46 protein-coding genes, 7 pseudogenes and 1 other annotated feature are annotated in these 57,322 nt (G+C 42.3%); of the genes and pseudogenes, 27 read left to right on the plus strand and 26 right to left on the minus strand.

All coding sequences use genetic code 11. The features are described from left to right. Window positions 1-711 (minus strand): APH(3'') family aminoglycoside O-phosphotransferase (locus tag L3V46_RS22480; protein ID WP_239046816.1); only part of this gene is annotated, 711 nt, incomplete at its 3' end. 150 nt (window positions 712-861) lie between these two features. On the opposite strand from L3V46_RS22480, the gene L3V46_RS22485 reads away from it, so the two are divergent. Further along, window positions 862-1,952, plus strand: a protein-coding gene (locus L3V46_RS22485) for an IS4-like element ISAba1 family transposase (RefSeq protein WP_151725855.1) whose coding sequence is annotated in 2 segments (ribosomal slippage) — window positions 862-1,402 and window positions 1,402-1,952 — 1,092 coding nt in all. Because the reading frame shifts where the segments join, the coding sequence is not laid out codon by codon here. 23 nt (window positions 1,953-1,975) lie between these two features. On the opposite strand, the gene L3V46_RS22490 is transcribed toward L3V46_RS22485, so the two are convergent. The 6 genes from L3V46_RS22490 to L3V46_RS22515 form a co-directional block, all read right to left on the minus strand. Continuing rightward, a complete protein-coding gene (locus L3V46_RS22490; RefSeq protein WP_099475569.1) occupies window positions 1,976-2,908 on the minus strand; it encodes an IS5-like element IS17 family transposase in 933 nt (310 codons plus the stop codon). A gap of 7 nt (window positions 2,909-2,915) precedes the next feature. Beyond that, the gene (locus L3V46_RS22495) at window positions 2,916-3,170 is read right to left on the minus strand and encodes a phosphoglucosamine mutase (RefSeq protein WP_051626581.1); all 255 of its coding nucleotides are present in this window, start codon (window positions 3,168-3,170) and stop codon (window positions 2,916-2,918) included. Window positions 3,171-3,256: 86 nt separating this feature from the next. After that, window positions 3,257-4,072 (minus strand): sulfonamide-resistant dihydropteroate synthase Sul2, encoded by an 816-nt coding sequence (gene sul2, locus L3V46_RS22500; RefSeq protein ID WP_001043260.1) that lies wholly within the window; start codon window positions 4,070-4,072, stop codon window positions 3,257-3,259. A 134-nt stretch (window positions 4,073-4,206) separates the two neighbouring features. Then, window positions 4,207-5,426, minus strand: a protein-coding gene (locus L3V46_RS22505) for an IS3 family transposase (protein ID WP_100249712.1) whose coding sequence is annotated in 2 segments (ribosomal slippage) — window positions 4,207-5,150 and window positions 5,150-5,426 — 1,221 coding nt in all. Because the reading frame shifts where the segments join, the coding sequence is not laid out codon by codon here. After that, window positions 5,035-5,151, minus strand: a sequence feature (AL1L pseudoknot). (Overlaps the previous gene by 117 nt.) A gap of 130 nt (window positions 5,427-5,556) precedes the next feature. Continuing rightward, the gene (locus L3V46_RS22510) at window positions 5,557-5,898 is read right to left on the minus strand and encodes a hypothetical protein (RefSeq protein WP_020753599.1); all 342 of its coding nucleotides are present in this window, start codon (window positions 5,896-5,898) and stop codon (window positions 5,557-5,559) included. Window positions 5,899-6,055: 157 nt separating this feature from the next. Then, entirely contained in the window at window positions 6,056-6,418 is a 363-nt protein-coding gene (locus L3V46_RS22515; RefSeq protein ID WP_020753598.1) for a hypothetical protein, read from the minus strand. A gap of 1,032 nt (window positions 6,419-7,450) precedes the next feature. Here L3V46_RS22515 and L3V46_RS22520 point away from each other — a divergent pair. Next, on the plus strand, window positions 7,451-8,797 hold the full coding sequence (locus tag L3V46_RS22520) for a hypothetical protein (protein WP_020753597.1): 1,347 nt from the start codon (window positions 7,451-7,453) through the stop codon (window positions 8,795-8,797). A 55-nt stretch (window positions 8,798-8,852) separates the two neighbouring features. Here L3V46_RS22520 and L3V46_RS22525 read toward each other — a convergent pair. Next, window positions 8,853-9,784, minus strand: a pseudogene (locus L3V46_RS22525) (IS5 family transposase). 55 nt (window positions 9,785-9,839) lie between these two features. Between L3V46_RS22525 and L3V46_RS22530 the strand changes: the two are divergent. The 9 genes and pseudogenes from L3V46_RS22530 to L3V46_RS22570 form a co-directional block, all read left to right on the plus strand. Then, a pseudogene (locus tag L3V46_RS22530) lies at window positions 9,840-10,046 on the plus strand (hypothetical protein); the annotation flags it as partial. A gap of 82 nt (window positions 10,047-10,128) precedes the next feature. After that, window positions 10,129-10,746 (plus strand): AAA family ATPase, encoded by a 618-nt coding sequence (locus tag L3V46_RS22535; RefSeq protein WP_000158575.1) that lies wholly within the window; start codon window positions 10,129-10,131, stop codon window positions 10,744-10,746. Beyond that, the gene (locus tag L3V46_RS22540; RefSeq protein ID WP_001085468.1) at window positions 10,746-11,744 is read left to right on the plus strand and encodes a ParB/RepB/Spo0J family partition protein; all 999 of its coding nucleotides are present in this window, start codon (window positions 10,746-10,748) and stop codon (window positions 11,742-11,744) included. Before L3V46_RS22535 ends, L3V46_RS22540 begins: the two co-directional genes overlap by 1 nt. A 321-nt stretch (window positions 11,745-12,065) precedes the next feature. Then, the gene (locus L3V46_RS22545) at window positions 12,066-12,518 is read left to right on the plus strand and encodes a hypothetical protein (protein ID WP_031974804.1); all 453 of its coding nucleotides are present in this window, start codon (window positions 12,066-12,068) and stop codon (window positions 12,516-12,518) included. Window positions 12,519-12,522: 4 nt separating this feature from the next. After that, window positions 12,523-14,871, plus strand: coding sequence for a hypothetical protein (locus tag L3V46_RS22550; RefSeq protein WP_020753591.1), 2,349 nt, complete (start codon window positions 12,523-12,525; stop codon window positions 14,869-14,871). 11 nt (window positions 14,872-14,882) lie between these two features. Then, the gene (locus L3V46_RS22555) at window positions 14,883-18,419 is read left to right on the plus strand and encodes a hypothetical protein (RefSeq protein WP_020753590.1); all 3,537 of its coding nucleotides are present in this window, start codon (window positions 14,883-14,885) and stop codon (window positions 18,417-18,419) included. Between the two features lie 1,157 nt (window positions 18,420-19,576). Next, window positions 19,577-21,232 (plus strand): HNH endonuclease signature motif containing protein, encoded by a 1,656-nt coding sequence (locus L3V46_RS22560; RefSeq protein WP_031974807.1) that lies wholly within the window; start codon window positions 19,577-19,579, stop codon window positions 21,230-21,232. A gap of 630 nt (window positions 21,233-21,862) precedes the next feature. Then, entirely contained in the window at window positions 21,863-22,048 is a 186-nt protein-coding gene (locus tag L3V46_RS22565; protein WP_000755725.1) for a hypothetical protein, read from the plus strand. A gap of 2 nt (window positions 22,049-22,050) precedes the next feature. Next, entirely contained in the window at window positions 22,051-22,698 is a 648-nt protein-coding gene (locus L3V46_RS22570; protein ID WP_000464611.1) for a Fic family protein, read from the plus strand. Window positions 22,699-22,804: 106 nt separating this feature from the next. Here the strand turns inward: L3V46_RS22570 and L3V46_RS22575 are convergent, their stop codons facing one another. After that, the gene (locus tag L3V46_RS22575) at window positions 22,805-23,134 is read right to left on the minus strand and encodes a DUF4236 domain-containing protein (RefSeq protein WP_087554208.1); all 330 of its coding nucleotides are present in this window, start codon (window positions 23,132-23,134) and stop codon (window positions 22,805-22,807) included. Window positions 23,135-23,359: 225 nt separating this feature from the next. Here L3V46_RS22575 and L3V46_RS22580 point away from each other — a divergent pair, with 225 nt between their 5' ends. Genes L3V46_RS22580 through brxL form a run of 7 tightly spaced genes read left to right on the plus strand, consistent with a single transcriptional unit; the run spans window position 23,360 to window position 37,443 of the window. Next, window positions 23,360-24,226 carry a WYL domain-containing protein gene (locus L3V46_RS22580; protein ID WP_136143648.1) on the plus strand — a complete coding sequence of 289 codons (867 nt, stop codon included), beginning with the start codon at window positions 23,360-23,362 and terminating at the stop codon, window positions 24,224-24,226. Between the two features lie 10 nt (window positions 24,227-24,236). Further along, entirely contained in the window at window positions 24,237-24,848 is a 612-nt protein-coding gene (locus L3V46_RS22585) for a DUF1819 family protein (RefSeq protein WP_136143647.1), read from the plus strand. Between the two features lie 16 nt (window positions 24,849-24,864). Beyond that, complete coding sequence (locus tag L3V46_RS22590; protein ID WP_136143646.1) at window positions 24,865-25,440, plus strand: DUF1788 domain-containing protein; 576 nt, start codon at window positions 24,865-24,867, stop codon at window positions 25,438-25,440. A gap of 41 nt (window positions 25,441-25,481) precedes the next feature. Continuing rightward, a complete protein-coding gene (gene brxC, locus L3V46_RS22595; RefSeq protein ID WP_239046817.1) occupies window positions 25,482-29,162 on the plus strand; it encodes a BREX system P-loop protein BrxC in 3,681 nt (1,226 codons plus the stop codon). Window positions 29,163-29,208: 46 nt separating this feature from the next. Then, window positions 29,209-32,706, plus strand: a complete 3,498-nt coding sequence (gene pglX, locus L3V46_RS22600; RefSeq protein WP_239046818.1) for a BREX-1 system adenine-specific DNA-methyltransferase PglX — start codon at window positions 29,209-29,211, stop codon at window positions 32,704-32,706. A gap of 43 nt (window positions 32,707-32,749) precedes the next feature. Then, entirely contained in the window at window positions 32,750-35,374 is a 2,625-nt protein-coding gene (pglZ, locus tag L3V46_RS22605; protein ID WP_239046819.1) for a BREX-1 system phosphatase PglZ type A, read from the plus strand. 29 nt (window positions 35,375-35,403) lie between these two features. Next, window positions 35,404-37,443, plus strand: coding sequence for a protease Lon-related BREX system protein BrxL (gene brxL / locus L3V46_RS22610; RefSeq protein ID WP_087537462.1), 2,040 nt, complete (start codon window positions 35,404-35,406; stop codon window positions 37,441-37,443). 119 nt (window positions 37,444-37,562) lie between these two features. Here brxL and L3V46_RS22615 read toward each other — a convergent pair whose 3' ends face one another. From L3V46_RS22615 to L3V46_RS22640, 6 genes and pseudogenes are all read right to left on the minus strand, one after another. After that, window positions 37,563-37,955: a hypothetical protein gene (locus tag L3V46_RS22615; protein WP_020753580.1), complete on the minus strand. Its 393-nt coding sequence runs from the start codon at window positions 37,953-37,955 to the stop codon at window positions 37,563-37,565. A 1-nt stretch (window position 37,956) separates the two neighbouring features. Continuing rightward, window positions 37,957-38,685 (minus strand): DUF6602 domain-containing protein, encoded by a 729-nt coding sequence (locus tag L3V46_RS22620; protein WP_020753579.1) that lies wholly within the window; start codon window positions 38,683-38,685, stop codon window positions 37,957-37,959. After that, complete coding sequence (locus L3V46_RS22625) at window positions 38,682-39,623, minus strand: AAA family ATPase (protein ID WP_020753578.1); 942 nt, start codon at window positions 39,621-39,623, stop codon at window positions 38,682-38,684. The genes L3V46_RS22620 and L3V46_RS22625 overlap by 4 nt, the downstream gene beginning before the upstream one ends. Continuing rightward, window positions 39,620-40,135 (minus strand): hypothetical protein, encoded by a 516-nt coding sequence (locus L3V46_RS22630; RefSeq protein WP_020753577.1) that lies wholly within the window; start codon window positions 40,133-40,135, stop codon window positions 39,620-39,622. The genes L3V46_RS22625 and L3V46_RS22630 overlap by 4 nt, the downstream gene beginning before the upstream one ends. A 7-nt stretch (window positions 40,136-40,142) precedes the next feature. Continuing rightward, on the minus strand, window positions 40,143-41,108 hold the full coding sequence (locus L3V46_RS22635; RefSeq protein ID WP_020753576.1) for a CBASS oligonucleotide cyclase: 966 nt from the start codon (window positions 41,106-41,108) through the stop codon (window positions 40,143-40,145). A 325-nt stretch (window positions 41,109-41,433) separates the two neighbouring features. Continuing rightward, a pseudogene (locus tag L3V46_RS22640) lies at window positions 41,434-42,195 on the minus strand (IS3-like element ISAba19 family transposase); the annotation flags it as partial. Between the two features lie 201 nt (window positions 42,196-42,396). On the opposite strand from L3V46_RS22640, the gene cml reads away from it, so the two are divergent. From cml to L3V46_RS22655, 3 genes are all read left to right on the plus strand, one after another. Then, window positions 42,397-43,662: a CmlA/FloR family chloramphenicol efflux MFS transporter gene (cml, locus tag L3V46_RS22645; protein WP_020753574.1), complete on the plus strand. Its 1,266-nt coding sequence runs from the start codon at window positions 42,397-42,399 to the stop codon at window positions 43,660-43,662. Then, on the plus strand, window positions 43,655-44,860 hold the full coding sequence (locus L3V46_RS22650; protein ID WP_020753573.1) for an ISL3 family transposase: 1,206 nt from the start codon (window positions 43,655-43,657) through the stop codon (window positions 44,858-44,860). The genes cml and L3V46_RS22650 overlap by 8 nt, the downstream gene beginning before the upstream one ends. Before the next feature lie 515 nt (window positions 44,861-45,375). Next, window positions 45,376-45,942 carry a recombinase family protein gene (locus L3V46_RS22655; protein WP_004812033.1) on the plus strand — a complete coding sequence of 189 codons (567 nt, stop codon included), beginning with the start codon at window positions 45,376-45,378 and terminating at the stop codon, window positions 45,940-45,942. Window positions 45,943-46,312: 370 nt separating this feature from the next. Here the strand turns inward: L3V46_RS22655 and L3V46_RS22660 are convergent, their stop codons facing one another. Both L3V46_RS22660 and L3V46_RS22665 read right to left on the minus strand, forming a co-directional pair. After that, entirely contained in the window at window positions 46,313-47,017 is a 705-nt protein-coding gene (locus tag L3V46_RS22660; protein WP_001067858.1) for an IS6-like element IS26 family transposase, read from the minus strand. A 112-nt stretch (window positions 47,018-47,129) separates the two neighbouring features. After that, complete coding sequence (locus L3V46_RS22665) at window positions 47,130-47,945, minus strand: aminoglycoside O-phosphotransferase APH(3')-Ia (RefSeq protein WP_000018326.1); 816 nt, start codon at window positions 47,943-47,945, stop codon at window positions 47,130-47,132. 129 nt (window positions 47,946-48,074) lie between these two features. Between L3V46_RS22665 and L3V46_RS22670 the strand changes: the two are divergent. Then, window positions 48,075-48,149, plus strand: a pseudogene (locus tag L3V46_RS22670) (IS6 family transposase); the annotation flags it as partial. A 49-nt stretch (window positions 48,150-48,198) separates the two neighbouring features. Here the strand turns inward: L3V46_RS22670 and L3V46_RS22675 are convergent. The 4 genes and pseudogenes from L3V46_RS22675 to L3V46_RS22690 all read right to left on the minus strand — a co-directional run. After that, complete coding sequence (locus L3V46_RS22675; protein WP_001067858.1) at window positions 48,199-48,903, minus strand: IS6-like element IS26 family transposase; 705 nt, start codon at window positions 48,901-48,903, stop codon at window positions 48,199-48,201. A gap of 209 nt (window positions 48,904-49,112) precedes the next feature. Continuing rightward, window positions 49,113-49,655, minus strand: a complete 543-nt coding sequence (locus L3V46_RS22680; RefSeq protein WP_000587837.1) for an AAA family ATPase — start codon at window positions 49,653-49,655, stop codon at window positions 49,113-49,115. Between the two features lie 12 nt (window positions 49,656-49,667). Beyond that, a complete protein-coding gene (aac(3)-IId, locus tag L3V46_RS22685) occupies window positions 49,668-50,528 on the minus strand; it encodes an aminoglycoside N-acetyltransferase AAC(3)-IId (protein ID WP_000557454.1) in 861 nt (286 codons plus the stop codon). A gap of 132 nt (window positions 50,529-50,660) precedes the next feature. After that, window positions 50,661-51,152: pseudogene (locus tag L3V46_RS22690) on the minus strand (IS3-like element ISAba14 family transposase); the annotation flags it as partial. 56 nt (window positions 51,153-51,208) lie between these two features. On the opposite strand from L3V46_RS22690, the gene L3V46_RS22695 reads away from it, so the two are divergent. Both L3V46_RS22695 and L3V46_RS22700 read left to right on the plus strand, forming a co-directional pair. Further along, window positions 51,209-51,913, plus strand: a complete 705-nt coding sequence (locus L3V46_RS22695) for an IS6-like element IS1006 family transposase (RefSeq protein WP_001067784.1) — start codon at window positions 51,209-51,211, stop codon at window positions 51,911-51,913. A gap of 51 nt (window positions 51,914-51,964) precedes the next feature. After that, window positions 51,965-52,372: pseudogene (locus L3V46_RS22700) on the plus strand (recombinase family protein); the annotation flags it as partial. A gap of 242 nt (window positions 52,373-52,614) precedes the next feature. Here the strand turns inward: L3V46_RS22700 and tet(39) are convergent. Further along, a complete protein-coding gene (tet(39), locus tag L3V46_RS22705) occupies window positions 52,615-53,802 on the minus strand; it encodes a tetracycline efflux MFS transporter Tet(39) (RefSeq protein ID WP_065996278.1) in 1,188 nt (395 codons plus the stop codon). Window positions 53,803-53,867: 65 nt separating this feature from the next. Here tet(39) and L3V46_RS22710 point away from each other — a divergent pair, with 65 nt between their 5' ends. The 3 genes from L3V46_RS22710 to L3V46_RS22720 all read left to right on the plus strand — a co-directional run bounded on the left by L3V46_RS22710 (window position 53,868) and on the right by L3V46_RS22720 (window position 55,423). After that, window positions 53,868-54,509, plus strand: coding sequence for a TetR/AcrR family transcriptional regulator C-terminal domain-containing protein (locus tag L3V46_RS22710; RefSeq protein ID WP_004787586.1), 642 nt, complete (start codon window positions 53,868-53,870; stop codon window positions 54,507-54,509). 323 nt (window positions 54,510-54,832) lie between these two features. After that, on the plus strand, window positions 54,833-55,129 hold the full coding sequence (locus L3V46_RS22715; RefSeq protein WP_004787583.1) for a type II toxin-antitoxin system RelE/ParE family toxin: 297 nt from the start codon (window positions 54,833-54,835) through the stop codon (window positions 55,127-55,129). A gap of 3 nt (window positions 55,130-55,132) precedes the next feature. Continuing rightward, complete coding sequence (locus L3V46_RS22720; RefSeq protein WP_004787581.1) at window positions 55,133-55,423, plus strand: addiction module antidote protein; 291 nt, start codon at window positions 55,133-55,135, stop codon at window positions 55,421-55,423. A gap of 98 nt (window positions 55,424-55,521) precedes the next feature. Here L3V46_RS22720 and L3V46_RS22725 read toward each other — a convergent pair whose 3' ends face one another. From L3V46_RS22725 to L3V46_RS22740, 4 genes and pseudogenes are all read right to left on the minus strand, one after another. Continuing rightward, window positions 55,522-55,824, minus strand: a complete 303-nt coding sequence (locus L3V46_RS22725) for a helix-turn-helix domain-containing protein (protein ID WP_001140620.1) — start codon at window positions 55,822-55,824, stop codon at window positions 55,522-55,524. After that, window positions 55,817-56,173, minus strand: a complete 357-nt coding sequence (locus tag L3V46_RS22730) for a type II toxin-antitoxin system RelE/ParE family toxin (protein WP_004967307.1) — start codon at window positions 56,171-56,173, stop codon at window positions 55,817-55,819. Before L3V46_RS22730 ends, L3V46_RS22725 begins: the two co-directional genes overlap by 8 nt. Window positions 56,174-56,393: 220 nt before the next feature. Then, window positions 56,394-57,230 (minus strand): aminoglycoside O-phosphotransferase APH(6)-Id, encoded by an 837-nt coding sequence (locus tag L3V46_RS22735; RefSeq protein WP_000480968.1) that lies wholly within the window; start codon window positions 57,228-57,230, stop codon window positions 56,394-56,396. Further along, window positions 57,230-57,322: pseudogene (locus L3V46_RS22740) on the minus strand (APH(3'') family aminoglycoside O-phosphotransferase); the annotation flags it as partial. The gene L3V46_RS22735 and the pseudogene L3V46_RS22740, both read right to left, overlap by 1 nt.

A 57,322-nucleotide genomic window follows, 5' to 3' on the forward strand; every position in this document is an offset into this window, starting at 1 on the left:
GGCGCGCTCTGCTTCATCTGGCGCTGCCCAGTTCTCTTCGGCGTTAGCAATCATGAGTGCCAAATCGGCATAGCGATCTGCTGTTCCGAGCCGCCCAAGGTCGATCAGACCCGTGCATTGAAGAGTTTTAGGGTCCACCATGAAGTTCGGCATGCAGGGATCACCATGGCAAACAACCATATCGGTGCGCTCTTGGTCGAGCCGCACCGGTAGCTCTCGTTCGACACGAGCCAAAAGATCGAGCTGCGGCGTACTCTTGTCCTCGTCCGGTAAGAAGTCGGGATTGACGGCATTGCGGGACACCACATCAACGGCGCGTCCGAACATTCGCGACAGCCTGCGCTCAAACGGACATTGATCAACCGATAGGCTGTGAACAGCGCCAAGTTGCTGCCCCATTGACGGCCACGCTTTGAGCAAATCCGCTCCAGACAGATCAGCCGCCGGTACTCCCGGAATTGCCGTTATCACCAAGCATGCACCCTCCTGTTCCTCCTGCCAGTTGATGACCTCGGGGCAAGCCACACCTCGACCTTTGAGCCAAATGAGGCGGTCACGCTCTCCAGCGAGCTCACCGCGGCGGGAAGCAGGTGCGATTTTCGCGAAGGCATGCCCGTCACCACGTCGAAAAACAAAATCACCAGATTCTCCGCCTCTGACAGGCAACCAGTCAGAATGCGATTCACCAAAAAAAATATTAGTTCGATTCAATGGAGGTTCCTTCAGTTTTCTGAGGCTTTGTTGCACAAAGATTTGAAATGCAAAGCGCCCCTAATTGATCCAAATTTAACTCTGTACACGACAAAAATAGATAACTCATTGAAATAATGTCACAATAATTGTTTTCTAACGACGAATACTATGACACATCTCAATGAGTTATATCTTATCTTAAACAAATCTCTAAAATGGAACAAGTCACATTTAAAGTGCTTTGCGCTCATCATGCTTGTGATTATTTTAAAGCAAACATGTAATCTTTCTTCTGCATCTAAAGCCTTGCCCATCAAGTGCTTACCACAATCATTTTATCGACGTATGCAGCGCTTCTTTGCAGGTCAGTATTTTGATTATCGTCAAATTTCTCAGTTGATTTTCAATATGTTTTCATTCGACCAAGTGCAACTGACTTTAGATAGAACCAATTGGAAATGGGGAAAACGAAATATTAATATCCTGATGCTCGCAATCGTTTATCGTGGAATAGCGATACCTATCCTTTGGACATTGCTTAATAAACGTGGAAATTCAGATACGAAAGAGCGTATTGCTTTGATTCAACGCTTTATAGCCATTTTTGGTAAAGACCGTATTGTGAATGTGTTCGCAGACAGAGAGTTTATCGGTGAGCAGTGGTTTACATGGTTAATTGAACAAGACATCAACTTCTGCATTCGTGTTAAAAAAACTTCATTGTCACCAATCATTTAGGAAAGAATCATAAAATTAGTGATTTATTTCGCCATCTTAAAGTTGGTCAAATTGAATGTCGTAAACGACGGATTTTGGTTGGTCGGGTGAAACTATATATAAGTGCACTACAGTTAGAAAATGGAGAGCTTTTACTCGTCGTTTCTCCTCAGTTTAATGCCAATGCTATTCAGGATTATGCATTACGCTGGGAAATTGAAACCTTATTCAGTTGTCTCAAAGGACGCGGGTTTAATCTTGAAAATACGCGCTTGACAGACCCTAGACGAGTGAAAAAATTGATTGCGGTGTTAGCTATAAGCTTCTGTTGGTGTTACTTAACGGGTGAATGGCAACATAATCAAAAAAAAGCGATAAAAATAAAGAAGCATGGACGACTCTCAATGAGTTTATTTCGCTATGGTTTAGACTATGTTCAAATGGCGATTCAGCATTTAATTGGTTTTGGGAAAAAAGAAGAGTTTAAGGAAATTTTGGCAATTTTAAGAAAGCAGAATCCTGATAGGATAAGGGTTCTGTGAAATTTGTCGTGTACAGAGCAAATTTAAGGCGTAACTTGGGTAAGTGGGCGACCTAATTCCGTAAATCTGTTAAGGACTGCTACACGTGCATGGATCTCATTCACCTGACTAGGAAAGCTTCTTGCCATTAATTTATCGCCTAATAATTTGATGCAATGCATCTTGGTTTCCACCAAACTGCGGCGATGATAGCCTGACCATTTTTTCCATAATGTCCTGCCTAAATGTTTAACTGTTCGAAGTAATTCATTTCGCTCTAGCGAGCTACTCTTTGTATCTTTCCATGGTTTCGCATTTTTTCTAGGTGGAATCACCGCATGCGCTTGCCGATCTGCAATGACCTGACGGCATTGCTTGGTGTCATAAGCTCCATCGGTATAAACAGAGTCAATCTGCTCATCTTGTGGAATCTGATTAAGTAAATCACCAAGCACCTGTGAATCACTGACATTATTGGTTGTGAGCTGAATAGCGCGTATTTGTAGGGTTTTGGCATCTATACCAATATGTAGTTTACGCCATTGGCGACGATATTCAGCTCCATGTTTCTTGCGTTTCCATTCGCCCTCACCTAGAAACTTCATGCCTGTAGAGTCTACGAGTAGATGCAGCCCATCGCTACTTTTTTGGTAGCTGATTGCAATATCAATATGCTTTTGTCTTCTACAAAGCGTACTGTAATCTGGTGCGGTCCAATTTAATCCGCAAAGTTTAATCAGACTTTGCACAAAGCCAGTGACCATACGTAAAGACAAACGGAATAGAGATTTAATCATTAAGCAGCATTGGATAGCTGCGTCGGAGTAGGTTTGATTTCGCCCTTGTTTGCCTTTTGATGGAGCATACCATTGCGTAGCAGGATCAAACCAAATGGCAATATTTCCGCGACTCATGAGTGCTCGGTTATATGCGGGCCAATTGGTTGTGCGGTAGATTTTGTGTGTAGGCTTCTTCATTTGAAAATTATATCGCTGAAAAAGCCTTTACAGATAGGTTTGTGCAACAAAGCCCCATCGAGGTGAAACCGGCTGTGAGCGCGGGTTCAAGCATATAGCCCGACAGGCGCGTATCCTTGCCGATCACGACACGATGGCGGTGGTCACCGCGACGAAAGACACGGCCAGCCGCCATGCCGACGCGCAAGGCGGTTTCCGCCGTCATCGCGCCTTCGTTGGCTTTGCCACGAATACCGTCTGTGCCGAAATATTTGCGCACCATAAGGTCGATTATCCTGTCGTCGGGTCGCCCTCAAAGGGGACATGCCTGCTGAACCGCGAATATAGAGAAATATCCCGAATGTGCAGTTAACGAATTCTTGCGGTTTCTTTCAGCGCCGCCAATACCGCCAGCCCGTCGCGCAAGGGGCGCGGCTCGTGTGTGCGGATGAAGTCAGCTCCACCTGCGGCGGCGGCAAGCTCTGCAGCGAGTGTCGCGGCCCCGACATCCCCCGGACCACGGCCTGTGAGCGCGCGCAGAAAGGATTTGCGCGAAACAGACAGAAGCACCGGCAAATCGAAGCGCAGCCGCAATTCATCGAACCGCGCCAGCACCGAGAGCGAGGTTTCGGGAGCAGCCCCCAGAAAAAACCCCATGCCGGGATCAAGGACAAGGCGGTTGCGTTTGATACCGGCACCCGTCAGCGCCGCGATGCGCGCGTCAAAGAACGCCGCAATGTGATCCATGATGTCGCCAGCGGGTGCCTCGCGCCGATCTGCCTGCCCGTCTTGCACCGAATGCATAACGACGAGTTTGGCAGATGATTTCGCCAATTGCGGATAGAACGCAGCGTCTGGAAAACCGCGAATATCATTGAGATAGGCCACACCACGCGACAAGGCATAGGCTTGCGTCGCGGGTTGATAACTGTCGAGCGAGACGGGAATGCCATCTGCCTTGAGCGCGTCCAGCACCGGCGCGATACGCGCGATTTCTGTGTCGGACGAAACAGGCGCGGCGTCGGGATTGCTGGATGCCGGACCGAGGTCGATCACATCTGCCCCCTCGGCCATCAGCTTACGCGCCTGCGCAATGGCTGCGTCTGGCGCCAGATACCGGCCTCCATCGGAGAAACTGTCCGAGGTTATGTTGACGATGCCGAAAATGATGAGCGATTTATTCATGGGGGCTTCTATAATAATAATAATCGAGCATGAGTCTCATACGGATGCTCGGGTCGAAAGGGAATCCCCAGGCGAGTAACCTGTTTGCGGTGATCTGAACCGTACCGGGTTTGTCGGAGACTTTTTTATTTAAGTTAGGCCACCTGACCTAACGGATTAATTTTATCATAGTACATTGCTTCAAAATCAAAAGGTGGCACATAACCTAGTGCACTATGTACACGCTCTTTATTGAACCAATCTACCCAATTTAATGTCGCAAGTTGTACATCCGCTAAACCTTGCCAATCTGCTTTTAAATATTCAATCACCTCTGTTTTGTATAAGCCATTCACTGTTTCAGCCAAAGCATTATCGTATGAATCACCGGTCGTACCGACTGATGCTCGTAAATTTGCTGCTTCTAAACGATTGGTATAACGAATGGAAAGATATTGCACACCTCTGTCACTATGATGAATCACGTTCTTTGGCATGCCTCGATCATGCAATGCTTGCTCCAGTGCATCGAGCACCATGTCTGTATTCATCCGTGTTGATACTTTCCATCCAACAATTGCTCGCGAGAACACATCAATAATAAAGGCGGTATAGACCCAGCCTGAATTTGTTTGAATATACGTAAAGTCAGCGACCCACAGCTGGTCAGGGTGATCAGCACTAAAATTGCGTTTCACCAAGTCATCTGCTCGTTTTTGATCATCTCGGCTATGGGTAGTTTGTTTATTCTTACCTCGCCAAACACCTTGTATACCTAGCTTTTGCATCAATCGAGCAACTGTACAGCGTGCAATAATATAGCCTTCACGTTTCAGTTTTTGCCAAACTTTACGTACACCATATCGACCTGAACTTTCCTTCCAAATTCGTTTAATTTGTTCAGCATGATGCAAGTCATGTAGATCTCGCTTTGCTCGATGTTCTGGGTTTTCGCAGAGATCTAGAGTCCGGTAATAGGTTGAGGGTGCGATCGGTAAAATTCTACAAATCGCCTCGACTCCGTACAGCTCTTTATTATTATGGATAAAATCCACCATTATTTGTGTGGGCGGTCGAGTTCCGCCTGGGCGAAAAAAGCGGCTGCTTTACGTAGAATCTCATTGGCGCGTTGCAGTTCTTTATTTTCGCGTTCGAGTTGTTTGATACGTTCTTGGTCTGAAAGCTGCTGTACTTTAACTGGATTTAGTTTATCTAAATATTTTTGATACCAAACACGTAGTGTTTCAGGAGTACAACCTATCTTGGGAGCAATAGCGGTGATCGCAGCCCAATTCGATGGATAATCTTTTTCAGATTCAATCAATAATTGAACCGCTCTTTCTCTGATTTCAGGGGCATATTTTAATTTTGTCATCGGGATAGTCTCTCAGAATATTGACTCTCCGACAAACCCGGTACGGTTCACTTCCTTATTCCAGCATTTGATTAGGTAGAAGATTGGTTGACCGCCATTCAGTATAGCTTGATCTAGGAAGGCTTGACGCTTACAGCCCTTGATCTTCATTTGTTGTCTTCTTAGTACGTGGCTTTCTTGTTTTTGGTAATACAGGTACACGTGCATCTGCTGTTGCTTTCTTATTGGCTTGTACCAGATTAATGTTGTTGACTTCTAGGCTTGCTTCTAAAGCATTGTCGATACCGCTTTTAAAAGTTTTAATTTCAAAGTCTTCAGGAGCTTTGAAGTACTGTTCAAATACAGTTACAGGAACAGTAGGTCCATTTAGAATAAGCTGTAGCTTTGTTTGATCTGATAGCTCAGGACTGAAGTCTTGATATGTTGCTAATACGAATTTCTTTTTATTGGTGATGATGAATACTGAATACATGGTTGTATCTCTTTTTATTTGAAGTTGTTTTTATTCTTATTGTTTTTCTGTTTGCTTATAATTTTTAGTTATAGAAAACAGATACATATATAACATATTTTTATTATACTGTCAATCCTTATAACTTTTAGGAATAAGAATACCTATTCTGCATAGGCTATTCGTATTTGTAGTCTTTAAAATCAGTTCCCTCTACAAGTGTCATACACGTAAGGAAAGCTACATCACTTGCTAACTGTTCATCTCTTACGTTCCAGAACTCATCTACAACTGCATTAATTAGTTGCTTATAATAGTTTTTATAAAAGGAATGCTTGTTTAACTGTGTTTCTAAAGTATTGAAATAACCTACCTTAAATTCTTCTTTTCCTATGTCTTCATATTTTTGTATTTCGACAGAACTTTTGGCTATATCCTCCGCTACAGCACAAAGACTAAATTTGTAATTATGATCCACTTCAATAGCTTGAGCCATAGTACCAGTACAAGCCAACAGTAAAGTTAAAACTATCTTTTTCATATTAAACAGTTATATGTAAAGTTGTAGCTTCATTCTATTTGATTAGTATTGAAAAATAAACAGCATACAAAACAGATTAGTAGGCAGTCAGTTCAATGTTTGATATGGATACGTGCCTGTTAAGGTACGGATACAGATTAAAGATTGATTATCTGACTGTTAAAGGTTGTTATTCATTGACTGTTAAGGAAATGAATAAGAAGCTTGTTATAGGTTGAACAACTATTTTTCTATAAGAAGATATGAGAACGACTGAAAGGAGTTCGATATATCGCTCTATTCTTTTTCTTTATTTGAAAAATTAATTAAATATTTATTAATTAGTTATCTGTATTTTTTTATAATTTCTTCTTTAAGATTCAAGTTAAAAAAAGCCCTAAAAGATTGACTTTTTTGATAGTCCCAAGACAAGGTTTTGTCTAGCCTTATTTTATAAGACTTTTTAAGCTTCCTTCAAAATCAGTTGAAAACATTGAGTTATAAAAGAATGGACCTCAGCTCGAAACTTTACGAAGTATAGCGAGTAACAACGAAGCTATGCTGAAGTAAATGTTTGAGCAACCAACCGACTGTATGCAATAGCTACAGTAATGGAAGGAACAGAGGGCGGTCAGTAAATAGGCTTTAGGTGCTATGTCTGTGTGCGCTTATGTGTACCTAGAATCCGTACATTTTTGTTTTAAGGTTTTTGCTTTTTTCATTTTTAAAAACAAGTAGTTATAAAATGTCTAAGACAAGGTTTTGTCTACAGCCTTTAAATTTTCCTTTATAAATTCACTGTAATTTGAGTATCGAATTGCAGCGAAAGCCGTATAAAACCTAAGATCAATTAAGACCGAAATCTGTCTTACTTATCCACAGTTTTAAATTTAAAAACAAAACAAGTGTTTAGCTAGACAAATAAAGCAATTCAAGACAAAAATAGATCCACAAGACAAGTTATTGACATTATCTGTCTTGATGTAATATAATCTGTCTCAAGAGGGGAGAACAGTCTTCCATTACAACAATATGCAATGAGGATAATAAAACGTGCAAATAGGAAAAATAAGCACAGTGTTTAAAGTTTATGATGCAATGATGGGTAGCGGTAAGACTACTCAAATTATAGAAAACATTAGAACAGCAGAAAAAGACCAGAACTTTCTTTACATCACTCCATTACTTGATGAATGCCATCGTATTTCAGGTACAACATACGATCCTGAAGATGTATTAAAACGTCCTTTAATTACCACAGAAGACGATACAAGCGTTCATTACGCATATTTAGATGATGCTCCTTTGAAGGAAAGACGTTTCAAGCATCCAAGCTATAAGGGTGGAAATAAAGCTGAAAGCTTGCAATACCTGTTAAAGAACAAAGAAAACGTAGTCAGTACACATCAGCTTTTTATGAACCTAACACCAAATATGTTGGATGATGCGAAAGACTATGTACTGATTATTGACGAAACAATTCAAGTCTATGATGTATATACAGAGCATTCATCTACAGAGTTAGAAGCTCTTTTCCGTTTAGGTTGGATTCATGTTGATGATGATGCTGTCACTCTTCGTTTCAACCGTGAAAAGTATGGTGATAACGGTGGTGACCCGACGGGTACGAAATATGAAAACCTAGCAACAATGTGTGATCTCGGTCAGCTCTTGTATGTGGACCAGAAGCTGATTGTTTGGGAATTGAGTATCGACACACTGAGATCTTTTAAAGAAGTCTGGATTGCTACTTATATGTTTGAAGGCTCTCAAATGTCAGCGTATTTGAAATCGTATGGCGTTGAGTATGAACTGATCCGTTTTGGTAACAAGCCTTCTCAAATTAAGCATTTAGTCACTATTTCAGATAACAAGTTTATTAATGAGATTGGTACTAAAACTACAGCATTGAGTTCAAGCCAATTCAAATCAAATAAGAAAGCTTTATGTGAGCAGTTGTCAAAAAATCTTGATAACTATTTCCGTAACCATGTTAAAGCGAAAAAGTCAGATAGACTTTGGACTTCATTTAAAGAAGCACATTCAGCAATTGCTGGATCACGCTATAAAGAAGAATGGTTAGCCTTCAATACAAAGGCAACTAACGAATACAAAGACAAAACCAACTTAGCTTACTTGATGAACCTATATCCAAATCCAATGGTTGTTAAAGCTTCAGCTATGAAGGGATTCCCTGTTAAGGAAGATGTATTCGCTCTATCTGAGATGGTCCAATGGATATGGCGTTCTGCTATTCGTGAAGGTAACCCAATCAATATTTATGTACCAAGCTCAAGAATGCGTAGTTTATTACAGCGTTGGTTAAATGATGAATTTGAAAATTCTGCTGCTGAAGATATTGAAGTTACAGAAGAAGCCGAACAGTTAGAATTAGTTTAAATTGGCTTTGTTGCACAAAGATTTGAAATGCAAAGCGCCCCTAATTGAGCCAAATTTAAGGCGTAACTTGGGTAAGTGGTCGACCTAATTCCGTAAATCTGTTAAGGACTGCTACACGTGCATGGATCTCATTCACTTGGCTATCAAAACTCCTTGCACTGAGTTTATCTCCTAATAATTTGATGCAATGCATCTTAGTTTCAACCAACTTCGCCGATGATAGCCTGACCATTTTTTCCATAGTGTCCTGCCTAAACGTTTAACTGTTCGAAGTAATTCATTTCGCTCTAGCGAGCTACTCTTTGTATCTTTCCATGGTTTCGCATTTTTTCTAGGTGGAATCACCGCATGTGCTTGCCGATCTGCAATGACCTCACGGCATTGCTTGGTGTCATAAGCTCCATCGGTATAAACAGAGTCAATCTGCTCATCTTGTGGAATCTGATTAAGTAAATCACCAAGCACCTGTGAATCACTGACATTATTGGTTGTAAGCTGAACTGCTCGTATTTGTAGGGTTTTGGCATCTATACCAATATGTAGTTTACGCCATTGGCGACGATATTCAGCTCCATGTTTCTTGCGTTTTCATTCGCCCTCACCTAGAAACTTCATGCCTGTAGAGTCTACGAGTAGATGCAGCCCATCGCTACTTTTTTGGTAGCTGATTGCAATATCAATATGCTTTTGTCTTCTACAAAGCGTACTGTAATCTGGTGCGGTCCAATTTAATCCGCAAAGTTTAATCAGACTTTGCACAAAGCCAGTGACCATACGTAAAGATAGACGGAATAAGGATTTAATCATTAAGCAGCATTGGATAGCTGCGTCGGAGTAGGTTTGATTTCGCCCTTGTTTGCCTTTTGATGGAGCATACCATTGCGTAGCAGGATCAAACCAAATGACAATATTTCCGCGACTCATGAGTGCTCGGTTATATGCGGGCCAATTGGTTGTGCGGTAGATTTTGTGTGTAGGCTTCTTCATTTGAAAATTATATCGCTGAAAAACCCTTTACAGATAGGTTTGTGCAACAAAGCCTTACGACGATCACACTCAGCTATGCATTCACCTTGCTGATTTTATTGCTACATACAACTTCGACCGCAGACTCAAAACACTCAGGGGCCTGACTCCCTACGAATTCATCTGCAAACAGTGGATAGATGAACCTGAACTTTTTAAGATTGATCCGATCCATCAAATGCCGGGACTACACAAAAGAAAAAAAAGGCTTTTAGTTTTTTAAATTTCCACTGTGGAAAATTAAAAATATTTTTTTAATTTTTAAAATTATGCTAATATAAATTTAATTTTTATATATTTAATCCATGACAATATACGTAATTGCCAATCAGAAAGGTGGCGTTGGAAAGACCACACTCTCAACCAATTTAGCTGTTGCTCTGAGCAAAAAAGGTCAGACTATTCTTGTAGATGGAGATGATCAACAATCCTCTATAAAATGGAGTAAACGTAGAACACAAGACTCGATTACAACCATTTCGCTCAAAGATAATTTAAAAGAAGAACTACAACAGTTAAAAAATAATAATAAATATATTGTATTGGATGTTGCAGGACGTGATTCAGCTGAGTTTCGTTCAGCATTATTAATAGCAGATGTTCTTATTATTCCAACGCAACCTAGTCAAACAGATATCGAAGTGCTGCCATTTGTGCTTAGATTGGTAAATGCTGCTAAGCAAGTAAATAAGAAATTAGAAACTTTTGTAGTCTTAAATAAAGCACCAACCAATACCAAATCTACAGAAATTGATGCTGCTTTAGAGTTGCTACAACAAGTCAAGTCTGTGAAAACACTAAATACCATTGTGCGTGATCGCAAACAATTTCGCGATGCAATGATCGAAGGAAAATCAGTATTAGAAATGGGTAGTAGTAAAGCAAAAGATGAATTAAATGAATTTTTGGTGGAGATCCTGTAATGGCGAAAAAACCACTCATTGTCGATTTTGATGATGCCTTTGAAATGGAACAAGCATTTATTAATGCAGCAGGAACAGGCAAAGTTGCATTGGTATCATCGACTGAAAATAATATTGTTGATCTACCTATAGAGCTTATTGACTTCTCAGAGCATCAACCTCGCATTATTACAGACAAAGTTTTACAAGATGTTGAAAAGCTTGCCAAAAGTATTGAAACGAATGGGCAAATTTATCCGATTGTTGTGATCAAAAAAGAAGAAACATATGAGCTTGTTGGTGGAGAAAAAAGGTTTCGAGCTGTTCGTGATGTATTAAAACATAAGACTATTCGTGCAATTATTCGAGATGATAAATCTACAGAAAAGACAGCTTTAATTTCATTGATTGACAATTTACATCGGTCAAATCTTAGTGATTTTGAATTAGTCAATGCTATACAAAAACACTGCGATGAGTTTGGTTATACTATACAAAATATAGAATTTATTACTCAAAAATATCAATTAGATCAATCTAAATACTTTAGATTAATGAGCTTTTATAAACTGCCAAACTATATAAAAGAAGATCTAAAAATCCACCCCAAAGCGATTTCAGGTGCAACCGCACAACAATTGTTAACTGAATTAAATAAACTGGTTTTAAAGTTTAACCATCAACTAGTTGAAGATACCACGTTAACCATATGGAAAAAGTACCTAAATGAATTTACAGAAACAAATCGTCCATCAAAAAAATTCATTTATCAAATAGAAAAAGCACTAACGGTACAAGAGACAGCTAAAAAACAAGATCAAAGCATCGAAAATGCCTCTCTAGTAAACAAAATGATCTTAAAAAATAAAAATGGTCTTAAATTTGGTTCGATTAAGATCGAGAAAAGTCTCAATGGGAAAACAGTCCTAAATATTCGCACCAGTTTAAATGCTGAATTTAATCAAGAAAAGATTGAAAAGTTAGAAGAATTTCTTGCCGGTTTAGATGACCACCCATAAAAATTATAAATTTCCACTGTGGAAATTTATAATTGAGTATCCAATATTTTTTTAAATATTGGGTACTGCTATTTATCATACATATTGAATTAAAAAGTGTTAAAGGGAAAAATGCTTACCAGAACGGTAACTGATCTTCTGATGGATCTAAAATTTCATCCATATCAGAATCAACAATATTTTTATCTTCATGATCTGCCTTTTTAGGCTTAACAGATTCTGTTGAGCCTAAGTTGTAAATTTAAAAATTAGCCATTTCAACAGTATTGAGTTTATACAGCCAGTATCAGCTGAGATGGTTACGATAGAAAAAAATTGGAAATGCAAAAAAAATCACTTGAAGTCCTGACCAAGTTAAGTGCAGTTTTGATATTAGATTTACCAGATTTTATTCGACATTTTATCTTGAATCTTAAAAACAAGCTGGATGCTTATATCAAAAGAATTCTTAACAAGGGTGAAAAATCCCATAAAGGTGTTGATGAATTTGAAATTCTAAAATGGTTAATCCATAAAATTTCTTTAGATTTGGAACAGGTTCCAAAGCACAAACATAAAGAGGTACATGCTGTTCTATTTACATGTTTTTTTACTCAATTGTCCGATACCTTAGGTTTGCCATTATCACGGTATATGAAGGTGGGAAAAAATCCGCAGCGTTGTGTTCAATTGAGTGCAAACACTTATAAAAAATACTTTGGCCTGAATAAAGACTTGAAGCTCAAGTTCGAACGAAACCTGAATATCAATTTTTACCCTGAAAAATTATGGTAGCTTTATGAGCCAAACTGATGAATTGTCAGCTGACAAGCAAATTAAACTATTGGAAGAATGGGTCAATCAACCCCTGAGTGTAAAAAAACAAATTTTGACTCAGCTCTTGGCGCAAGATCAGCAGGCACAGGAACTGTATGCTGCTGCTCACAAAATACATGTGGTGATTAAAAATAATCGGATAGTGACACAACAGAAATTATTAGCAGGGTTAACGCAATGGGCTAAAAGTGCATCTATAGGAGAACTAAGCGACCAACAAAAAGCAGTATTCATCTATTCCTATCTTTGTACTGCAGCCTTGTGTGAAATACTGAAGGAAATCATCTTGTTAGAGCCTCAGATTACAAGGGATGAAAAGGATGAAAAGGATGAAAAGGATGAAAAGGATGAAAAGGATGAAAAGGATGAAAAACAGGTTATTCTAAATAATTGTAAAAACAACAATAAAATCAACACAGTATCTTATAATTTAAAACTTCTTTTGCAAAAGCAGTTATCGAATACTGAGAAAAATAAACTGTTGTATAAAAAAGTTACACGCAAACTCCAAGCTATGGATGAATTTGATGCCAACGAGTTAAAAATTCTTTTAGAGCGTAAAACAATAAAAAATGATTTTGAACAGCTTAATCTTGGCCGTTATATTCAACAATTTATTATTGTTTTCAACGAGATTGCCAATAGTAGATTAAATTCAACAGTAATTAATGTTCAGGCTTTAATTAACGATATTAAAAAGGGCATGACCTATAAATCTGATTCAGGCACATCATCGTTGGATGTAGAGAATGAGGATACTGGACAGGATACAGAGGCCAATCTTGTCGATCCTGAACAGGATGAGATCGCCAAGCGGGTGAAGGGGAGTTTCTCTGATGACAAACAGAAACAGCTCGAAAAGCAAGCTAAGAGAATTCAGCGACGTGACTTAGCCTGTAAAACTAATCCGCTTTATCTGAAACCCAGTTTATTAACTGAGGTATATCAGCGATTGCAGAAGTGTTATCAAGAAAATAAGAGAAATGATGCATATCAATCGGCTTTAGCTGTGTGTGGTCTGATGTGTCTCTTGACCGGTCTGAGTCCAACGGTCTTTCAAAAGATCAAGTATTTGATTGATATTGGTAGAATTAAAAAAAAATCAGTCAAAAAAGTCATCCATTATTATTGGGTGATCGATCCTAAGTTGAATGCCAATCATTCCGGTGCCATGCAAGATAAAGCACAGCGTTATAATCGGGCCTTAACCCTGGAATGGCGCATGCCAGCACCCTGGATCACCAGTTTAGAGGCTTTAGAGGAACCTGAATTTTGTGTGATTGAGTACAATAATTTTTTGCGGGAAATTTTTAAAGAGCATGCAATTGGCGAAATCACCTGTGGTATGTTAGAGCGGCAAATCTATTTTTATATGGATATGGAGACGGATGATAACCTGGTCGCACACTTGCTGGCCAACAGAGATAGCCGTCATATCGTGCAATGGAACTATGAAGGGCGTCAGATCGATCAAATCGACCAGCATTTTCAAGGCTATATTAATGTTCTATTAGACCGTAGAAAAGGTGAACCATGGATTGAGGATGAACACCCTGGTCATATTTTTCATCGTGAGGAACGTATCGGCAGTCAGCGATGCTGGACTGTAGAGGCCGCGAGTAAATTTTTTAATCAGCTTTATCATTTTGTCAAAAACACATTAGCCAATACTCAAGCGAATCTGATCGAGAAGCTGAATGCTTACAGCATTTGGATGTGGCATCTTTCCTTAATCTGCCTGACGGTGCGTCCAATAGTCGGCATGCCGGGGTTACTGAAACATTATGATCCTAAGGCACAACTGCTTTACGTGCATGATAAAAAAACTGATTCACGAAAAGTAGGACGTCCTGTTCCTGTTACAGGCTACTGGCAGGATCATTTCAATGCATATCGAAAATATCTGACGAAAACCATCGAATCACTCGGGATAAAAAGTTTGCAAGCGCAATTGGAAAACGATGGTTTTATGCTCTATGTCATCTCACATCCTCGGATCAAGTCCCAAAAAGGTCAGGTGAATCTTGCTGAAGTCGTGGAGCATTTGGAGTTACAGCCCATGTCTGCTGATTTTGTCACGAATTACCTTAAAGAGACTGTACAGATTTATAAAAACTGGCCAAGGCATTTCACTAAAAATCATCTCGCCCTGAGTGGTGACATTCACAATACGCTATATACCCATGATAAGCAGAGCATGGGATTCAGTCACATTTCTGGATTAAGCCCTTATCTCTACAAACACGACATTCAGCAACAAGTTAAAAGCTTGCTCAACAAACTAGAAATCGCAAAGCTTGAAGTGCTTTAAAGGACCATCTTGTGCTTGATACATCACTTGTTACGCAATTAGAAAATGCCATTAAAAGAGAAATCGGTGACATTTTTAAGGAAATTTCTCAGCTGATCACTGCTACATACACAGATGTAAATTCTGACCTTGCTCAAATTGATTTTAAGTGGCTTGATCAGCAAATTCTGGACAAGTTTACTCTCTATAGAGCAGTTTTAGAGCAGCTCTGCCAAATATCCAAATTTAAGGGCAATGCTGCAGATTACCTTCAATTCTGTTTTAAACAAGTGAAACGGATTTGTAACGAGAAAAACCAGCAGTGGCAAAAGGATTACCCTTCCTATGCCGAGAGCTATGAGATTAAGTTGCCCGATTGGATAGTCTACACACCTAAACGTCTAGACAACGTTTTTTCAGGACGAAAGTTACAGCAGGGTACTATGCTCGTCGAGGTAAAAGAAAAACTGTATGTGAATTGGGCGGATTATCTCAAACAACAAACTCAAGGTATCCTCTTAGACTCTACGGCTAAAGAGCAACAAAAATTAGTGAATACCTTGTTTGAATGTCTTTGTATTTCATTAATTTTTGATCAGGGATGCATGCAACCTGAACGACTGATAGCCATTCATGATGCGATTTTTCATATGAACCTAGATAGTGGCTTGCTTCCGATCTATTCAGATGCCGAAAAGGTTCAAAAGGCTTATGTCTTTTCATACACCTTGCCCTCGACAAAGTATGGCAACATCTATCGTCAGGATGGCGAAGAAGAGGCGGAGTTATGGCAAACCCAACACATTTATTTCAATGCCTTTGCGATGCTATGTTATCGACGGATTCAGGAGCTAATCAATGGACCGCAAGGGTATGTATTACAAAGCACTTCGCCATTGCTGTACTGGGAAAAAGAACAGAGTGAAATTGAAACGGGGAATCAGCCTGAAGCCTTACTGCTAGAAAAACTTAAAATCCATTTAAACATTGTACTGAATATGGCGGAGGAGGGGGACTCTAGAAAAGCACGTGAGGATCAGCCATTTGCACAGCTTAATCACGTGAAGCTATTTTTAAAAGGCTTGGAAAAGACCGGTTTTGCCATTTTTAAGCATATGGATTATGTCTTGTGGCAAGAGATTCCTAATCTGGATGTGTTAAGTACCAGTGTACTGAACAATCAGATCATCACTTCGCCTTTAATCTATGAGCAGTATACACAGCTCTATGATCAACCCGATTGCTGGAAAACTATTCAAGCTAGAATCAAAAATCTTGAAAAAAAGCCTCAACTCTTAGACTTGGAGATGCCTACAGTTACAGTCAAAACATTTCATGATCGACGAACCGGTCAACGTCATGAGCTGAAATCCTGGCTTTTATCTTTTCATCAGGATATCAAACCCAAACAGCTTGCGGATCAACTCCAAGAAAGCATCCAAAAATCTGAGGACTATAAATCTGCGTATGAGGCTGGAAATGGCGAGTACCTAGATTATGTAGTGGCTATTGCACATTTACGCGTGTGTCAGTGGTTAGAAAACGAATTTGCTTATCATGTGAAAGCAGCGATTAAAGTCTCCACGATCAAGCGTTACTATAGTAGTTTTGTGCTTGACCTACTTTGTTGTATTCTAGAACAGCAGATCAATCTAGATACAGCCACTGAAGAGCAGTTTGAGGAAATGTATCGCACGATTGTTGAAGAAAAACTGCTGAATGATCAGAGAAATCATAAAACGACCGCCCAAACCAACAACAATAAAAAATACAATACCTCGGGTTATGCCTTTGATCGGCTGAAAGCTTTTCACCAATACTTAGTCAAGAATCATCGTGCACCGATTGTGCAATATTTATATGAACGTCAAAGTGACGGTTTATTTTTAAAAACCAGACTCATTAGTCCGCAGATGTTTCAATTGATGATACGGATTCTTAGAGGATACCCAGAAGCTTTGGGTCTGACTGAGCAGGATGCAACCTGTCTAGAATGGGTTTATACATTGGCATTTAGACTGGGCTTGCGTATTGATGAAGCTGCCGGGATCTGTATCGATGATTTTGTATCTCCGCAGTTACGAAAACATCCTGACAATCGACAGCTCTATTATGTGTTTGAATCCGCTTTAGATCAGCAGAAAGACGATCGATCTGACCATAAAATGAGAAAAACAATGGGTGATATTGATGATCTCACCCTCAGGATTCGTCTAAATTCTGAGCGTGATCTGAAAAGTGATAATGCCACGCGTCAGTTTGATTTAGTTCATTTCTTAGCACCGGACGAGTTCACAGGATTTTGTCGCTTTTATCAAAACCTGTTACCTGGCTCTAAACCGACTGCAGCAGTCTGCAATAGAAAAACCAAACAGCTCTTTATGCTGGGTGAACAACCTTTATCCAGTACAAATTTATCAAAAATTACCCAGTTGCTGTTTAATACTGTATTAGGGACAAACGATCATCAATATACCTTTCACGCTTTCAGGCATAGTACCGCTTCACATTTGGCTATCCTTTTAAAAGGCAGCATAGCACTGGTACGTTGTTTTACTGACTATGATTCCGAGTTTGGGCGTAAGCTTAAAAAGCACATTTTACCCAGTATGAAGGATGCTTCATCGCGTAGTGCCCAAGCCTGGTCTCGACTTGCGCATCTGATGGGGCATGAAGACATTCGGATCACTGCAAGACATTATCTGCATCATCTGAATATCCTGATTGCTGACATGTTTTATCAAGCAAACCGTGAATATTCACCTCAATTGATCAAGGCATTATTAGGCGATAGTCAGTTGATGCATCGCGATTTCAAAGTTGAATTTCAGTCGAATGAAAGAGATATTTTAAAATTGATGAAGAAGATTCATTCACACACAGAAAATAATTCTCAAACTGCTGCATTAAAGAGCAAGAAAAAGCAGAAGCAGCCTCAACAACAGGACGTATTTTTATACCGTGAAACGTTTTTAGAGGAATACCGGAAGTGGCGGGAAAAAAAAGAAAAAGCAACGATCGATCCTGAAGTATTGAAGTTCATTCAATCGATCAGCCAGCCGTTTTCTCTCTATACAAGTCACGTCAAAAATGATGCTAATCATGAGGATCTTATCGGTTTTACTTGGAATAAAATGGTGACATGGTCTACTCTCTATGAGATTGAGCAACCTTTTAACTTAAATAAAAATGTAACCCAGAAAGATCTTAAACATTTTTTTGATTGTTTAGAAAATAAAATTTCACTTGAAAAAGATCGTCCTATTTTGAACTTTAAGGCATCATCTAAAAATGACTTGATTGACTATCAAAGATTCTTAGATTTTATCAATAAACTTTATTCAAAAGATTTAGATAATTTTGAATGGGATGAATATATTCCGGGTGAATTTAATAATGTAAAAAAGGGTGAGGTGAAAATAAAAAAATATAAAATATGGAATAAAAAAGATAATAATTTTATTCAAAAGATGCTGTTGCAAAGCGTCTTTTACAAGATGAAAGAGTGCCTAGAGGTTCTATCAGAGGTTGACGATATCAACGGAAATTCATCAAAAAAAACACATTGAAATCAGATGGATATTTTTGTTGATTTTACAGCTTTGTTTTTTTTAGCATATTTTTGCAGAAAAGTGAGTTTTTATCGCTCAAAAACTGGGTAATTAAGGGTGAAAATCCAACCCCGGGTTTTAGGCTTTTTGAGTGTTTTTTAGCCTAAAAAACAGCATTGTTGAGACGCAAGACAATAATCACGCTACGTTAAAATTAATTGAAATATTATTGATATAAATAATACCTTTTGTTGTTAATAAAATAATAAATTAAAAGCGATTTAATATGAAATTGAGTGTTGTTTTAAATTAATTGGAGAATCAGTTTTAAATAATGTAACCCTCTATTTTGGGTTGATTTTTTTGGTTTTTTAACCAAATAAAAAGTACGTTTTTTCATATTATGTTGATAATTTTTAATCAATTTTATACATTGCTGAAGATAGAAACTGTATTTAAGTTGAATTAATCTGTTTTGATGAGTTAATGCTCATAAATGAAAATTCCTTATTCTAGCCTTTAGTTAAAACTGCTAATCATAAATATTCTAAAAATAGCCTAAGCTTAATAAGTGGTTCAAAAGGGGCCCAGGCCTTTGCTTTGTCAAAATCTGATTTGCCAAGCAAAGGCCTGGGAATCCGCGAATTTGATTTTTTGTTTTAATAATGCTCAATATTTTAATTTATTGAGGTCCTTTCATAGAATTAATGATTAAAAAAAGTCTAATTTGGTTTGACCAAAGAAAAAGATACAAATATGATAATTACATTACAGTAAAATCTGTAATCAGGCGTGGAAACCTGAAAATTACTACAGAAGCATTAAAACTGCTTTAAGCGGTTTTTTTGTGCTTATTATGCTTAGCTTGCCATTATGGTAGGCCAGGCAGGGCAGTCGATGACTGGCCGTCTTCTGTAGTGCGGTATTTCCACCCCTGTTTGGTCTACCTCCATCTCGTGGAAAAAGATGGTTGTAGATAGTAAAATCTAAACTACAGGTACTCAGCATGAAGATTTCATTATCTCAAATCCCCATTTCTCTTACGTTTCTTTTGTTAGCGCTGACCGGATATTGACGGTCATTTAATTCATCGCTTTAACCAAATTGAACGATATGCACTTTCAAATTTCGTATTTGAGCGAATATAGAGAAGTGCTGCCTGGAGAAAACAAAAAATGGGCCAAACTCGATTACTGACGAATATCATTCAGCGTAAAGTCATGTTGCCAGAAGAAATGTCACCATCAATGCAACGAGACAATTTTGAAGTTGCACTGACTGATTTTGAAAAGCATGCCATCATCAAATGTTTATTTAAAGCGGATAACCAGCGTTCTACTGAATGTTGGAGTGTGCGGGAAATTGCAAACTTTATTGGGAATTGCACAGAAGATCAAAATATCAATTTGTGTATCTTGTATTGGAAAGATATACACGGCAACATCTATATTATCGATGGGGCGCATCGTCTTTCGAGTATTTATGCGTGGGTCAAGAGATATTTTGCAGATGAACAAGCCACTCAAGCGCCTAATTTTAGCGATCAACAAAAAGAAGATATTCGTGACCTGCGAAATCATTTAGGGGATCTGGCTGACTTCCAAAAAATTTGTATTGATCCTAAATTTGCAGAACAAAAATCTAAATTAGACGATATTAAAATCAGTTTCCGGCAAGTGCTTGGTACTCCAGAAGATGCACGACGCGTATTCCAATCGATTAACTCAGATACTAAACGCCTGGATAAATATGAGGAATATCATCTAAGAAGTCGGGGAAGTGATGCATATTATGCGATCTATGCTTGTTGTTATATCAATGACAATAAATCCAATTTAGAAGAGCTTCAATATACACGTTTAAATGCGCTCATCGAGTTGGGGGAGAGGATCCATCAGCTGCTTTTCTCTACCATCTTATTAGATACTGAAATGAGTCATGGCAAAAAAATTGGCTTGGTCAATGAGCTCATGAATATCATCGCGGGTGATCGGATTCATAATATCATGAGCCTGAATCAGGGTGAACGCGTTGAAAAGATCATGTCACATCTGTTTACGGCCCTTTGCAGAATGGCCACTCCTGTAAAAAATACTGGGGTTCCGAGTTTGGGCTTACATCCGTTCTTATATTTTTATAAGGACCAGCGTTTTCAAATTACTTCCTTTCTAGCATGGTTTTCAATTGTGTTTGAAATTCATGAAAGTCGCATGCAGATTCATCATCGAACGATTAGTTTCAAGGACTTCACCCGGGTACGCCGTAGTATTGAGTTCTTGATCGCCAATTTCCCCGTGGCGACCACCGAAACGGTCGGCAAGTTCGGCAGTGGTATCAAGGGCTATGATCGGCTACAAATTGTCTATAAAGCCTTTATTTGCTTAAGTTTGGAAATGGAGGTTGATTTTGATGATGAGGAATGCCTGAATACATTTATTCTGTCCATGTCTAAGGCCTTCAAATACATAAACTTTAATGAGTTTTATGTTGAAAGATTTTTGGGGAATTATGATGATACGGTCGTGAAGCATGTGGTGGGATATGTGGAGTCGATTAGTCCAATCTCGCGCTCAAAGCCCAAATCCTTTTCAGCATTAACCAAAAGTTTACTTAAGCACAATTTTCTGGTGGGTAATCATAACTTTTGCCTCATTTGTGATGGATTAATCTATCTTGATTCTACTGAATCGGATCATAAAATTGCCAAAGCCGTTGGTGGGCAAGGGGTGCTAGAGAATGGTCTGCTGGTTCATCCAATCTGTAATAGAATGAAATCAGATCTCAGCTTAGAAGAGATCAGAGCGGATTTGTTTGGTGAGTTATTGTATTAATCAGCAGGGCTATGTTTTTGTGTTCTCAAGTGTGTTAATTAATGATAAATCACATGATTTAACTTTTGATCTATTTTGCCAATGTGGTTTTTTTAATTCAGTAGACCTCTTGCGAAAGTATAGTTTTATCTAATTTTTGAATTGGCTAAAGCCTCATAAAATATAGCTTTTGGCTGCTTAAAATTTGACTAACGCAAGAAGTCTAATGCAGAATCATAGTTAGAAGCTAGCTGTAGTTTCTGAATGATCGTCAAGATCCTTAGTTTTGCCCATAGATTCCCTCTATGGGTATTTTTTTGATCAAAAATCATGTGTAGATGCCCTAGAATAAACCTTTTAGCATTTCATAAGCAATCAAGATTAAGCCTGACACCATCAGCACCACAAAAATGAGTTCCACTCTAGTTAACATAGTAATTCCATTTACTTTTCACCCAATTTATGTGGCAAATAAGTCGTAGTAGCAATGACATAACATGACATAGAAAATAATCAAAAAGACAGAATTTGGATTTTTATATTCAAGGTGAATTATTAAGATAATTGTGAAAACTTCATAGGAACTTCTTTTTTCTCAATGAAAATGTTATATCCTTAGAGTCTGCATGATCCATTTGAAGCGAGAATTTTATGAAAAAAGTTATTGGTATGAGAAATAGCCGTACTGAAGCCTTTAAAATCGTAAAAGCTTCATTTGCCGTAGATAATTTGGTTGTAGATAATAAAGGCTTACAAGCAATTAATGACTATGTGACGGGTTCTAAGACATTTGAACAAGCCAGAAATACACTCGTTGAAATGTACCGTGTACGATAAAAATGTTTTTTGATGATGCACTACATTATTATCTGACGGAAGAAGATTTTTATGATGATCCATTCTGTGATGAAAATGGTGTTTTGATCAACAATCTTGGTATTTCTAATACCAAAGACCTGAATGAGGCAGAGAAAGCGCTAAGTGCCTTACAAAATACAAGGTTACAGGAAAATATCTCTGTTTTTCTAGGCAATTTTGATTTACAGCACTTACAAAATATACATCATCAATTATTTATGGATGTCTACCCATGGGCTGGCCAATTAAGACGCGTGAATACCTATAAAGGTGAATGTATCTTTCTCCGTTACAATAGCATAGCTCCTTTATCAGATCTGCTGTTTTCATGCCTCAATAATAACTTTAACCATTTGATTAATAATAAAGAAAATATAGATTTGGTCTGTAGTTTTTTAGCCAGATTTTTTGTTGTTTTAAATTATATTCATCCATTTAGAGAAGGTAATGGTCGCTCACAACGTTTCATGCTAGGCCAGATACTATTTAAGTTAGGTTATACGATCGATTGGACCACTGTGAGTTCAGATGCTATGAATCAAGCAGTGATCGCAGGATGGAAAGAAGGTAACTTTAAGCTCACTGAAAAAATGATTAAACTTAATATTCAAAGATTAGAAGTAAGTTGAACACCTAACCAATATCGTACTCAGCATCAATTTTGGTGTTTCTTCAGGCCTACTGCTGACACTTCAAATGATTCCATGATAAAAATCAAACATCATTGTAAAGCCTCTAAAAGACGATTGCTCCAACAATAAAACACAACACCCCAAAAGCGATCCAGAGCCAGACAGTTGATCTGGATGTCTGCATACCTGGGTTATTCAATGGCGGTGGTTGCTCAGAGGCGTTCTGTGGAGTATTCGGCCTGTTTGTATGAGGATGATGCTTGGAATAAGAAAGTCCTGTTCCGGGAATGCCCACGCTGGTTCGGGTGCCTTTTTTACCAATATTTAAAGAAGCACCGGGTTTGCCAATGCTCGCACTGCTGATGCCCTTATGCGTCAGATTAATTTTTAAACCCGGTAAGATTTTAATGCTCTTGCGAAATCTAAAGCCCATATTTCCCCCATTTGCAAAACCTGTTCGCTGTGTATTTCAGTTGATAGAGGTAAATTCAGAGAATCTCAGATCCTCATCTACCTCGCTAGTCGGCTGTCCCCATAGAGACATCCGTATATTTTTTATCTGGTGATTGCAATACTACCTTAAAATACCGTCAAAAATGTTTACTGTACATTTGCTATGGGGTAATCTTAAAACTGCTATTTATTGACTGATTGGTATATGACGACAGATAAGCATGAAGTGCTTCTTCGAATGCGAGCGATCGAGCTGCTTGCATACTGGGAAGGTCGTTTGGTTACCAATCGTTTGATGAGCTGGTTTGGACTTAGTCGACAGCAGGCTTCTGCGGATATCAAGCGCTATAATACGCTGTATAACCCCGATGCCTTGATTCATGATCCATCGGTCAAGGGTTATGTGCCTAAGGCCAGCTTCCAGCCTGTACTGACTACAGCGCATATCAATGAATATCTCAATATGCTGTCAGGTTTGGTTAGTGAATCGCATACCCTGATTGCGACACCAGAACCGAATCTTGCAGCAGTTCAATTACCTGATCGCAGTGTACGTCCTGAAGTGATTCGGGAAGTTTTGCGTGCCTGCCGAAACCAAAACACTTTAAAAATGATTTATGCCTCGATGCAGAATCCGCAGTGGCATGAACGCATCATTTCCCCACACACCCTGGTGTATACCGGTTTTCGCTGGCATGTCCGTGCCTATTGCCATCAGAGCAAGCAGTTTAAGGACTTTTTACTCTCCAGAATTGATCGTACACCTGTTGTGGTGGCGATTGAGTCAGTAGACCCTGCTCAAGATCAGCAATGGCATGAAGAAATTCTACTGACGCTGATCCCTAATCCAAAATTGAATGAAGCTCAAAAAGCGCTGGTCGAAAAAGACTTCGGCATGCCTGATGGCAGATTACAGATTCCGGTGAAAAAAGCCCTGGCTCACTATACCTTGCAGCGCTATCAGGCCGCGATCACGCTGGCTGAGGCGGAAGATGCCTTGAAATATCCCTTGGTGTTACAAGGTTCAGATATCGAAAAGCTGTCGTCTTACCTGTTTGATCAAGCTTCATAGGAGATTGGCTATGTTAGAACAATTTCATTATGACAGTGACCTAATTGGTGGCTCACTGATGGTGCGTGAAAGCCGGCTGATCGCGGATCTGTTATTACGAGAGGCGACTCCAGAACAATGGCATCAGGCCATTCAGGTTGACAATATTCTGCAAAAAAGAACCGCAGCCTCAGCTCAACGCAATGCCACCGCTATTCGTAAGCGTCTGGAGCGCTTAGAGCCTGATTTCTGGAAAGCTTTGCGTGATGGGGATGATGAGCTGGCGACCCAGGTGGCTTTTTGTGGCGCATTGGAACGCAACCTGTTGCTGCTTGAGTTTATGGAAACGGTGATGAGAGAGGCCTATATCTCTCAGGCTCAATACCTGGACAGTTATATCTGGTCAGATTTTCTGGATGAGCGTTCACAACGCGATCTTGATATCTGTGATTGGAAAGAGTCCAGCAAGAAAAAAATGGGGCAGGTGGTATTTCGCATGCTGGCAGAAGCCGGTTACTTAAAAAGTACCCGTAAGTTGGAGTTGCAGCGTGTGATCGTCAGAGCAGAGCTGCGTAGCCTGTTGGAAGAACATTATAAACAACGCATTAAAAGATCTATGGAAGTGTCGCTATGGACGCGGTAGTTGTAGAGGGGCAGCAATGAATCAAAAAATACATGAGCGTCTGAACCAGATTCCAGAGCGAATTCTTTCCACCGAGTTTCTCACCGGGCAAGGACTGGGCAATGAAATTGGCTTCTGGATTTTTGATTATGCACCTGAAGATGAGTTGAAAGTGCGCGAATATCTGCATTTTCTAGACGGGATGCTGGAGAAAAAACACAGTCAGCTGAAGGTGGTGAATATCAACCTGCTGCAAGCCGTGGTGGATTATCTGGCTGAGCGTAACTTCATCGATAAAGCCATTCAAATGCAAAAAGCCAAAGGCGATGATGCGCTGCTCAAAGCGCTGAAAGGCCCACTGCATATGGATAAGTTCGCGCCCTATCTGGTGAGTAAATATGCCACCAATGCGCAAGATATTGTGTTGATGACTGGGGTAGGGTCGGTTTGGCCACTGTTACGTGCCCATCACTTATTAAATAGTTTGCATTCGTTACTGGGGCATAAGCCAGTGGTGCTGTTTTACCCAGGCTATTACGACGGTCAAGCGATGAGTTTATTTGGAAAAATTCCAAGCAATAATTACTACAGAGCATTCAGATTAGTGCCTTAAACACGGCAAATAGAAATAAAAATTCGGGGGAATGGATTGAGATGAACATTAAAGAGCTTTTTTACAAGCCATTAGATCGTGCGATTAACGGGGTCGTAAAAGCAGACCAGAATGACAATACTACGGTTTATCAGGAACTCGATGAGTATGTGGTCACCAATGAACTGGAAAAGCATTTTCGGGACTTTTTCCAGTCTTATGGCACAGACCTGAGCGATCCTTCGATTGCCAACCGTGTCGGCGTATGGATTTCGGGCTTCTTTGGTTCAGGTAAATCACATTTCCTGAAAACCTTGTCGTATATTCTGGCCAATAAAGTGGCACGTGATGCGGAAGGTAACGAGCGTAGCGCCGCAGAATTCTTTGATGAAAGCAAAATTCGTGATGCGTTTATCCGTGCGGATATTGGCAAGGCCGTCAGCCATCATGCCGATGTCATCCTGTTTAACATCGACAGTAAAGCCAGCTCCAATGATGATGGCAATCCGATCCTGAATGTGTTTTTACGTGTGTTTAACGAGTATCAGGGGTTTAGCGCGGATCATCCACATATTGCCCATATGGAACGTCACCTGAGCCAGAAAGGTGTCTACGAACGCTTTAAACAGGCGTTTGAGGAATCCAGTGGCATGTCCTGGCTAGAGGAGCGTGACGGTTATCAGTTCTATCAGGATGATGTCGAAACTGCGATTTCTCAGGCACTGAATCTATCAGCAGAAGCAGCGCATAAATGGTTTGAGGATTCTGAGCAGACCTTTAGTGTTTCGGTTGAAAACTTCTGTCAGTGGGTGAAAGAATACCTGGACAGCAAAGGACCCCAGCAACGCATGTTGTTCTTGGTCGATGAAGTGGGGCAGTTTATTGGCAGCGATACCCGCTTGATGCTGACATTGCAAACCATTACTGAAAACCTGGGTACTATCTGTAAAGGCCGCGCTTGGATTATCGTCACCTCACAGGCAGACATCGATGCTGTTTTAGGTGAGATGTCTTCTTCCAAAGCCAATGACTTCTCCAAGATTGCTGGACGTTTTAAAACCCGTTTATCACTGTCCAGTTCCAATACCGATGAAGTCATCCAGAAACGTTTATTACGCAAAACCCCAGAAGCAGAAGCATTGCTCAGATCGGTGTTTGAGCAAAAGGGCGATATCTTAAAAAATCAGATTACCTTTGACCGTTCAGGTCCAACCCTCAAGAACTATGAGGGGCCAGAAAGTTTTATTCATAACTATCCTTTTGCGCCGTACCATTTCCAGCTGGTGCAAAAAGTATTTGAAGAAATCCGTAAAGTCGGTGCGACCGGTGCACACTTGGCCTATGGTGAACGGTCCATGCTGGATGCGTTCCAGATGGCCGCGAATGCGATTGCTACAGATGAAGTCGGTGCCCTGGTTCCTTTCCACCGCTTCTATACTTCAGTGGAAGGATTTCTGGATACAGCAGTGAAGCGTACCATCGACCAGGCAGGGCAAAATAAAACCCTGGATGGTTTTGATGTGCAGATGCTGCGTACCCTATTCATGATCCGCTATGTCGATATCATCAAAGGTACGCTGGATAACCTGGTGACTTTATCGATTGAGAAAATTGATGAAGATAAGCTGGCATTGCGCAAGCGGATTGAAGAGAGCCTGCAGCGTCTGGAAAAAGAGAGCCTGATTACTAGGAATGGCGATGAGTTCCTGTTCCTGACCAATGAAGAGCGGGACATCACCCGCAAAATTAAAGCCACAGACTTAGCAGCTTCAGAAGAAAATAAAGAGTTAGCCAATCTGATCTTTAAAGATTTACTGCGCGATCAGAACAAATACCGCCATCAAGCCAACAAGATGGACTATCAGATTGGTCGTTTTCTGGATGGTCATAGCCTGGATGGCAAGTATGAGAGCGATTTGAAAGTTGAAATCATTTCTCCGCTGGATACGGAATATAACCTCTACACAGAAGCTTTCTGTATTGGTAAGAGCGCCGAGGCCGAAGGGCAGATACTGTTTAAACTGGCAGACGATAAACAGTTCTTTAATGAACTGCGCACCTGGCTGAAAACCAATAAATTCATCCGCTTAAATGATGATGGTACCCAATCCGATATCACCCGTATTCTGGCAGACCGTGGCCGTGAGAACCAGGAGCGTAAAAAACGTCTGCGTGCCCGGGTCGAAGAAATGTTGCTGGACGCGGAAAGTTATGCCTTGGGTCAACATCTACAACTTTCATCTTCAAGTCCAACCACCAAGCTGGATGAGGCTTGTCGTTATCTGCTGGAAAACACTTATACCAAACTGAGCTATTTGCAGGTCTATCAGCAGGATGCCTGGCGTGAACTGAACGCCGTCTTGACTGTTGATGATATGGCGCAGCTCGGATTGTCTCTGGATGGCGGTCAGAGCAATCCCAAAGCCCTACAGGAAGTGGAGCAGTACATTGCACTACGCGCCACTGGTACAGAGCGTATTCTAGTCTCAGATGTGATAGATCGTTTTGCCAAACGTCCTTATGGCTGGCCGGATGCCGAGATTTTACTATTGGTGGGTCAGCTGGCTGCGATGGGGCGGATTTCTCTGCAGTTAAATGGCGGCAGCTTACAGTTAAAAGATGCCTTTGAGCCTTTACAAAACAGCCGCCGTCGCCGTGATGTGTCGATCATTAAAAAACGCCAGACTGATGATCAGGTATTGAAACAGGCACGTCAACTCACCCAAGACCTATTCTCGGCTATGGGACCAGCGACAGAAAAAGAGCTATTTGAATTCTATACCCAACATTTTAAAAACTGGTTAGCCAACTTTAAGTCGTATAAGAGTAAAACTGATGTCGGGCAGTTCCCGGGCAAGAAAGTGATTGAAAAGTCGATTCTGACTTTGGAACGTCTGCTGGCGAATAGCGACAGCTTCGATTTCTTTAAAGCGGTGGTTGAGAACAAGAATGACTATTTGGATCTGGAAGAAGACTATCGTGACATTCATGAATTCTTCAGCAACCAGATGCCAAGCTGGCAACAACTGCAACAGGCTCTACGTCATTTTGAGAAAAACAAACAGGCGCTGGGCAGTGATGAGGTGGCAAAAAAAGCCCTGTCTGAATTACATCGTATTGCCACCCTTGAATCGCCCTATGGCCTGTTAAATAAAGTCGCTGATTTGGTTCGCACAGTGGAAAGCGTCAATGAGCAATTGCTGACTGAGAAGCGCAATCAAGCGATAGAACACATTGATGACAAGATCAAGCAGTTAGAAGCCGAGATTAAAAACAGTGGCATCGCTAGCGCTGAGCTGAGTAACAAGCTATTACGCCCACTACAACTGCTAAAAACGGATATTGAAGTGGAAACTAGCCTGTCCACCATCTATATGCTGCAAACCCAAACCGCCGTCGAGCGTTTTGATGAAGCCTTGTATGAGTTGGAAAGCGAAGTTCAGGCGGAAATCCAGCGTCAGGCCAAAGCGGCACAACTGGCTCAGAGCAAAGCCGAGAGTGTAACCAACACTGCAACCACCTCCAGCCCAGTTACATCAACACCTGCTGTGAGTCCGGTACAGCCTGCGACAGCCGTAGTGCCACCGAAACCTGTTGTCGAAGTCGATGTCGCCAGCATTTACAGCAAAAGCTCAAGTAGTGTCTATCTGGAAACAGAAGAATCAGTGGATCAGTTTGTAGACGCACTCAAAGCTGAACTGAAAAAAATCGTGAGTGATAAAAAGCGTGTGCGTATCCGCTAACTCGGGTTAGGGATATCGGCATCAGTCATTAATTAAAGGTTTAAAGATGAATACCAGTCATATTAAAAAATACGCACCGCAAGCACGAAATGATTTTATCGCAGCGATGCGCAAGCAGGCCGCCAAATACGGCATCACCGCAGACAGCATTTTACCGGCAGAACAGAAAGGCGACTTGCTGCTGATTGGCGATCAGGTTTTTCCGCTATCAGTCATGAAACCACGTGACAAGCTGATCAAACGCATTCAAACTAGCAGTTTTGAGCAGACGATTGATTATATCGCTTATAGCTGGTTTAACCGTCTTTGTGCGATTCGTTACATGGAGTGCAAAGGCTTACTGGATCATGGTCGCCGTGTACTCAGTAGTGCCGATGGTAGTGCAGGCTTGCCACAGATTTTGGAAGAATGTCTGGATATTGACCTACCGGGTTTAGATGCAAGCCGTGTGGCTGAACTCAAGCTGGATGGCAACAAAGACGAAGAACTCTATCGTGAATTGTTACTGGCCCAGTGTCATGCGTTGAATCAGGTGATGCCACTCCTGTTCGAACAGGTTTCTGATGAATCTGAGCTACTGTTACCGGATAACCTGACCAAAACCGATTCTTTGATTCGTGATCTGGTCAGCAGTATTCCAGAAGAAGACTGGTCGGATGTGCAAATTATTGGCTGGTTGTATCAGTTCTATATTTCTGAAAAGAAAGACCAGGTGATTGGTAAAGTCGTCAAGAGTGAAGACATTCCTGCAGCGACACAACTCTTCACCCCGAATTGGATTGTGAAATATCTGGTGCAAAACAGTGTCGGCCGTTTATGGATGATGGCACAGCCTGATAGTACGCTTGCCAGTGAGTGGGAATACTATATTCAGCCAGCGGAACAAACGGATGAGGTCAATGCCCAGTTAAAACAACTGATTGATGTTCGTATCAGTGAAGATGGCGATACCTTAAACCCTGAAAGCATTACGGTGCTGGATCCGGCTTGTGGTTCGGGGCATATTCTAGTAGAAGCTTATGACTGCTTAAAAGCGATTTATTTAGAACGTGGTTACCGTAGCCGTGATATTCCACGTTTGATTCTGGAAAATAACCTGTACGGCATTGATATTGATACCCGTGCAGCACAGCTCGCCAGTTTTGCATTGTTAATGAAAGCGCGTGAGGATGACCGCCGTTTATTTAGCAATCCACCGAAGCTGAATATTATTGCGTTGCGGGATAGTCAGCCTGAGCGTTTAGATGCATTGAGTCAGGATTTGGTAAGTACTGGTATTGCACAGACAGATTTACAAGAGTTACTAGATCTATTTGAGCATGCTTCGACCTTTGGTTCTTTGATTCAGGTGTCTGAGACATTTGCTAAAAAGCTAGCTAATTTAGAAACTAAGTTAAATAAAGCATCAGAGTCTGGTGATATTTTTGCGCAGCAGTCAGCACAGGAGCTGTTACCTTTAGTACAGCAAGCTAAATTACTCGCTAAACAATATGATGCTGTGATTGCTAACCCACCGTATATGGGAGGCTCCGGTATTAAGCTTTTAAAAAACTTCGCCCAAAAAAAGTTTCCTGACAGTAAATCAGACTTGTTCGCCATGTTTATAGAGCGCGGCTTTGCATGGTGTAAAGACAGTGGCTTTAACAGCATGGTGACCATGCAAAGCTGGATGTTCTTGTCATCTTATGAGGCAATGCGTGAAAAGCTGTTACAAGATCGCACGATTCAAACCATGGCACATTTAGGCGCTCGTGCGTTCCCTGAAATTTCAGGTGAAGTGGTACAAACAACAGCTTTTGTCATGCAAGGAAAGCATTTAGAGGGATTTAAACCCGTATTCTTTCGTCTTGTAAATACGGAACAGGATAAAAAAGAATTTGAATTAAAAGCTAATTTAAATCGATTTGATTCAACTGTTCAAGATGACTTTAAAAGAATTTCTGGTAGTCCAATTGCTTATTGGGTCAGTGATAAAGTGCGAGAAATTTTCGAAACTAATCCTGCTCTAAAGGAAGTAGCTGATGCGCGACAAGGAATGGCTACTGGTGATAACAATCGATTTTTACGCTTTTGGCAAGAAGTGTCTATTAAAAATGTAGGCTTTAATATAGACAATAAAAATGATGCTCATTTATCTTCTAAAAAGTGGTTTCCATATAATAAGGGTGGTGAATTTAGGAAATGGTATGGAAATCAAGAATATTTAGTTAGCTTTGATTCTCGTTCTTACGCTATTTTAAAAACAATGGGGAATCAATGTCCTTCAGAAAAATTTTATTTTAAGCCATCTATTAGTTGGTCAAAAGTTACTTCCTCAAATTTTTCAATGAGATACTTTCCCAGAGGCTTTATTTTTGCTGATGCAGGTATGTCTATTTTTGCTGAGGATTCGGTTATAAAAAATATTATGGGATGCCTAAATTCAAAGGTCTCAAAAACTTTGTTATCAAATCTATCTCCTAGTGTAAATTTTGAAGCAGGTACTATAAGTAAGTTCCCGTTAAATAATAAAGTTACTAGCTCAATTAAAATTGTGGAACAACTAATTATTCAATCAAAGACCGACTGGGACAATTACGAAACCTCATGGGACTTTATTGAAAGCCCAATCACTCGTACGAAACAGTCTAATTTAGAACAAGCCTTTACTACATGGCAACAGCAAAATGCTGACGCCGTGGCTGAAATGAAACGTCTGGAAGAAGAAAACAACAAACTGTTTATTGAGGCGTATGGCTTACAGGATGAACTGACGCCAGAAGTTCCAGATGAACAAATCACTTTAACCCGTGCCGACCGAGAAAAAGACAGCCAGCGTTTAGTCTCTTATGCACTTGGCTGTATGATGGGACGTTATAGCTTGGACGAACCCGGTCTGATCTATGCCCATGCAGGCAATCAAGACTTTGATGCCAGTCGTTATCGAACATTCCCAGCGGATGCTGATGGCATTATTCCACTGACCGAAATGCACTGGTTTGAAGATGATGCTACACATCGTATCCAAGAGTTCTTAACTGCGGTTTGGGGGAAAGACACGCTAGATGCCAATATGCAGTGGCTGTCAGAAAGCTTGGATAAGAAAGCCAACGAAACTGCTGAAGATACGATTCGCCGTTACCTCGCCAGTAAATTCTATAAAGACCATATGCAAACTTATAAAAAGCGTCCAATCTACTGGTTATTCAGCAGTGGTAAGCAAGGCGCTTTCCAGGCGTTGGTATACTTGCACCGCTATAACGAAAGTACTTTGGCTCGTATGCGTACCGAATACGTCATGCCACTCATTTCCAAAATGGCTGCTTATGCTAATTCTCTGGAAACAGCAAAAGAAAGCAGTGACTCTGCGGCTGAAATTAAGCGCATCGAGAAAAAACTGCAGGAACTGCATAAGCAACAGGCTGAACTGAGTAGCTTTGAAGAAAAACTGCGCCATTATGCCGATCAGCGTATTGCACTGGATCTGGATGATGGGGTGAAAGTGAACTACGGCAAGTTTGGGGACTTGCTGGCTGAAGTGAAAGCTGTGACGGGGGAGAAATGATGAATGCTTTTTCTCCGGTACTAGACCTTGATGAGGTCGTTGCATGAATTTAAGTCAACTACAGCAAGGCTTGGAACAAGCCTTTTATACTGAACAGCACCGAATTGTCTTTTGGTATGATGCAGAACAGTCATTTACTGAAGAAATCAAAGCCCTAGAGCTAAATGATGTCCAGATTCTGAATATGGCAGAAGAATCCAGCCTTGCGATTAAGCTTAAACTGGAACTTGAGGATCAGCAGGGCAAATACTTGCTGTATTTCCCTAGCCCTGAGCCTGAAACCGAAAAAGACTGGCTACTGGACATCAAGCTCTATTCTCGCAGCTTCTATGCCGATCGTTTCTCGATTATCTTCAATGAGCTTGGGCTACAACAACAAAGTTTAAGAGAACATCTGGCTAAACGTGAAGAGTTCCTCAAAGCCAAAGCACGTCTGAGCACCTTAAAACGCTATATCCAGCCTGATGCAGATGCACAGGATCTGGATATGGCCATGATTGCAGCTGTGGTCAAGGCCGACAGTGCCGAACTCATGCATATCGTTCTGGCACTGGCAGATGAAATGGTACAGCAGAACCTGGCTCTGGAAGTAAATCCGGAATCCTTTGCTGAACTGGAAAAATTCCAACTCGTACCAGCTTTAGTTACAGCATTACAGGCGGAAATTGGTTATCCAGCATCGGTTGAAGAATTGAATGGGGAAGTACCATTCAAGCTCGGTACGTTCTTTATCCGTTTGATGACTACAGGTTTCTGTGAAAGCTTGGGCGATATACCGCTATGGGCTCAAGAACTGGTGATGTCATCAGTCAGCTCCCGTGCGACGGCTAGAGCCTTTTTGTCGCGCTGGAGAGACAGTTCTAAATACTACCCAACCTTCGATACGCTTTCCCAGACCGTGGCCAATGCACTGCGGATCCAAGAGAAGGTCGGGGCCTTTGATCTGGAGCAGCTGCTCGATGTCATGACCTTTGAAGTGATTGAACAAAAGATCATTGTCGATCTGGCCAGTCATATCCCTGCAGCAACCAAAGCTGAACTGGAACATTTCAGAACGATTATTTCTACCCGTCTGGATGGCTATTGGGCTTCCAAACATAAGGACGATGCAACCCGCCGTAAATACCGTACCGTCTATACAGCGTTGCAGGCAGCGATTGAGCTGTTCAGCCTGCGACTGCTGTTTGATGCCGGTTTCTATTTCGACTCTAGCGAAGCCTTGTATAAAGCCTACGAGCAAGAGTTGTATCGCTTTGATATGGCCTATCGCCACTACAGTGCTGCTTCTCAACGCGCTCATGTCGATATCCTGAAAAAACTTGATGAAGAAGTGGAAAATTGCTATGCCTACTGGTTTATTGACCACTTGGCACGTAACTGGGGAGAGCGGGTTGAAGCTGAGCAACGCTTGAATGTCTGGAAAGTGGCAGATATCCCAAATCAGCAGAACTTTTACGATACTCACGTTAGACCCTTACTCAGTTCCGCAACGAAACGCCGTATTGTGGTAATTATCAGTGATGCTTTCCGTTATGAAGCTGCGGTAGAGCTGCGTGATCGTATCAATGAAAAGCGTTATTCTGAAGCGACCTTGTCTTCACAGCTGGGCGTTGTGCCAAGTTACACCACGCTTGGCATGGCCTCGTTGTTGCCGCATCAGACTTTGGAGTACAAAGAGACCGCAGGGGATGATGTTTTAGTAGATGGACAGTCTAGCAAAGGGACTGCAGCACGATCCAAAATTCTGGCTGCCTATAATGGATTGGCGGTTACCGCTGAAACGGTAAAAGGCTGGTCGCGTGATGAAGGCCGTGAAGCACTGAAAGATCATGATTTGATTTATGTTTATCACAACGTGATTGATGCTCGTGGAGACAGTGCCTCGACAGAATCAGAAACCTTTATGGCGGTGGAACATGCCATTGAAGAGCTGACTGAACTAAGCCGCAAAATTTTAATGCACTTTAATATTTCCACCCTATTGATTACAGCCGACCATGGCTTCCTGTTCCAGCAAAGTAAACTAGAATCTGCGGATCGTTCAAGCTTGACTGAAAAACCGACCAATGCATTGAAAAGCAAAAAACGCTATGTGATTGGGCATGGTTTACCAGAGAGCAAGGAAGCATGGAAAGGCTCAACCCAAGCTACGGCAGGTACACTATCTGCGACTGATTTCTGGATTCCAAAAGGGGCGAACCGTTTCCATTTTGTGGGAGGCTCACGTTTCGTACATGGCGGAATCATGCCTCAGGAAATCGTAGTGCCTGTACTGACAGTAAAACAGCTGCGTGGTGAAAAGGCTGGACAGCGGACCAAGCGTAAAGTTGAGGTCATTTCTACCAAATCCACGCTGAAGATGGTCAATAACATCCAGAAGTTTGATTTGATGCAAACCGAAGCTGTCAGTGAGCTGGTCATGCCAGTGACTTTATCCATTGCCATTTATGATGGGGATCTTAAAGTTTCCAGTGAAGAAACCTTGACTTTTGATAGCAGTACCGACTCTGTTGCCGATCGGGTCAAACAGGTCAGACTGTCATTATCCGGTACTGATTTTGACCGTAAGAAGGATTACTTCCTAGTGCTGAAGGACAAAGACCTGAATATCGAAATGCAACGCTATAAGGTCACCATTGATCTGGCATTTACCGATGACTTCTCCTGATAACGAATTAACGATAGAGCGTAGCCTACATGGAATCTGCTAACGATAAAGAACTGGATCAGCTGCTGAATGAACACTTTGCTGGGCGGGTGGTACGTAAGGATCTGACTAAACTGATCAAAGAAGGGGCAAATGTCCCTGTCTATGTACTCGAATACCTGCTGGGGATGTACTGTGCCTCGGATGATCCAGAGATCATTGAACAGGGACTACGTAACGTAAAGACCGTACTGGCTGAGAACTACGTCCGACCGGATGAAGCCGAGAAGGTGAAATCCCTGGTCCGTGAACGGGGCAGTTATAAGGTCATTGATCGGGTGACTGTAAAACTGAATGAGCGTAAAGACAAATACGAAGCATCATTTAGTAATCTGGGTATCAAAGATGCCGAAATCTCGGCAGGCATCGTCAAAGAGTATGAAAAATTACTTGTTGGTGGTATCTGGGTCATTGCTACGCTCAGTTATTATTTTGAAGAAGGACAAACCAATTCTCCATTTGGGGTGAGTTTACTCAAGCCGATTCAAATGCCGAATATGAATATGGATGAACTTTTCAGTGGCAGAGCAGCATTAAGCACTGATCAGTGGCGCGAGAGTTTAATCCGTTCGATCGGCATGGAACCGGCTTCGTTAAAAGAGGACGTGCAATGGCACCTATTAGCGCGTATGGTTCCGTTCGTTGAAAATAACTATAACGTTTGTGAACTGGGACCACGCGGTACCGGGAAAAGCCATATTTACAAAGAGTGTTCACCGAATAGTATTTTAGTCTCCGGTGGACAAACGACTGTCGCCAACCTGTTCTATAACATGAGTAGCCGCCGTATTGGTCTGGTGGGGTTGTGGGATGTGGTGGCCTTTGATGAAGTTGCCGGTATTTCCTTTAAGGACAAAGATGGCGTACAGATCATGAAAGACTACATGGCCTCAGGATCTTTTGCCCGTGGCCGTGAACAGATGGAAGCCTCAGCTTCGATGGTTTTTGTGGGTAATATTAACCAAAGTGTTGAATCCTTGGTGAAGACTAGCCACTTATTGGCTCCTTTTCCTGAAGCAATGATCGATTCAGCATTCTTTGATCGCTTTCATGCCTATATCCCGGGTTGGGAAATTCCAAAAATGCGTCCGGAATTCTTTACTAACCGTTATGGTCTAATCGTTGATTATCTGGCTGAATTCTTCCGGGAAATGCGTAAGCGTAGTTTTGCGGATGCCATTGAGAAGTACTTCAAGCTAGGGAATAACCTGAATCAGCGCGATGTGATTGCCGTTCGCAAGACGGTTTCTGGATTGATGAAGCTGCTCTACCCACATGGTCAATTTAACAAAGAAGATGTACGGCAATGCCTGGAATATGCACTGCAGGTGCGCCGTCGGGTCAAAGAACAGCTGAAGAAAATTGGTGGTATGGAATTCTATGATGTTCATTTCAGCTACATTGATAATGAGACGCTCGAAGAACATTTTGTATCAGTCAAAGAGCAGGGTGGTGGCGGACTGATTCCCGAAGGTCCAGCCAAGCCAGGTTTCTTATATACCATCGGGCTCAGTAATAAAGGCATGCCGGGGTTATACCGGTTAGAACTTCAAGTGACCAAAGGTTCAGGAAAATTGGCGACATCAGGCTTATGGAATTCAAGCAGTGCCAAGGAGCAGGTCAAGATCGCATTTGACTACTTCAAGGCCAATGCATCCAGAATATCGGGTGGCAGTAAGGTGTTGGAACATGACTTCCACTTACATGTGGTTGAATTACAGAATACCGGACCGCTCAGCCATCTTGCCTTACCAAGTTTAGTGGCTTTCGCTTCTGGCCTGTTAGGACGATCGGTACAGAGTCAGATGGTGGTACTGGGTGATATGAGCTTGGGTGGCTCTGTGACTCCGGTGGAAAGTATTGCCGAATGTCTGCAAGTTGCTTTTGATGCTGGTGCCAAGAAGGTTGCTTTGCCAATGAGTAGTGCGGCAGATATCCCAACGATTCCTGTGGAACTGTTTACCAAGTTCCAGACCAGCTTTTATGCAGATCCGGTGGATGCTGTGTTTAAGGGGCTAGGGGTGGATTAATTTCATATCTGTCTGGAAGAGTTACAGTAGATTGTTTTAAATTCAGTTTCTCAAGTTAAACACCATGTTGTAAAAGCATAATACTGCCTCTTTTAAAGAGCTAGTATTTTAGGGGGGGATTACCCTGTAGAATCATTTTTACCATCACTTTCCGAAGTACAAATTGCTTCCAAATAAAACTGATTTCCGTCTGGGCATGTGACCAAGAAATCTGGGCGTTTAGCTGAATCATTTGCTAATTCCGGGTGAGGAGACAGTGTAAAATTTTGATTTATTAAATATTGATGTAGCAGAAGTTCAAAAGTAGTTGAAGTAAATTGTCTCGGATCGCCTGATTTTAAACGAGCTATTATTTCGGGTTGCTCGATTACAGGATAATTATTCAAACATTGCTCTAAAAGTGATCGCATGTGCTGGGCTTTTGGCCAAGCACAACGATCTAAGAAATCAAATTCTGACTCATTTGCCTGAATAATATCGTGATTTGTACGAATAAAATTTTGGAATAACATACTAATCTGATAACCATTCGGCATATGCATTCACATCGATCATTGGCACAGTACCGCTAAACTGCAACATTGAAATAAGCTGGAATAGAAACGCAGTTGCTGGTTTTCTTTCTGATACAAATGTATAAGCTTTACTAGTAGAATCCCAAATAAAGTGTCCGTGTGCTGCTACACATCCGATATCTATATGATCTATCTCTGTGCTTCCATCCCCTAAAGCGTTCCTTAATGGTTCACCATCACATGGTGACCAATCACTTTCTAGCGTTAGAATTCCACCTAAGATAGGAATTAATGGTTTTGCTGGATAAGTTCCCTTAGCATAAGGTATTGGTAAGCTGGTGCGATGCAACGCTCTTACTGAAGCTATTTTTTGTCGAGCATATGCAACATGTGAAGCATTAATTGTTTGTTTTGCTTCGAAAACAGCATAAACACTTTCAGCTGGGATGATTGTTTGTCCTTCATATTTGAAAATGAAAGGAGAATACTGTCTATCATAAACTACGATATCAATTTGCTCACTGAAAATGCCATTACTATCTACAATGAAAGCTTTATCCGCAGAGTAGCGTTGCGGAAGATAAGTATTAAGCATCTCAAGCCATACTGACTCACTAGCATCACCTTTTGTTCCAGGATGGGAAAATGATTGTCGTGCAATTTCAAGGCGAAGTTGGATATCTTTATGGAAATTACTAAATAATGTTGATAACGACCACTCACTCATATTTTTCTCTCTTCAAATGGTGGCGTTGGATTCATTTGATTAGTGATTTCCAATGCTCGTTCAAACTTAACGCTATGCGCTGGATAGGCATCAAGAACAATTGTTGGGAGAAGTCGCTGAGTTAAATCGGAAAAAGTAAAACCACAACTATCTGCTTTCTCGCCTGTTGCGGCCACAAAGTGATTAATTTCATCATCATTAAAACCTAGAGCCTGAAGAGATTTACTGAGAACAGCATAACGTTGTATTTCATTAGGTCGTTCAAAAGTTAGAATATCTGCTGCTCTGCGTTTAACCGCGGGATCAAGTGCTCCAATCCGATTTGTACACATAATAACGGCAGCTGGCAATTGACCATTAGCAATTCGATCAATACCCCGTATAAATGCGTTAACTCCTGCACGGTCTTCATGATGCATTTGAGCTGATTCTCGAGATTGGGCAAGAGCATCTGCTTCATCTACTAAAAGAATGACAGCTCCACGTGCTGTACCGTCTGCATTTTTAAGTCTAGTGGCGGCTTCTACTGTATAGTCAAATGCGGCTGATAAAAGTTGAGTCATTTCTCCAACACGACCTTGTCCTCTACTTGATAAACTAAGAGGATACAAGGTGATATCAATATTGTCCTGTCGTGCAACAGCATCACCGATAGTTTCCGCGAGTTCTGTTTTTCCTGAACCAACATCTCCTGCTAATACCACAAGTGGTGGACGACGAAGTACATACTTCAATAAATCTTCAGCATCAGGATGGAATTGTTGTGCCCAAGTTCTTAAACCTGAAGGGTTAACTAGAAGGCTAAGTATCTTAGTAAGACGAGCTTTTTGATCATCAAGCCCAACCAGTTTTGCTAATCTTTCTTGAGGCTCGAAATCTGGGAAATTAAGTCTTTTCTCGAAAAGTTGATCAAGTGATGGTGTATTATGTGAAGTCATTTATTGCTCCTTACGCTTGCTCTACTCAATGCTTTCCCTCCAGCTGAGTAATTTTTATCAGTTTCCAAATATCCGTTTACTGTTGGTTCTTGAGCACCAGTACGCTGATATGGCATCCGTGCTTCAAAAGCATCTTTTTGGGCTTGGTTGAGGGCATTCCATGTAGATGAATAAGTATGGTAATTATAGAATGATGCTCCTGAAGTATCGGCCCCTGGCCTTACGCGACCAGGGTCATCATCAGTAGCTCCCGTTCCAGAAAGATCAAGTGCCGTGTATCTCAGCGTGGGTTCAATCCATTGATCGTTGCGTTTAAATCCCAAAGTGAGAGTACCAAAATAGCCGGCCTTTAGAAGCTCAATCACTTCTGTTTCAATATTTGCAATATGATCGTCTGTAGGTCGCTCATAAAATCGTTGCATACGCTTCAAGTCTGCCGCAACCTTTGCTGCCATATGACGTGCATGAGTAACAGTAAAAGTCGTTGACTCGGTGCTAGTAAAGCTAGACATATTTCATTTACCCCTGGAATGATGCACCAAAAACTTTTTGCCAGTAGTACACAGTCTCTTGCTTGGTCGGTGCGGATAAAGCTGCGTCAATAGCATCACCTGCATCAAGTGCAGCCTCGTAAATTGCGCTAGCATTGGAGTCTGTATACAACTGACTGACATTGTTAGAAGCGTTCACAGGATCAATGATTTGAACACGAGTATTAAAGTTTTCAACCGTAGATGCTGGATAATAATCAGTAAATAAAACCTTTTCTTTGAGGTCAGTCTTTGCAAGATAGGTGAAAAAATGCTGAAGAGCTTCAGGATAGTCGGCTAATGACAAGCCTCGATCACACAAGTGTGCGAGTATCAACTCTATCATGAATGATTTAAATCTGAACCCTTCATTAGCAGCTTTCATTCGGGCTGCCCAAAATTTTATTAATCGAACTACTTGAGAAAAATGTTCAGGCTGAGCTTGTTTACGTTTCCTTATAAATTCAAGATGATAAGGAATATTCGTCATCAGAAATGAACCGTTGTCTTGGCTTACTAAATTCCCATACCAATTCGGATTTCCATCATACAATATTGGTACTACATCAACATCCAATCCAGAACCACGAAAAGAAACCGTTACACAGAAAGTTTTTGGCTGAACCTGATCTGGAGAAAAGTTTGGGAATGCTTTACGCAACCGCTCTGCAAGATACTCCATGAGTGTATTTACATCACGTGGTGCATCAGCCCCACTGATATAACATGCCACATCAATGTCGTTAAGAGAGCGTAGTGCCGTACCTTTAGCTAGACTTCCAGCCAACATCATTTTTTTGAGAGTGAAATCTGGATGTTCACTTAAATAATTCTCAAGTCTATCGCGCAGACGTTTTGCTTGTGCTCGAAATTCATTTGCTTTTTCTTTTGGTAGATTGACCCTTTCTTGAGCAAAACGGGCAATATCTTGATGACTTACGTGTTCTCGGGTCATGGGTATTTTCCATAAGTTACATATCAAAATCGACATGATATAAAACTATTTTTTTAATTTATGTTGAAAAACTAATCAACTGTTTTATGACGAATTAGATTGAATAATGAGCTTTCAGCTTTAAGGCTTTTTTTAGGACGGTTAAAAGCTACTAGGTAATTATATAAATGGAGTCTGGGTGAGTTAGCTTGCCGCCAAGTTCTATCGACTATTTTTAGTCGCTGGCTCACGTAAATCGTCATTTGATACACTTCGATGCCTTGCGAATGTATTAATAGTAACTGCAGTGAACCGTACCGGGTTTGTCGGAGACTTTTTATTTAAGTTAAGCCACCTGACCTAACGGGTTAATCTTATCATAGTACATTGCTTCAAACTCAAAAGGCGACACATAACCCAGTGCACTGTGTACACGCTTTTTATTGAACCAATCTACCCAGTTTAGTGTCGCAAGTTGTACATCTGCTAAACCTTGCCAATCTGCTTTTAAATATTCAATCACCTCTGTTTTGTATAAGCCATTCACCGTTTCAGCCAAAGCATTATCGTATGAATCACCAGTTGTACCGACTGATGCTCGTAAATTTGCTGCTTCTAAACGATTGGTATAGCGAATCGAAAGATATTGCACACCCCTGTCGGAATGATGAATCACATTCTTTGGCATGCCTCGATCGTGCAATGCTTGCTCCAATGCATCGAGCACCATATCTGTATTCATCCGTGTAGATACTTTCCATCCAACAATTGCTCGTGAGAACACATCAATAACAAATGCGGTATATACCCAGCCTGAATGAGTTTGAATATAGGTAAAGTCACCCACCCATAGTTGGTTTGGATGATCAGCATTAAAATTACGTTTCACTAAATCATCTGCCCGTTTTTGGTCATCTCGGTTACGGGTGGTTTGTTTATTCTTACCACGCCAAACACCTTGTATACCTAGCTTTTGCATCAATCGAGCAACTGTACAACGTGCAATAACATAACCCTCACGTTTCAATTTTTGCCAAACTTTACGTACACCATATCGACCTTAACTTTCTTTCCAAATACGTTTCATTTGCTCTGCATGATTATAAAGACTAAAAAATAGGTTCTTTGCACTTTAGCGTGAAGATTGTTACGATATGGACTCATCCATGAGATAACCCGCACATGAGCGCTACCAAGAAAGCAGACAAGTAAGCCGCAGCAACCTTCGTTTTCGGTTGTTGCGGCGTTCTCAAGAACCTAGTTGCTCTGCAAGAGCGCCGCCAAATTCTTAACTTAAGGAGATGGCTTCGTGCGCTCAAAAGATTTTTCTTGGCGGTATTCTCTTCCCGCCACGCTATTGCTGTTATCACCATTCGATTTGCTGGCGTCACTGGGCATGGATATGTACCTGCCCGTGGTGCCTTTCATGGCGGATGCACTTGGGTCCGGTGCAGGGACGATCCAGCTGACGTTGACGGCATACCTGGTTTTGCTTGGAGCCGGACAGCTTCTCTTCGGCCCACTGTCGGATCGGCTGGGTCGCCGCCCCGTTTTACTTGGTGGCGGGATTGCCTATATTGCGGCTTCATTCGGCCTCACCGTAGTTTCATCGCCAGAACTTTTTCTGAGCTTCCGCGTTCTTCAGGCCTGCGGCGCTTCGGCATGTCTCGTTTCCACTTTCGCGACGGTACGCGACATCTATTCGGGCCGTGAGGAAAGCAACGTCATCTATGGCTTGCTCGGCTCTATGCTTGCGATGGTTCCTGCGATAGGCCCACTGCTAGGAGCGCTGGTCGACGCGTGGCTCGGATGGCGCGCAATCTTCGGCTTGCTAGGGATGGCAATGATAGGCGCTGTTATCGCAGCCTGGCGACTCTGGCCAGAGACTCGGCGGCACCGGACGGCAGACCTACAGTGGTCGCAGCTATTGACTCCTGTGAAACACCTGAACTTCTGGCTGTACACGCTCTGTTACAGCGCGGGGATGGGCAGCTTTTTCGTCTTTTTCTCGACCGCCCCCTGGCTAATGATGGGGAGGCAAGGGTTATCGCAACTTAGCTTCAGCTTGCTATTTGCTACAGTGGCCATCGCTATGATGGCTACAGCGCGAATCATGGGACGACTGATTCCCCGGTGGGGAAGCCTGAAGACCTTACGAGTGGGAATGGGGTGTCTGATGGCGGGAGCGCTGTTGCTCGCTGTTGGCGAGACATTGGCACCGGTCTCGGTGCTTGGCTTCATCGCCCCGATGTGGCTCGTGGGTGTTGGTATCGCCACTGCGGTATCGGTGGCACCCAATGCCGCTCTTCGAGGTTTCGATCATATCGCTGGGACCGCTACAGCAGTCTACTTCTGTTTGGGTGGACTACTGTTAGGGATTATCGGGACACTCATTATTACGCTTTTATCGACTGGTACCACCTGGCCGATCATCGCTTATTGCCTCATCCTCGCAACAGCAGTGCTTTGTCTGTCCTGCATCAATCCCAACAGACGCCATCTCAGCCAAGAAGAACATGATGCCTTGGCGCTACAAGGCACCGATAGCGCGCAATCGGTCCATGATCATGACTAGCGCTGATGTTTGGAGCCTGTTCTGGAAGGGCTTTTCGCCAGCGTCTCATGGGCTTCTAGATGAACAGACTTTGCTGATCCGTCTTACACACGACGAGGAGCATACGCCAATTTGTAGCCGATGCGATTGCCCTTGTTTCCTGGTACATGACATCAATTGGCGCCGAGTTCGCGAGTCACCAATTATGCAGTATCGCGTCGAGTTGGATGTACCTGTGCGGCGGCTGCGTTGTCCACAATGCGGTCCAACCAGAGAGCGGATCGATTGGCTACCACCGCGCTCCCGTATTACGCAATCATTGCGCAACTGGATTGAGAAATTAGTACAGATGCTGCCCGTCAGTCATGTTGCCAATCTTTTGGGCTTGCATTGGCATACAGTCAAGACTATTGACATGGAGCGGCTCAAACGTGATTTGCACGAGCCAGATCGAAGTCGATTGCGCCGCCTGATGATGGACGAATTCGCCTTGCACAAGGGTCATCGCTACGCCACGGTGGTCGCCTGTGCCGACACCCAGCAAGTGGTGTGGATTGGCGAGGGCCGCTCGCGTGAGGCGATCCGGCCGTTCTTCGAGTGGTTAGGCGATGCCCGGAACCAGATCGAGGCAGTGGCCATGGACATGAACTCAGCCTTCGATCTTGAAGTGAAGGCCCAGTGCCCCAACGCGGTGGTGGTCTACGACCTGTTCCATGTGGTGGCTAAGTATGGCCGCGAAGTGATGGATAGAGTGCGAGTTGATCAGGCCAATCAACTGCGAGATGACAAGGTCGCCCGCAAGGTGATCAAAAGCAGCCGTTGGATACTGTTACGCAATGCTGACAACCTTGAGCCCGAGCAGGCGGTCAAGCTGGACGAACTCCTGGCCGCCAATGCGTTCTTGACTACGGTGTACGTGCTCAAGGACCAACTTAAGACGCTATGGTTTGCGGAAAGCGAGACGACGGCCAGAAGCGCCTGGCGGGAATGGGCCGGCATGGCCCTCGGTAGCGGAATTGATGCTTTGGTACGATTTGCCAAGAAGCTGGAGCCATATATGGAGGGTATCGTTTCCAGTGCCCTCCACCGGCTGAACACCAGCGTGCTGGAGGGCATGAACAACCGGATCAAAGTCATTAAGCGGATGGCCTATGGATACCGCGACACGGACTACTTCTTCCTCAAGATCCGTGCTGCATTTCCCGGCAAAGTGCGATGAACTAAAAAATAGAGCCTAATGGCTCTATTTTTTTGATTTCGTGAAATTAATGAAATTTGTAACAATCTCGAAATATGTGCCAAAAATCTCACATCAATTGTCTTTCAGCGCTGTCATTTAGCGAAAGTTCTTGTAGAACACCATTTAATTTTATTTTAGAAATCCAAATTTAAATGACACCTGTCATGTCGTTCAACGGTCGTTATTGGGTTTTGAATCATATAATTTATTATTGATAGTAAAAAAGGCTGCGAATTGCAGCCTTTTCATTTGGTCGTCTATGACAACTTATGTGTCGTTCTTTGCCAACTTATGTGTCACGTGACGGCAAGAGTCACTTATCGTATTTTATAAGCTTTAATGTATCTTTAAAGTATACCCTAAAATTACATTTTAAAAGTTCTTAAAAACATGTACCATTTAAATGTTTTTTAATCATAAGTAACATGTAACTTTGGTATTAAAGATTTATAATTTACGAAATTGTTCATTTTTATCCAATTGGGGCGTAAAAAGTGAAAGGCCAAAAAGTAGGCTATGTGCGAGTGAGTTCGGTCGAGCAAAATACGGGACGTCAACTTGAGGGAATTGAAGTCGACCGGATTTTTGTTGACCGTGCTTCAGGTAAAAATACCGACCGACCGAAATTTCAGGAAATGTTGAATTATGTCCGGGAAGGAGACCGGGTGATAGTACATTCCATGGATCGTTTTGCGCGAAGCTTAAAAGATTTGGTGACTGAAGTGGATAAACTGGTCAAACGAGGGATTGCCATCCAGTTTGTAAAAGAAAATATTACTTTTACGGCCCAATCCACCCCGATGGATAATTTGATGCTGCAACTGATGGGTGCTTTTGCACAGTTTGAACGTGAGATCATTTTAGAGCGGCAAAAGGAAGGAATTAAACTTGCCTCTTCTCAAGGGAAGTACAAAGGCCGGGTACATAAATTGAAACCTGATCAGGCTGAAGCTTTGCGACAAGACTGGAAGGAAGGGAAGTACCCTTCAAAAATGGCATTAGGCCAGGCATTTGGAATTAGTCGCCAAGCGGTATATCGGTATTTAAAAGCCGGGAAATAACTCAATTGAAATTGGCGACTATATTTAGTTTAGCTTATGAAAATCGTGAAACGTTGATTAAATAATAAGTGCAGAAAGCAAAGAGTTACTAATTTTATACAATATAAGTTTTTGATTTATAATTAATTAACTCGATTGCAATCTAGCTTTTTCAGCAACGATTTATCTTTTTTAAAATAGTATTAATTTATTTTTTTGAGAACAAACCTTAACAAAATTACAAGTTTGTAATTTTGTCGTCATTCGGATGTATATATTTACTCATTATTATAAGTAAAGATTTTTTTGGTCCAAGATATGATTAGATTCAATAATATGGGCACTGTTGCAAAGTTAGCGATGAGGCAGCCTTTTGTCTTATTCAAAGGCCTTACATTTCAAAAACTCTGCTTACCAGGCGCATTTCGCCCAGGGGATCACCATAATAAAATGCTGAGGCCTGGCCTTTGCGTAGTGCACGCATCACCTCAATACCTTTGATGGTGGCGTAAGCCGTCTTCATGGATTTAAATCCCAGCGTGGCGTTGATTATCCGTTTCAGTTTGCCATGATCGCATTCAATCACGTTGTTCCGGTACTTAATCTGTCGGTGTTCAACGTCAGACGGGCACCGGCCTTCGCGTTTGAGCAGAGCAAGCGCGCGACCATAGGCGGGCGCTTTATCCGTGTTGATGAATCGTGGGATCTGCCACTTCTTCACGTTGTTGAGGATTTTACCCAGAAACCGGTATGCAGCTTTGCTGTTACGACGGGAGGAGAGATAAAAATCGACAGTGCGGCCCCGGCTGTCGACGGCCCGGTACAGATACGCCCAGCGGCCATTGACCTTCACGTAGGTTTCATCCATGTGCCACGGGCAAAGATCGGAAGGGTTACGCCAGTACCAGCGCAGCCGTTTTTCCATTTCAGGCGCATAACGCTGAACCCAGCGGTAAATCGTGGAGTGATCGACATTCACTCCGCGTTCAGCCAGCATCTCCTGCAGCTCACGGTAACTGATGCCGTATTTGCAGTACCAGCGTACGGCCCACAGAATGATGTCACGCTGAAAATGCCGGCCTTTGAATGGGTTCATGTGCAGCTCCATCAGCAAAAGGGGATGATAAGTTTATCACCACCGACTATTTGCAACAGTGCCAAGCGCGGTGTCCGGAATTTCAGGTTTGTGTCTCTACAAAGACTAACTATCAGAAAAACTCATCGAGCATCAAATGAAACTGCAATTTATTCATATCAGGATTATCAATACCATATTTTTGAAAAAGCCGTTTCTGTAATGAAGGAGAAAACTCACCGAGGCAGTTCCATAGGATGGCAAGATCCTGGTATCGGTCTGCGATTCCGACTCGTCCAACATCAATACAACCTATTAATTTCCCCTCGTCAAAAATAAGGTTATCAAGTGAGAAATCACCATGAGTGACGACTGAATCCGGTGAGAATGGCAAAAGCTTATGCATTTCTTTCCAGACTTGTTCAACAGGCCAGCCATTACGCTCGTCATCAAAATCACTAGCATCAACCAAACCGTTATTCATTCGTGATTGCGCCTGAGCGAGACGAAATACGCGATCGCTGTTAAAAGGACAATTACAAACAGGAATCGAATGCAACCGGCGCAGGAACACTGCCAGCGCATCAACAATATTTTCACCTGAATCAGGATATTCTTCTAATACCTGGAATGCTGTTTTCCCGGGGATCGCAGTGGTGAGTAACCATGCATCATCAGGAGTACGGATAAAATGCTTGATGGTCGGAAGAGGCATAAATGCCGTCAGCCAGTTTAGTCTGACCATCTCATCTGTAACATCATTGGCAACGCTACCTTTGCCATGTTTCAGAAACAACTCTGGCGCATTGGGCTTCCCATACAATCGATAGATTGTCGCACCTGATTGCCCGACATTATCGCGAGCCCATCTATACCCATATAAATCAGCATCCAGGTTGGAATTTAATCGCGGCCTCGAGCAAGACGTTTCCCGTTGAATATGGCTCATAACACCCCTTGTATTACTGTTTATGTAAGCAGACAGTTTTATTGTTCATGATGATATATTTTTATCGGCACTGTTGCAAATAGTCGGTGGTGATAAACTTATCATCCCCTTTTGCTGATGGAGCTGCACATGAACCCATTCAAAGGCCGGCATTTTCAGCGTGACATCATTCTGTGGGCCGTACGCTGGTACTGCAAATACGGCACTGTTGCAAAGTTAGCGATGAGGCAGCCTTTTGTCTTATTCAAAGGCCTTACATTTCAAAAACTCTGCTTACCAGGCGCATTTCGCCCAGGGGATCACCATAATAAAATGCTGAGGCCTGGCCTTTGCGTAGTGCACGCATCACCTCAATACCTTTGATGGTGGCGTAAGCCGTCTTCATGGATTTAAATCCCAGCGTGGCGTTGATTATCCGTTTCAGTTTGCCATGATCGCATTCAATCACGTTGTTCCGGTACTTAATCTGTCGGTGTTCAACGTCAGACGGGCACCGGCCTTCGCGTTTGAGCAGAGCAAGCGCGCGACCATAGGCGGGCGCTTTATCCGTGTTGATGAATCGTGGGATCTGCCACTTCTTCACGTTGTTGAGGATTTTACCCAGAAACCGGTATGCAGCTTTGCTGTTACGACGGGAGGAGAGATAAAAATCGACAGTGCGGCCCCGGCTGTCGACGGCCCGGTACAGATACGCCCAGCGGCCATTGACCTTCACGTAGGTTTCATCCATGTGCCACGGGCAAAGATCGGAAGGGTTACGCCAGTACCAGCGCAGCCGTTTTTCCATTTCAGGCGCATAACGCTGAACCCAGCGGTAAATCGTGGAGTGATCGACATTCACTCCGCGTTCAGCCAGCATCTCCTGCAGCTCACGGTAACTGATGCCGTATTTGCAGTACCAGCGTACGGCCCACAGAATGATGTCACGCTGAAAATGCCGGCCTTTGAATGGGTTCATGTGCAGCTCCATCAGCAAAAGGGGATGATAAGTTTATCACCACCGACTATTTGCAACAGTGCCCGAAAATCTGCTTCTCTGTGAGAGTACGGGTTCGAGTCCCGTCGTCCGCACCACAAAGCCAAACATCCCTGCGATGATCGACCTCTGGGCGTTTGGTCGTGAGCCCGCCACCCTCGCGCTACGCTTTGCGCAGGCGTCGAAGGCGATCAGGTGCGCCCATCGATTCCGTCGAGCACCATCGCTGCGAGTTCATCGCTGGTGTGTGCACCACTATCGAGAACACGGGTTGTGCATGGAAGCCGTTCCCTTGCGGCCAAGCATCGGGCGACATTCGCTAATCGCCACTCTCGAATCTCCGCATTTCGATTCGGGTCAGGATGCATGGTCTGGTTCGCGATCCGGTGACGCAATAGGTCCTCGTTGAGCGTCAGAAAGATGTGCAGCAGCTGATCGTCGATCCGCCTTACCCCGTCGAGTATCTCAGTCAGATAGTCCGGGTGCACGAGCGTCATTGGGATGATGATGTCCTGCGAGTAATTCCTTCGAATCTCCCTGACCGCCGCGATCGTAAGTCCCCTCCACAAGGGGAGATCCTGATAGTCTCCGCTCGCTGGCATGGGGACCGTTTCTTTCACCACGAACCCGATTTCCTCGGGGTCAAAGATCAGCGATTTGGAACGCCGATCGCGCAGCCGCTTAGCGAGCGTCGTCTTTCCGGCGCCGAAAGGTCCGTTGATCCAGATTATCATTGTCGACGGCCTCTAACCTGAAGGCTCGCAAGAGCGCTCGACGGCCTCGTGCGGAGGCACGATCGGAGTGGTTCCGAAATGCTTCTCAAGATAGGTGACGCCGAACGTCACGATGTCCTGCGCGTCGAACAGGTAGCACTGAGCAAAGCCCACGACACCTTCTCGATGGCGACCGAGCTTCACGTAAGCATTTGCTATAGTTTCAACCGCATCCGGCTTTCCTTCGATAGCAAAGCAATCGAGAATGCCGTTTGAATCGTAATCCGATGCCGTTTTCCAGGCGACTTCACCGTCTCTTCCAAGCATCGGCATCTCATACGTCACCCACCGTTTGTTGGGGATATCGGCAACCGCCTCGGCGTAGTGCAATGCGGTAACGGAGTTTAGCGGCGCACCCAACAGCAGGGCCTTCCCGCCAAGGCGAACGAACCGCTCGACGGGCGATCCTTCCCCCAAGGCGTGACCGAGTTCGTGAGGCTCCGTCAGCGTTTCAGCCAGCGGACCAACCGCGACCATCGATGCATCGGGGTGCGCGCTGCGCCGCGCGCCGGGGGCTTGAACCAGAAATTGATTCAGCAGGCCGAACCCACGGTAAGTCCCGGCTGTTGCGGGATCGAACGGCAGCCAGGTACGGCGGGCTTCGTCATCCAGCCGAGCGCCATTCAGAGTCTCCTCGTAGGGTGATCGGTCCCACGACGCGTATCCCATCACAGTGCCAGTCGGCCCAACCGCGGAGCGTAACGCGGCAACGACCGTCTCCGCTCCTCCTTCGACCGGACCAATCGCTTTAAGTGAGGCATGCACCATCAAGAGGTCACCGGTTTGGACTCCGAGTTTTTGAAGCGCCTCCGTTATTGCCTTCCGCGTATGCATCGCGATATCTCCTCTAAACTGCAAAACACTATACCTATCGAGATATCACTCTACTATACCTATCGAGATATAGAGGTGGTCCCACTTGTTTGAACAACTAAAAGCGTATTTATAAGTGATATTCCGCTCTAGTTAAGCCACCTTGTTTTGTTGGGGTAGCTGATCATAGTAAAACTCATTTGGTGTCATTTTGTCTAGACTCGAATGAGGTCGTTTCAAATTATAAAACTCAAAATATGCACTTAATTGCTTTTTCGCATCTGTGACACTGCTATAAGCTTTGAGATACACCTCTTCATATTTAACGCTCCGCCATAATCGTTCAACCATCACATTATCTACCCATCGACCTTTACCATCCATACTGATTTGAATGCCATTTGATTTCAATACATCAATAAATGCATCACTGGTAAACTGGCTGCCTTGGTCTGTATTAAATATTTCAGGTCGACCATATTTTTCAATCGCTTCATTTAAAGCCGAAATACAAAAATCCACCTCCATACTAATCGATACCCTATGCGCAAGTACCTTGCGGCTATGCCAATCAATCACAGCACATAAATAAACAAAGCCTTTTGCCATAGGGATATACGTTATATCCGTAGACCACACGGCACTGTTGCAAATAACCACGAATGGTAAGCTGAAGACTGTTTTAGCTAAAGGTGCAGCATATGAATCCTTTCCATGGTCGGCATTTTCAGGGCGAAATCATTCTTTGGGCTGTGCGCTGGTATTGTAAATATGGCATTAGCTATCGTGAACTGCAGGAAATGCTGGCCGAACGGGGTGTGAATGTTGATCACACGACTATTTACCGTTGGGTTCAACGTTATGCTCCTGAAATAGAAAAACGTTTACGCTGGTATTGGCGTAATCCTACAGATCTGAGCTCGTGGCATATTGATGAAACCTATGTAAAAGTGAATGGACGATGGTCTTATCTGTATCGTGCAGTCGATCAACGTGGCGATACCATTGATTTTTATCTTTCTTCTAGACGTAATACCAAATCAGCATATTGTTTTCTTGGAAAAATTTTAAATAATGTGAAGAAGTGGCAAATTCCACAAGTGATCAACACGGATAAAGCACCCACATATGGACGTGCTTTATCACGGTTAAAACGGGAAGGTAAATGTCCACCAGACCTTGAGCACAGGCAGATTAAGTATAAAAATAACGTGATTGAATGTGATCATGGCAAGCTAAAGCGGATCATCAGGGCCACATTAGGATTCAAATCTATGAAGACGGCTTATGCCACAATTAAAGGTATTGAAGTCATGCGTGCACTACGTAAAGGACAAGCATCGTCATTTTATTATGGTCAGCCTCAGGGTGAAGTGTGTCTAATCAACAGGGTTTTCGGTCTCTAAGTACTTTTTAAAGGGAACATCATCGACTCAAATCTCTATTTGCAACAGTGCCAAGGGGACAGGGTGATTGTACATTCAATGGATCGTTTTGCGCGAAGCCTAAAAGATTTGGTCACTGAAGTAGATAAACTGGTCAAACGAGGGATCGCCATCCAGTTTGTAAAAGAAAATATTACTTTTACAGCCGAATCCACCCCGATGGATAATTTGATGCTTCAAATGATGGGTGCTTTTGCACAGTTCGAACGTGAGATCATTTTAGAGCGGCAAAAGGAAGGAATAAAACTGGCCTCTGCTCAGGGGAAGTACAAAGGTCGGGTGCATAAACTAAAGCCTGACCAAGCTGAAGCTTTACGACAAGCATGGAAGGAGGGGAAGTATCCATCGAAAATGGCATTAGGGAAAGCTTTTGGGATTAGTCGTCAGGCGGTATACCGATATTTACAAGTTAGTGAATAGCTTATTGGGATTAGCAACTAAATTTAGTTTAACTTATAAAAATCATGAAACACTGTTCGAATTTTAAGCGTGGAACATGAATAATCAATAAAAAGCCGCTCTGGTGCCCTATATTTCAGAACGGCTTGCTTTAATATAATGATATTTAAAGAGAAATATCAAGCATTACGTATAAGGTGTATTATGTTAATTTTAGATAAACTATAGAATCCATTAGTTTTTAAACCAATAAATTAAATATTTTATGGAACTCCAGAATATTTATTCAGGCGATACTTAAGCAATAAGGGTAGGGTGATTACATAAAGTATTGCAGCTAATGCCCATACCATTCCAGGAGCTGATGCCTGAGTCATAAAATAGAGGCTAGTAACTAATACAGGACCAATTATAGCCCCCAGACTATTAAAACTGCTTAATAGCCCTTGTAATTCACCTTGTCTTTCATCACTAATACCTCTGGACATCATTGCTTGCAAAGCAGGAACGGCTACTCCACCAAGGGCAAACAATGGTAACAACGCAAAAGGCACCCATTCTTCAACAGCAATAGATAAAAGAAGTAAACCAATTGCATCGCAAGCTATTCCACATAACAACGTATTTTTCTCTCCAAACCTCTTTACCATAGGGGCGATAGCAAAAGCCTGTGCAATAGAATGGCATATTCCATAACTAGCAAGGGAAACACCTGCAATAAATATACTCCAGCCATAACGATCCTGCCCATAGATAACCCATAAAGTTGCGGGGACTTGTGAAACCAATGTGATAATTAAAAAGATACCAAGCAATGGAGCCATATTAGGTTGAGTGATCAAATAGGATAATTTCTTTAATATTGATTGCTCCTGAACCTTCTCAGTCATTTTATTGCTGTGTTTTGATTCTTTTAATAAGACTGCTGTCATTATTAAATTAATCCCATTCATAAAAGCAGCAGCAAAGAACGGTGCATGTAAGTTCCATTCACCCAAAACTCCACCTATTACCGGACCCGCTATAAACCCAATACCAAAGACAGCTCCAAGGAGACCAAACCTTTTTGCACGCTCATGGGCTGGAGTAATATCTGAAACATAAGCTGTTGCAACAGCCATGTTGGCACCTGTAATTCCCGCAAAAATACGACCAATATATAGCCACAATAGAGAAGGAGCAGCAGCCATTAGGAGATAATCAGCCGTTGCACCAGCAATTGAAATAATTAATACAGGTCGACGTCCAAATCGGTCACTCAACGCTCCAAGGATAGGTGTAAAAATGAACTGCATCAGAGCATACACAGCTAATAAAGCACCATAGTGAACACCGCCTGCTTCAGCTCCAGCCAATGACCGTAATAATTCAGGCAAGATCGGCATAATTAAACCAATCCCAACAGCATCCAGAAATATAGTGATTAAAATCACGCTCAATGATTTCTTCACAAATGCCTTCTCTAGCAATGATAGAATTAATATTCTCTCACACACTCCCTATCAGTGATAGATTTATGAGTAAAAAAGATATTGCACCTCAACGTCTGACACGTGAAATAGTCCTGCGTACCGCATTGGATATGTTGAATGAAGAAGGCATAGATTCAATAACCACACGCAAGCTAGCTCAACGATTGGGTATTAAATCTCCAACTCTATATTGGCATTTCAAGAATAAATCCTTGTTAATGGAAGCAATGGCGGAAACCATTATAAATGAACACCATTTAGTTTCTTTACCCATCGATGGGATGACATGGCAAGATTGGTTGCTCGCTAATTCTGTAAGCTTTCGTCGAGCACTACTAGCTTACCGTGATGGTGCTCGTCTACATGCAAGAACTAGCCCCAGTCAAGGACATTTCAACACGATTGAGGCCCAAGTTGCGCTGTTATCTCATGCTGGGTTTTCTCCTGTTGAAGCAGTTGCATTACTTATGACATTAGGAAGGTTTATTGTTGGGTGGGTCCTTGAGGAGCAGCAAGAAGAAATAAGATCAGACCCACCATTCGAAGCCGATCCAACTATATATCCACTCATGCTCCAAGGAGTGAATACCTTACAAAATATGAATGCGGATGACATTTTTGAAAATGGGATTCGTATGGTGATTATCGGTGCTGAAAGACAACTTGATATTAAAATGCAAACTTAACTCTATACTGCTTTAAGCAACTGTTCTATTTAGTAATAAAGCTTTTATCCTTAATTATTTAACATAATAGAGCTTATACGAAACGCAATTTAAAATATTATTGTTTTTCATATAGTTATAAAATTTTGACTGACTTCAAAAACAGTAAAAAGCCGACTTAGAAACAAGTCGGCTTTTTTATGAGCAGGTTTGATACCTTTTGCCAAGAACATAGGTTATTAAATAATCAATTGATAAAATATATTCTTATTATTTCATTTACTCATAAAATATATTCATTATAATGTTGTGTATTCGATCGAATACAATAAAGAGGAACTTTCATGACCGAGATTAAACGTCTCCCTGAATTTGATGAATGGCTAGATAGCATTAAAGACAGTATGACCCGTCTTAAACTGAATCGAAGATTAGATAAGGTTCAGCGTGGTAATTGGGGCGATGTAAAGCATCTTCAAGAAGGTGTTTGGGAAATGCGAGAGTTCTTCGGACCAGGTTGGCGCATGTATTACATCAAACATGGTGATGTAATCATTGTGATGCTTGGAGGTGGTGATAAATCTACACAGCAAAAGGATATAGAACGAGCTGTTGATTTATCAAAATCTTTAGAGGATTGAAAAATGGTTAAAATAGCTGATCTACCTAGCTTTGACATGGCAGAAGCACTTAAGAGTGAAGAAGATATTGTAATGTATCTTAATATGGTTCTTGAAGAGAATGACCCTGCTGAACTAGCTCATGCACTTGGTGTAATTGCTAAAGCTCGTGGTATGACTCAAATCGCTAAAGAAGCAGGAATTGGACGTGAAGCACTTTACAAAGCACTCCGTCAAGATTCAGCACCTCGTTTTGATACGATTAATCGTGTAGTAAATGCTTTAGGTCTAAAACTAACTGTGCAGAATGCATAACTATTAATAAAATTTTGTCTAAGTTCCATCTTATTTAACATAAAATCTCTTATGCGAAATTTCATAAAAATGGGAGTCTTTAGCTCCCATTTTTATTGTTAAACATTGAATCCTATATGTTTTCCTGTTGGAAGCTCTACATCAATACGGAGCTTCCCGCCCATTGCCTCAACATACTTTTTCATGGTTGAAATCTTAAGATCATTGCCACGATTTTCTATTGCTGAAAGCGATGGCTGTTTTATTCCCAAAGTTTCAGCAAGTTCCTTTTGAGAGATTTCAAGTTCTTCACGAATAAGATGAAGCTGATTTTCTAGCAGTAATTCATCTGCCATTTTTTGAATACGGGCTTGGCTCTCTGGAGAGCGGCTAGCTAACAATTCTTGCAGAGTCTTAGCCATTAGATTTATCTCCTAGGGTGGTGAGATGAAGTTGGTATTGTTCATCTGCAATATCCAGCATGTCTTTATAAAAACGCTTTTTACTGCCTTTATCAGCAATACATAGAACAATAGCCTGTCGTAAAGGATCAAATGCGAAGAAAGCTCTCAGTGGTTTACCTCGATGTTGAACACGAAGCTCTTTCATGTTGGTAAATTTAGAGTCATAGACAGTATCTACTAAAGGGCGGCCTAAACTTGGTCCTTGCTGCTGTAGAACAACTAGGGCAGCCAGAACCTTCTCTTGTGTTGATTCGTCTTGCTGTTCAAGCCATTCATTAAATAGATCTGTCGTAATGACTATCCACATACCACAACCAAAATATAGATTATAGTCTATATTTTAGGAGCATTATGCTTGTTTTGCAAATGAGAAATGATAGGCAATAAAAAACCCCAGCATCCTGCCGGGGTTTTTCATATTGGGGTCGTTTGCGGGAAGGGGCGGAATCCTACGCTAAGGCTTTGGCCAGCGATATTCTCCGGTGAGATTGATGTGTTCCCAGGGGATAGGAGAAGTCGCTTGATATCTAGTATGACGTCTGTCGCACCTGCTTGATCGCGGCCGCGATAGCTAGATCGCGTTGCTCCTCTTCTCCATCCGCGTTCCAAGCTGCGGAAAGGCACCCATAAGCGTACGCCTGGTCGAGCAGGCGACGCGGATCGACGTCCAGCGCACGAGAGAATGCGTCCGCCATCTGTGCAATGCGTCTAGGATCGAGACAAAGGTCGTCTCTGTCAGCCGGATCGTAGAACATATTGGCGGCGCCAAAGCCCACTTCACCGACCAGACCGACGGGATCTATCACCAGCCAGCCGCGACTGGAGAACATGATGTTTTCATGATGCAGATCGCCATGTAGCCCACGCAGTTCCGAGGCATTGCTCATCATTTGATCGGCTATAATCGCCGCGTGGACGTAGTCAGTTTGACAACCTGCGTTTTGATCATCGCGCGCCCGCTGAAACAAAGCTGCAAAGCGATCCCGGATCGGGAGAAGGGCAGAAGGCAGGGGTTCCTCAGATGCGGCATACAGCTTCGCCATTAGTTCCGCTGCAATTTCGGTCGCCTGGTAGTCGCCGTGCTCGGCAACGATGTGAGAGAGCATTCGCTCCCCGGCATATTCGAGCAACATCAGATTGTTCTCACGACCGAGCAACCGGACTGCTCCCCTCCCATTGCGCCATACCAGATAGTCGGCCCCGCGCAGTTCATCAGCAATGTCTTCTATAGGTTTCAATCCCTTGACGATTGCAGGAGTCCCGTCTGGCAATGAAACTTTCCAAACGAGGCTGGAAAAGGTGTCCGCAATGAGAACAGGTTGCGAAACGTGCCAATGAGCAGGAAAAACAGGCGGCATGAACATCAACCCCAAGTCAGAGGGTCCAATCGCAGATAGAAGGCAAGGCGTTCGCGGTCGGGGGCTTCGATCCCCAATACATTGAATAGGACAGCGAA

It is taken from the genome of Acinetobacter sp. AG3 (assembly GCF_022343575.1).
GTDB lineage: Bacteria > Pseudomonadota > Gammaproteobacteria > Pseudomonadales > Moraxellaceae > Acinetobacter > Acinetobacter guillouiae.

What these genes read in the sequence shown, in the direction of transcription:
- L3V46_RS22490 (WP_099475569.1), bottom strand. Translation starts at nt 2,908, where the DNA reads ATGAAGAAGCCTACACACAAAATCTACCGCACAACCAATTGGCCCGCA.
- L3V46_RS22495 (WP_051626581.1), bottom strand. Translation starts at nt 3,170, where the DNA reads ATGGTGCGCAAATATTTCGGCACAGACGGTATTCGTGGCAAAGCCAAC.
- sul2 (WP_001043260.1), bottom strand. Translation starts at nt 4,072, where the DNA reads ATGAATAAATCGCTCATCATTTTCGGCATCGTCAACATAACCTCGGAC.
- L3V46_RS22510 (WP_020753599.1), bottom strand. Translation starts at nt 5,898, where the DNA reads ATGTATTCAGTATTCATCATCACCAATAAAAAGAAATTCGTATTAGCA.
- L3V46_RS22515 (WP_020753598.1), bottom strand. Translation starts at nt 6,418, where the DNA reads ATGAAAAAGATAGTTTTAACTTTACTGTTGGCTTGTACTGGTACTATG.
- L3V46_RS22535 (WP_000158575.1), top strand. Translation starts at nt 10,129, where the DNA reads ATGACAATATACGTAATTGCCAATCAGAAAGGTGGCGTTGGAAAGACC.
- L3V46_RS22540 (WP_001085468.1), top strand. Translation starts at nt 10,746, where the DNA reads ATGGCGAAAAAACCACTCATTGTCGATTTTGATGATGCCTTTGAAATG.
- L3V46_RS22545 (WP_031974804.1), top strand. Translation starts at nt 12,066, where the DNA reads ATGCAAAAAAAATCACTTGAAGTCCTGACCAAGTTAAGTGCAGTTTTG.
- L3V46_RS22550 (WP_020753591.1), top strand. Translation starts at nt 12,523, where the DNA reads ATGAGCCAAACTGATGAATTGTCAGCTGACAAGCAAATTAAACTATTG.
- L3V46_RS22560 (WP_031974807.1), top strand. Translation starts at nt 19,577, where the DNA reads ATGGGCCAAACTCGATTACTGACGAATATCATTCAGCGTAAAGTCATG.
- L3V46_RS22565 (WP_000755725.1), top strand. Translation starts at nt 21,863, where the DNA reads ATGAAAAAAGTTATTGGTATGAGAAATAGCCGTACTGAAGCCTTTAAA.
- L3V46_RS22570 (WP_000464611.1), top strand. Translation starts at nt 22,051, where the DNA reads ATGTTTTTTGATGATGCACTACATTATTATCTGACGGAAGAAGATTTT.
- L3V46_RS22575 (WP_087554208.1), bottom strand. Translation starts at nt 23,134, where the DNA reads ATGGGCTTTAGATTTCGCAAGAGCATTAAAATCTTACCGGGTTTAAAA.
- L3V46_RS22580 (WP_136143648.1), top strand. Translation starts at nt 23,360, where the DNA reads ATGACGACAGATAAGCATGAAGTGCTTCTTCGAATGCGAGCGATCGAG.
- L3V46_RS22585 (WP_136143647.1), top strand. Translation starts at nt 24,237, where the DNA reads ATGTTAGAACAATTTCATTATGACAGTGACCTAATTGGTGGCTCACTG.
- L3V46_RS22590 (WP_136143646.1), top strand. Translation starts at nt 24,865, where the DNA reads ATGAATCAAAAAATACATGAGCGTCTGAACCAGATTCCAGAGCGAATT.
- brxC (WP_239046817.1), top strand. Translation starts at nt 25,482, where the DNA reads ATGAACATTAAAGAGCTTTTTTACAAGCCATTAGATCGTGCGATTAAC.
- pglX (WP_239046818.1), top strand. Translation starts at nt 29,209, where the DNA reads ATGAATACCAGTCATATTAAAAAATACGCACCGCAAGCACGAAATGAT.
- pglZ (WP_239046819.1), top strand. Translation starts at nt 32,750, where the DNA reads ATGAATTTAAGTCAACTACAGCAAGGCTTGGAACAAGCCTTTTATACT.
- brxL (WP_087537462.1), top strand. Translation starts at nt 35,404, where the DNA reads ATGGAATCTGCTAACGATAAAGAACTGGATCAGCTGCTGAATGAACAC.
- L3V46_RS22615 (WP_020753580.1), bottom strand. Translation starts at nt 37,955, where the DNA reads ATGTTATTCCAAAATTTTATTCGTACAAATCACGATATTATTCAGGCA.
- L3V46_RS22620 (WP_020753579.1), bottom strand. Translation starts at nt 38,685, where the DNA reads ATGAGTGAGTGGTCGTTATCAACATTATTTAGTAATTTCCATAAAGAT.
- L3V46_RS22625 (WP_020753578.1), bottom strand. Translation starts at nt 39,623, where the DNA reads ATGACTTCACATAATACACCATCACTTGATCAACTTTTCGAGAAAAGA.
- L3V46_RS22630 (WP_020753577.1), bottom strand. Translation starts at nt 40,135, where the DNA reads ATGTCTAGCTTTACTAGCACCGAGTCAACGACTTTTACTGTTACTCAT.
- L3V46_RS22635 (WP_020753576.1), bottom strand. Translation starts at nt 41,108, where the DNA reads ATGACCCGAGAACACGTAAGTCATCAAGATATTGCCCGTTTTGCTCAA.
- L3V46_RS22650 (WP_020753573.1), top strand. Translation starts at nt 43,655, where the DNA reads ATGACTAGCGCTGATGTTTGGAGCCTGTTCTGGAAGGGCTTTTCGCCA.
- L3V46_RS22660 (WP_001067858.1), bottom strand. Translation starts at nt 47,017, where the DNA reads ATGAACCCATTCAAAGGCCGGCATTTTCAGCGTGACATCATTCTGTGG.
- L3V46_RS22665 (WP_000018326.1), bottom strand. Translation starts at nt 47,945, where the DNA reads ATGAGCCATATTCAACGGGAAACGTCTTGCTCGAGGCCGCGATTAAAT.
- L3V46_RS22675 (WP_001067858.1), bottom strand. Translation starts at nt 48,903, where the DNA reads ATGAACCCATTCAAAGGCCGGCATTTTCAGCGTGACATCATTCTGTGG.
- L3V46_RS22680 (WP_000587837.1), bottom strand. Translation starts at nt 49,655, where the DNA reads ATGATAATCTGGATCAACGGACCTTTCGGCGCCGGAAAGACGACGCTC.
- L3V46_RS22695 (WP_001067784.1), top strand. Translation starts at nt 51,209, where the DNA reads ATGAATCCTTTCCATGGTCGGCATTTTCAGGGCGAAATCATTCTTTGG.
- L3V46_RS22710 (WP_004787586.1), top strand. Translation starts at nt 53,868, where the DNA reads ATGAGTAAAAAAGATATTGCACCTCAACGTCTGACACGTGAAATAGTC.
- L3V46_RS22715 (WP_004787583.1), top strand. Translation starts at nt 54,833, where the DNA reads ATGACCGAGATTAAACGTCTCCCTGAATTTGATGAATGGCTAGATAGC.
- L3V46_RS22720 (WP_004787581.1), top strand. Translation starts at nt 55,133, where the DNA reads ATGGTTAAAATAGCTGATCTACCTAGCTTTGACATGGCAGAAGCACTT.
- L3V46_RS22725 (WP_001140620.1), bottom strand. Translation starts at nt 55,824, where the DNA reads ATGGCTAAGACTCTGCAAGAATTGTTAGCTAGCCGCTCTCCAGAGAGC.
- L3V46_RS22730 (WP_004967307.1), bottom strand. Translation starts at nt 56,173, where the DNA reads ATGTGGATAGTCATTACGACAGATCTATTTAATGAATGGCTTGAACAG.
- L3V46_RS22735 (WP_000480968.1), bottom strand. Translation starts at nt 57,230, where the DNA reads ATGTTCATGCCGCCTGTTTTTCCTGCTCATTGGCACGTTTCGCAACCT.